59 protein-coding genes (2 of these 59 running past the window's edge) are annotated in these 57,338 nt (G+C 41.9%); 52 read left to right on the forward strand and 7 right to left on the reverse strand.

Annotation, left to right across the window (positions count from 1 at the left end; all coding sequences use genetic code 11):
* The 8 genes from J1C81_RS03505 to nth form a co-directional block, all read left to right on the forward strand.
* On the forward strand, positions 1–855 hold the 3' portion of the coding sequence (locus J1C81_RS03505; protein ID WP_002914612.1) for a DNA adenine methylase. 6 nt of this gene lie to the left of the window's left edge; only the last 855 of its 861 coding nucleotides appear in the window; its start codon lies beyond the left edge, outside the window; its stop codon occupies positions 853–855.
* Complete coding sequence (locus J1C81_RS03510; protein WP_002914613.1) at positions 848–1,645, forward strand: DNA-methyltransferase; 798 nt, start codon at positions 848–850, stop codon at positions 1,643–1,645. The genes J1C81_RS03505 and J1C81_RS03510 overlap by 8 nt, the downstream gene beginning before the upstream one ends.
* Complete coding sequence (locus J1C81_RS03515) at positions 1,642–2,244, forward strand: PD-(D/E)XK nuclease superfamily protein (RefSeq protein WP_002913086.1); 603 nt, start codon at positions 1,642–1,644, stop codon at positions 2,242–2,244. Before J1C81_RS03510 ends, J1C81_RS03515 begins: the two co-directional genes overlap by 4 nt.
* The gene (locus J1C81_RS03520) at positions 2,241–3,167 is read left to right on the forward strand and encodes a type II restriction endonuclease (RefSeq protein ID WP_002914616.1); all 927 of its coding nucleotides are present in this window, start codon (positions 2,241–2,243) and stop codon (positions 3,165–3,167) included. The genes J1C81_RS03515 and J1C81_RS03520 overlap by 4 nt, the downstream gene beginning before the upstream one ends.
* 200 nt (positions 3,168–3,367) lie before the next feature.
* Positions 3,368–4,459 carry a 3-phosphoserine/phosphohydroxythreonine transaminase gene (gene serC, locus J1C81_RS03525; protein ID WP_002914617.1) on the forward strand — a complete coding sequence of 364 codons (1,092 nt, stop codon included), beginning with the start codon at positions 3,368–3,370 and terminating at the stop codon, positions 4,457–4,459.
* Between the two features lie 12 nt (positions 4,460–4,471).
* Positions 4,472–5,647 (forward strand): 3-phosphoglycerate dehydrogenase family protein, encoded by a 1,176-nt coding sequence (locus J1C81_RS03530; protein WP_002914618.1) that lies wholly within the window; start codon positions 4,472–4,474, stop codon positions 5,645–5,647.
* A 134-nt stretch (positions 5,648–5,781) separates the two neighbouring features.
* Positions 5,782–6,135, forward strand: coding sequence for an arsenate reductase family protein (locus tag J1C81_RS03535; RefSeq protein WP_002914619.1), 354 nt, complete (start codon positions 5,782–5,784; stop codon positions 6,133–6,135).
* Positions 6,136–6,229: 94 nt separating this feature from the next.
* Positions 6,230–6,859: an endonuclease III gene (nth, locus tag J1C81_RS03540; RefSeq protein ID WP_002905943.1), complete on the forward strand. Its 630-nt coding sequence runs from the start codon at positions 6,230–6,232 to the stop codon at positions 6,857–6,859.
* Positions 6,860–6,886: 27 nt separating this feature from the next.
* Here nth and J1C81_RS03545 read toward each other — a convergent pair whose 3' ends face one another.
* A complete protein-coding gene (locus J1C81_RS03545) occupies positions 6,887–7,273 on the reverse strand; it encodes a bleomycin resistance protein (RefSeq protein ID WP_002914620.1) in 387 nt (128 codons plus the stop codon).
* 11 nt (positions 7,274–7,284) lie between these two features.
* On the reverse strand, positions 7,285–8,112 hold the full coding sequence (locus J1C81_RS03550; protein ID WP_002914621.1) for an exodeoxyribonuclease III: 828 nt from the start codon (positions 8,110–8,112) through the stop codon (positions 7,285–7,287).
* Between the two features lie 141 nt (positions 8,113–8,253).
* Between J1C81_RS03550 and J1C81_RS03555 the strand changes: the two genes are divergently transcribed.
* From J1C81_RS03555 to lacG, 14 genes are all read left to right on the forward strand, one after another.
* Positions 8,254–8,709, forward strand: coding sequence for a DUF3290 family protein (locus J1C81_RS03555; RefSeq protein WP_002897090.1), 456 nt, complete (start codon positions 8,254–8,256; stop codon positions 8,707–8,709).
* A complete protein-coding gene (locus tag J1C81_RS03560) occupies positions 8,706–9,338 on the forward strand; it encodes a DUF421 domain-containing protein (protein ID WP_002909170.1) in 633 nt (210 codons plus the stop codon). Before J1C81_RS03555 ends, J1C81_RS03560 begins: the two co-directional genes overlap by 4 nt.
* Before the next feature lie 128 nt (positions 9,339–9,466).
* On the forward strand, positions 9,467–11,464 hold the full coding sequence (gene metG, locus J1C81_RS03565; protein ID WP_002914623.1) for a methionine--tRNA ligase: 1,998 nt from the start codon (positions 9,467–9,469) through the stop codon (positions 11,462–11,464).
* A 137-nt stretch (positions 11,465–11,601) separates the two neighbouring features.
* Entirely contained in the window at positions 11,602–11,736 is a 135-nt protein-coding gene (locus J1C81_RS03570) for a hypothetical protein (protein WP_002903218.1), read from the forward strand.
* 4 nt (positions 11,737–11,740) lie between these two features.
* On the forward strand, positions 11,741–12,397 hold the full coding sequence (locus J1C81_RS03575; RefSeq protein WP_002914624.1) for a DUF4230 domain-containing protein: 657 nt from the start codon (positions 11,741–11,743) through the stop codon (positions 12,395–12,397).
* Positions 12,398–12,613: 216 nt separating this feature from the next.
* Positions 12,614–13,369 (forward strand): DeoR/GlpR family DNA-binding transcription regulator, encoded by a 756-nt coding sequence (locus J1C81_RS03580; RefSeq protein ID WP_002914627.1) that lies wholly within the window; start codon positions 12,614–12,616, stop codon positions 13,367–13,369.
* 208 nt (positions 13,370–13,577) lie between these two features.
* Positions 13,578–14,003 carry a galactose-6-phosphate isomerase subunit LacA gene (gene lacA, locus J1C81_RS03585; RefSeq protein ID WP_009659075.1) on the forward strand — a complete coding sequence of 142 codons (426 nt, stop codon included), beginning with the start codon at positions 13,578–13,580 and terminating at the stop codon, positions 14,001–14,003.
* Between the two features lie 16 nt (positions 14,004–14,019).
* Positions 14,020–14,535 carry a galactose-6-phosphate isomerase subunit LacB gene (gene lacB / locus J1C81_RS03590; protein WP_002894723.1) on the forward strand — a complete coding sequence of 172 codons (516 nt, stop codon included), beginning with the start codon at positions 14,020–14,022 and terminating at the stop codon, positions 14,533–14,535.
* A gap of 12 nt (positions 14,536–14,547) precedes the next feature.
* Positions 14,548–15,477: a tagatose-6-phosphate kinase gene (locus J1C81_RS03595; protein WP_002905076.1), complete on the forward strand. Its 930-nt coding sequence runs from the start codon at positions 14,548–14,550 to the stop codon at positions 15,475–15,477.
* Positions 15,478–15,480: 3 nt separating this feature from the next.
* On the forward strand, positions 15,481–16,461 hold the full coding sequence (gene lacD, locus J1C81_RS03600) for a tagatose-bisphosphate aldolase (protein WP_002914628.1): 981 nt from the start codon (positions 15,481–15,483) through the stop codon (positions 16,459–16,461).
* A 196-nt stretch (positions 16,462–16,657) separates the two neighbouring features.
* Positions 16,658–17,491 (forward strand): PRD domain-containing protein, encoded by an 834-nt coding sequence (locus J1C81_RS03605; RefSeq protein ID WP_002914629.1) that lies wholly within the window; start codon positions 16,658–16,660, stop codon positions 17,489–17,491.
* 49 nt (positions 17,492–17,540) lie between these two features.
* Positions 17,541–17,858 carry a PTS lactose/cellobiose transporter subunit IIA gene (locus tag J1C81_RS03610; RefSeq protein WP_002914630.1) on the forward strand — a complete coding sequence of 106 codons (318 nt, stop codon included), beginning with the start codon at positions 17,541–17,543 and terminating at the stop codon, positions 17,856–17,858.
* Positions 17,858–19,564 carry a lactose-specific PTS transporter subunit EIIC gene (locus J1C81_RS03615; RefSeq protein ID WP_002914631.1) on the forward strand — a complete coding sequence of 569 codons (1,707 nt, stop codon included), beginning with the start codon at positions 17,858–17,860 and terminating at the stop codon, positions 19,562–19,564. Before J1C81_RS03610 ends, J1C81_RS03615 begins: the two co-directional genes overlap by 1 nt.
* An 86-nt stretch (positions 19,565–19,650) precedes the next feature.
* Positions 19,651–21,057 carry a 6-phospho-beta-galactosidase gene (gene lacG / locus J1C81_RS03620; RefSeq protein WP_002899825.1) on the forward strand — a complete coding sequence of 469 codons (1,407 nt, stop codon included), beginning with the start codon at positions 19,651–19,653 and terminating at the stop codon, positions 21,055–21,057.
* A 59-nt stretch (positions 21,058–21,116) separates the two neighbouring features.
* On the opposite strand, the gene J1C81_RS03625 is transcribed toward lacG, so the two are convergent.
* A complete protein-coding gene (locus J1C81_RS03625) occupies positions 21,117–21,326 on the reverse strand; it encodes a helix-turn-helix domain-containing protein (RefSeq protein ID WP_002894739.1) in 210 nt (69 codons plus the stop codon).
* Between the two features lie 12 nt (positions 21,327–21,338).
* Entirely contained in the window at positions 21,339–21,866 is a 528-nt protein-coding gene (locus tag J1C81_RS03630) for a DUF2975 domain-containing protein (protein ID WP_002914632.1), read from the reverse strand.
* Between the two features lie 198 nt (positions 21,867–22,064).
* Between J1C81_RS03630 and J1C81_RS03635 the strand changes: the two genes are divergently transcribed.
* Complete coding sequence (locus tag J1C81_RS03635; RefSeq protein ID WP_002894743.1) at positions 22,065–22,784, forward strand: suppressor of fused domain protein; 720 nt, start codon at positions 22,065–22,067, stop codon at positions 22,782–22,784.
* A 76-nt stretch (positions 22,785–22,860) separates the two neighbouring features.
* Complete coding sequence (locus tag J1C81_RS03640; RefSeq protein WP_002914633.1) at positions 22,861–23,421, forward strand: hypothetical protein; 561 nt, start codon at positions 22,861–22,863, stop codon at positions 23,419–23,421.
* Positions 23,422–23,572: 151 nt separating this feature from the next.
* On the opposite strand, the gene J1C81_RS03645 is transcribed toward J1C81_RS03640, so the two are convergent.
* Together J1C81_RS03645 and J1C81_RS03650 are read right to left on the reverse strand one after the other, a co-directional pair.
* On the reverse strand, positions 23,573–24,769 hold the full coding sequence (locus tag J1C81_RS03645) for a ferredoxin reductase family protein (protein WP_002914634.1): 1,197 nt from the start codon (positions 24,767–24,769) through the stop codon (positions 23,573–23,575).
* Positions 24,770–24,927: 158 nt separating this feature from the next.
* The gene (locus tag J1C81_RS03650; RefSeq protein ID WP_002914635.1) at positions 24,928–26,250 is read right to left on the reverse strand and encodes a DUF2974 domain-containing protein; all 1,323 of its coding nucleotides are present in this window, start codon (positions 26,248–26,250) and stop codon (positions 24,928–24,930) included.
* Between the two features lie 41 nt (positions 26,251–26,291).
* Between J1C81_RS03650 and J1C81_RS03655 the strand changes: the two genes are divergently transcribed.
* From J1C81_RS03655 to J1C81_RS03700, 10 genes are all read left to right on the forward strand, one after another.
* Complete coding sequence (locus J1C81_RS03655; protein ID WP_032909679.1) at positions 26,292–26,978, forward strand: response regulator transcription factor; 687 nt, start codon at positions 26,292–26,294, stop codon at positions 26,976–26,978.
* Complete coding sequence (locus J1C81_RS03660; RefSeq protein WP_002914637.1) at positions 26,962–27,942, forward strand: sensor histidine kinase; 981 nt, start codon at positions 26,962–26,964, stop codon at positions 27,940–27,942. The genes J1C81_RS03655 and J1C81_RS03660 overlap by 17 nt, the downstream gene beginning before the upstream one ends.
* Positions 27,943–27,962: 20 nt before the next feature.
* A complete protein-coding gene (locus tag J1C81_RS03665) occupies positions 27,963–29,999 on the forward strand; it encodes a P-loop NTPase fold protein (protein WP_427197486.1) in 2,037 nt (678 codons plus the stop codon).
* A gap of 151 nt (positions 30,000–30,150) precedes the next feature.
* A complete protein-coding gene (locus J1C81_RS03670; protein ID WP_002914641.1) occupies positions 30,151–30,906 on the forward strand; it encodes a TraX family protein in 756 nt (251 codons plus the stop codon).
* Positions 30,907–31,075: 169 nt separating this feature from the next.
* On the forward strand, positions 31,076–31,855 hold the full coding sequence (locus tag J1C81_RS03675) for an ABC transporter ATP-binding protein (protein ID WP_002899832.1): 780 nt from the start codon (positions 31,076–31,078) through the stop codon (positions 31,853–31,855).
* On the forward strand, positions 31,836–33,836 hold the full coding sequence (locus J1C81_RS03680) for an ABC transporter permease (RefSeq protein WP_002914642.1): 2,001 nt from the start codon (positions 31,836–31,838) through the stop codon (positions 33,834–33,836). The genes J1C81_RS03675 and J1C81_RS03680 overlap by 20 nt, the downstream gene beginning before the upstream one ends.
* Positions 33,837–33,986: 150 nt before the next feature.
* Positions 33,987–34,853, forward strand: a complete 867-nt coding sequence (locus J1C81_RS03685; protein WP_002914643.1) for an ABC transporter ATP-binding protein — start codon at positions 33,987–33,989, stop codon at positions 34,851–34,853.
* Between the two features lies 1 nt (position 34,854).
* Entirely contained in the window at positions 34,855–35,700 is an 846-nt protein-coding gene (locus tag J1C81_RS03690) for an ABC transporter permease (protein ID WP_002914644.1), read from the forward strand.
* Positions 35,701–35,722: 22 nt separating this feature from the next.
* Positions 35,723–36,178 (forward strand): LytTR family DNA-binding domain-containing protein, encoded by a 456-nt coding sequence (locus tag J1C81_RS03695; RefSeq protein ID WP_002914645.1) that lies wholly within the window; start codon positions 35,723–35,725, stop codon positions 36,176–36,178.
* A gap of 10 nt (positions 36,179–36,188) precedes the next feature.
* A complete protein-coding gene (locus J1C81_RS03700; RefSeq protein WP_002914646.1) occupies positions 36,189–36,605 on the forward strand; it encodes a DUF3021 domain-containing protein in 417 nt (138 codons plus the stop codon).
* Positions 36,606–36,727: 122 nt separating this feature from the next.
* On the opposite strand, the gene J1C81_RS03705 is transcribed toward J1C81_RS03700, so the two are convergent.
* Entirely contained in the window at positions 36,728–37,681 is a 954-nt protein-coding gene (locus J1C81_RS03705; protein ID WP_002914647.1) for a hypothetical protein, read from the reverse strand.
* A gap of 152 nt (positions 37,682–37,833) precedes the next feature.
* Between J1C81_RS03705 and J1C81_RS03710 the strand changes: the two genes are divergently transcribed.
* From J1C81_RS03710 to J1C81_RS03795, 18 genes are all read left to right on the forward strand, one after another.
* The gene (locus J1C81_RS03710) at positions 37,834–38,400 is read left to right on the forward strand and encodes a TetR/AcrR family transcriptional regulator (RefSeq protein ID WP_002914648.1); all 567 of its coding nucleotides are present in this window, start codon (positions 37,834–37,836) and stop codon (positions 38,398–38,400) included.
* 195 nt (positions 38,401–38,595) lie between these two features.
* Positions 38,596–38,943 carry a hypothetical protein gene (locus J1C81_RS03715; RefSeq protein ID WP_032909680.1) on the forward strand — a complete coding sequence of 116 codons (348 nt, stop codon included), beginning with the start codon at positions 38,596–38,598 and terminating at the stop codon, positions 38,941–38,943.
* Positions 38,944–39,300 carry a class Ib ribonucleoside-diphosphate reductase assembly flavoprotein NrdI gene (locus J1C81_RS03720; protein ID WP_002914650.1) on the forward strand — a complete coding sequence of 119 codons (357 nt, stop codon included), beginning with the start codon at positions 38,944–38,946 and terminating at the stop codon, positions 39,298–39,300.
* Between the two features lie 33 nt (positions 39,301–39,333).
* Positions 39,334–39,519: a hypothetical protein gene (locus J1C81_RS03725; protein WP_002914651.1), complete on the forward strand. Its 186-nt coding sequence runs from the start codon at positions 39,334–39,336 to the stop codon at positions 39,517–39,519.
* Between the two features lie 298 nt (positions 39,520–39,817).
* A complete protein-coding gene (locus J1C81_RS03730) occupies positions 39,818–41,671 on the forward strand; it encodes a SpaA isopeptide-forming pilin-related protein (RefSeq protein WP_002914657.1) in 1,854 nt (617 codons plus the stop codon).
* A gap of 186 nt (positions 41,672–41,857) precedes the next feature.
* Complete coding sequence (locus tag J1C81_RS03735; RefSeq protein ID WP_002914658.1) at positions 41,858–42,598, forward strand: class I SAM-dependent methyltransferase; 741 nt, start codon at positions 41,858–41,860, stop codon at positions 42,596–42,598.
* Between the two features lie 296 nt (positions 42,599–42,894).
* The gene (locus tag J1C81_RS03740; RefSeq protein WP_002914661.1) at positions 42,895–48,090 is read left to right on the forward strand and encodes a SpaA isopeptide-forming pilin-related protein; all 5,196 of its coding nucleotides are present in this window, start codon (positions 42,895–42,897) and stop codon (positions 48,088–48,090) included.
* A gap of 164 nt (positions 48,091–48,254) precedes the next feature.
* A complete protein-coding gene (locus J1C81_RS03745; protein ID WP_002905986.1) occupies positions 48,255–49,442 on the forward strand; it encodes an NADH-dependent flavin oxidoreductase in 1,188 nt (395 codons plus the stop codon).
* A gap of 346 nt (positions 49,443–49,788) precedes the next feature.
* Positions 49,789–49,920: a hypothetical protein gene (locus J1C81_RS03750; protein ID WP_009659231.1), complete on the forward strand. Its 132-nt coding sequence runs from the start codon at positions 49,789–49,791 to the stop codon at positions 49,918–49,920.
* Positions 49,921–50,098: 178 nt separating this feature from the next.
* On the forward strand, positions 50,099–50,860 hold the full coding sequence (locus tag J1C81_RS03755) for an ABC transporter ATP-binding protein (protein ID WP_002914662.1): 762 nt from the start codon (positions 50,099–50,101) through the stop codon (positions 50,858–50,860).
* Positions 50,860–52,848 (forward strand): ABC transporter permease, encoded by a 1,989-nt coding sequence (locus J1C81_RS03760; protein WP_002913044.1) that lies wholly within the window; start codon positions 50,860–50,862, stop codon positions 52,846–52,848. The genes J1C81_RS03755 and J1C81_RS03760 overlap by 1 nt, the downstream gene beginning before the upstream one ends.
* A 156-nt stretch (positions 52,849–53,004) precedes the next feature.
* Positions 53,005–54,405: an amino acid permease gene (locus tag J1C81_RS03765; RefSeq protein ID WP_002914663.1), complete on the forward strand. Its 1,401-nt coding sequence runs from the start codon at positions 53,005–53,007 to the stop codon at positions 54,403–54,405.
* A gap of 43 nt (positions 54,406–54,448) precedes the next feature.
* Entirely contained in the window at positions 54,449–54,718 is a 270-nt protein-coding gene (locus J1C81_RS03770; protein ID WP_002914664.1) for a hypothetical protein, read from the forward strand.
* A 71-nt stretch (positions 54,719–54,789) separates the two neighbouring features.
* Complete coding sequence (locus J1C81_RS03775; protein ID WP_002914665.1) at positions 54,790–55,800, forward strand: S41 family peptidase; 1,011 nt, start codon at positions 54,790–54,792, stop codon at positions 55,798–55,800.
* Positions 55,801–55,863: 63 nt separating this feature from the next.
* Positions 55,864–56,289, forward strand: a complete 426-nt coding sequence (locus J1C81_RS03780; RefSeq protein ID WP_002914666.1) for a GNAT family N-acetyltransferase — start codon at positions 55,864–55,866, stop codon at positions 56,287–56,289.
* Positions 56,290–56,304: 15 nt separating this feature from the next.
* Positions 56,305–56,763, forward strand: coding sequence for a GNAT family N-acetyltransferase (locus tag J1C81_RS03785; protein WP_002914667.1), 459 nt, complete (start codon positions 56,305–56,307; stop codon positions 56,761–56,763).
* Positions 56,764–56,893: 130 nt separating this feature from the next.
* Positions 56,894–57,130: a DUF2829 domain-containing protein gene (locus J1C81_RS03790; protein WP_032909681.1), complete on the forward strand. Its 237-nt coding sequence runs from the start codon at positions 56,894–56,896 to the stop codon at positions 57,128–57,130.
* Positions 57,123–57,338: the start of a 3-oxoacyl-ACP reductase gene (locus J1C81_RS03795; protein ID WP_002914669.1), read on the forward strand. Its footprint extends 483 nt past the window's final position; only the first 216 of its 699 coding nucleotides appear in the window; the start codon lies at positions 57,123–57,125; the stop codon falls past the right edge of the window. Before J1C81_RS03790 ends, J1C81_RS03795 begins: the two co-directional genes overlap by 8 nt.

A 57,338-nucleotide genomic window follows, 5' to 3' on the forward strand; every position in this document is an offset into this window, starting at 1 on the left:
TTAGACACTAATGTAAAATTAAAATATTATAATCTCCAACCGTTTACCAAGTGGACTGGGGGAAAGCGCCAACTTTTAGGAGAGTTAAGGAGCTATATGCCGGAGACTTATGGTCGCTATTTTGAGCCATTTGTTGGCGGTGGAGCTTTATTTTTTGATTTGGCTCCAGAAAAAGCGGTCATTAATGACTTTAACGAGGAACTGATAAATGCCTATCGCCAGATAAAAAATAATCCAGCTGAATTGATTAATTTACTGATAAAGCATAAAGAGAATAATAGCAAAGATTATTATTTAGAATTGCGTTCGGCAGATCGCGATGGCCGAATTAGTAGGATGACTGGGGTAGAGAGAGCGGCGCGAATTCTCTACATTCTTCGGGTTGATTTCAATGGATTGTATCGAGTTAATTCTAAAAATCAGTTTAATGTTCCTTACGGTCGCTACAAAAATCCCAAAATAGTGGATGTAGATTTACTTTATCAAATCAGTGAATATCTAAATGAGAATGATGTAGAAATTTTGCAAACAGATTTTGCGGAGGCAGTTAAGGATGCTCAAACAGGCGATTTTGTATATTTTGATCCGCCCTATATTCCGTTAAACGAAACTAGCTCATTTACCTCTTATACCCACGAGGGCTTTTCTTATGAGGAACAGGTTCGGTTACGCAATACTTTTAAGGAATTGACGGAGCGAGGAGTATATGCTATGCTGTCAAATTCCTCGAGTCCTTTGGTAGAAGAATTATACAAGGATTTTAATATTTATTTTGTGGAAGCTCAGCGAACTAATGGTGCTAAGAGCTCAAGTCGTGGAAAAATTTCAGAAATAATAGTAACAAATTATGACTAATTACGAATATAAGTATGGGGGTGTTTTAATGACAAAACCATACTATAATAAGGAAAGGGCTATTCTGGTTCATGCAGATACCTTTGACTTCTTATCACAAATGAAGCCAGAAAGTATGGATATGATCTTTGCTGATCCACCATACTTTTTGAGTAACGGTGGTTTTTCAAATTCTGGCGGTAACATTGTCTCTGTTGATAAAGGTGATTGGGATAAGGTTTCTGGCCTTGAGGAGAAACATGACTTTAATCGACGGTGGTTACGATTAGTCAGACCTATTTTAAAGCCTAATGGTACTATCTGGATTTCAGGCAGCTTACATAATATTTACTCTGTGGGTATGGCCTTGGAACAAGAAGGTTTTAAAATTTTAAATAATATTACTTGGCAAAAGAGCAACCCAGCTCCGAATCTATCTTGCCGCTATTTTACTCATTCCACGGAAACGATTTTGTGGGCTCGTAAAGATGATAAAAAGGCTAAGCATTACTATAATTATGATTTAATGAAAGATATTAATGGCGGTAAACAGATGAAGGATGTGTGGATAGGACCATTAACTAAAAAGGCAGAGAAGTGGGCAGGAAAACATCCAACACAAAAGCCAGAATATTTATTAGAACGGATCATTTTGGCTAGCACAAAAGAAAATGATTATATACTTGATCCCTTTGTTGGAAGTGGAACAACAGGAGTTGTAGCTAAGCGGTTAGGTCGTAAATTCATTGGTATTGATGCGGAGAAAGATTATTTAGAAATAGCCAAAAGAAGATTGGAGGAAGAGAGATGAAAAAAGGTGGCGTAGGTGGTGCAAATACGAAAACAGGGCTAGCTTTTGAATTGAAAACAGACTTGCCAAATTTTATTTCAAAACAAAGTGGATATGAAGTTGTGGAAAATGATTTTGATATTAAACTTGTGAAACGAACAGGCGAGGTAAGAAAAATAAAAAGGAGCTCCACAGCGCGGTGGATAGTAAATTTTGAAGGGGAAAAAGTAGCAGAAATTTTTCAAAAACATGGTTTATATCGTTATTTTGATGAAGTAAGCCTGAACTATAAAGCGATTATTTCCAAAAAATTGTTACCAGATGATTCCATTTTTGTAATGGATAATAATACAGTTTTTATCATTGAAAAGAAAACGCAAAAAACTCAAGGAAGTGTTGATGAAAAATTACAAACATGTGATTTTAAGTTGAAACAATATAAAAAGTTATTTTCACCTTTAAATAAAGAAGTTAAATATTATTATTTACTTGATGAATGGTTTTTAAATTCAAATTATAAAGATGTCTTAGATTATATTATAAGTGTAGGATGTTACTATCGCTTTAATTATATTCCTTTAAAGGAGTTTGGTTTACCTATACCAAAGGAGGAAATATGAACTTAGAGAATTATATTCAACTATCATCAGACGAAAGATTACAATATTTCCTCTCGACTCTTTCAGTTACCAACCGTACACCAGGGTACTATGTAAATTGGAATAAGGTTAGACGGGAGACAAAGGAGTTTGAACTTGAATTAAATACTCTCAACTATTTAATTGGTAAAGATAATATTTATGAAGAGGCCTTTAATTTATTTTCAAAACAGCCTGATTTACTGAGGGCTGTTCCTAGCTTGATTGCCAGCCGTGATAAAGTTTTAGATATTCTTTCCTTGGATGAAGATGATAATATGAGCTTTCATCAATTAGATTTTAAGAAGATTGACAAAAGTGATATAAAAGTTTATGTAGATTTTATTGAGCAAGCCGGTTTGTTGTACTTTTTACAAAAGGAAGCTAGCCGATCACTTGTTGATTATGTGTATGGTGTAGAAGCGGGATTAGATAGTAATGCTCGTAAAAATCGAAGTGGAACGACTATGGAAGGCATCCTTGAACGAAGTGTTGCTAAAGTTTGTCAGCAGCATGATTTAGAGTTTAAATCCCAAGCCACGCCATCTTTCATAAAAGAAATGTGGAATATAGAAGTACCAGTTGATAAATCACAACGCCGTTTTGATGTAGCTGTTTATTCAAAGGAAAAACATAAAATTTGGTTGATTGAAACAAACTACTATGGTGGAGGCGGCAGCAAACTGAAAGCTGTTGCTGGAGAGTTTACTGAATTGAGCCAGTTCGTCGTCAATTCACCAGATGATGTAGAGTTTGTGTGGGTGACAGATGGGGTGGGCTGGAAAACGGCTCGTTTGCCATTAGCAGAGGCATTTGCTCATATTCCGTATGTGTTTAATTTGGATATGCTTAAACATGGTTATTTGTATGATTTATTGATGCCAAAAAAATTGATTAGAAACTAAACATTTATCAGCAATAGTTTTGTATTGATATAGTTGTTCTATTAAAATTAGGTCTAAAATAATTAGAAGCTTTCACAGCTTCTTTTGTTATTTCTTCATTTTGTTCGTGTTTTCCTAAAAAACTCCCTTCTTTTTAAGAAAAAATAGATATTTTCTAAACTTTGTGATATGATATACAAAATAAATTTTGGAGGTAGGATATGACGATTTACAATTTTTCTGCTGGACCGGCAGTATTGCCCAAGGAAGTCTTGAAAAAAGCTCAGGCTGAGTTTTTAGACTATGCCCAAAGTGGCATGAGTGTGATGGAGCTTTCCCACCGATCCAAGGAATTTGACGATATTATAAAAGAAGCTGAGAACTTGCTGCGTGAGCTCATGGATATTCCGGACAATTACCGCGTGCTCTTCTTGCAGGGTGGAGCTTCTACTCAGTTTAGTATGATTCCCCTTAATCTAGCCCAAGGCGGCAAGGCCTATTACCTAGTGGCTGGATCTTGGGGAAAGAAAGCTTACACCGAAGCAGTCAAGCTGTCTAAGTTCATTCCTTTTGAGCCCATTCTTTTGGCTTCATCAGAGGATTTAAATTACACGGAAATTCCTTCTTTTGATGAAAAGGAGATTGATCCGCAGGCGGCTTATGTACATCTGACAACTAATAATACTATCGAAGGAACGGCTATTTATGACCTTCCTGCGACTAATGGCGTGCCGATTGTGGCGGACATGTCTTCTAATATCCTTGCTGCTCAATACCGAGTAGAGGATTTTGGTTTGATTTATGCTGGGGCTCAGAAGAATATCGGACCTGCTGGCGTGACAGTTGTCATCATCCGAGAAGACTTGCTGGATGACGAACCAGTTCTATCTAGCATGTTGGATTACCGCATTCAGGCGGACAATGGCTCTCTTTACAATACACCACCGACTTTTGCCATCTATATGGCCAAGCTGGTCTTTGAGTGGGTCAAGGAGCTGGGTGGCGTAGCAGAAATGGAAAAGCGCAATCGTGAAAAATCTGGCCTTTTGTACGACTTCATTGAGCAGTCTGACTTTTATCGCAGTCCAGTCCGTTACAAGGAGCAGCGCTCAGTAGCCAATATTCCCTTTGTGTCTCCTAGCCCAGAGCTGGATGCCAAGTTTAACAAAGAGGCTGCAGCAGCGGGATTTAAAAATATCAAGGGGCACCGCAGCGTAGGCGGCATGAGAGCTAGTCTCTACAATGCCTTTCCGCTCCAAGGAGTCAAGGACTTGATTGCCTTTATGCAGAAATTTGAAGAAGAAAATTCTTAAGAGAGGGAAATTATGGTCTTTAGTGTCAAAACCTTTAACAATATCAATCAAATCGGTCTTAAGGAGCTGGGCAATGCTTTTCAGATTGACGGAGATAAGTCTGACAATCCAGATGCTTATATCCTGCGCAGTCAAAACCTGCATGGACAGGAATTTCCAAGCAAGCTCAAAGCTATTGCGCGGGCAGGCGCAGGAACCAATAATATTCCTGTTGACCAGGCAACGGCTCAGGGAATCGTGGTCTTCAACACTCCAGGAGCTAATGCCAATGCGGTAAAAGAAGCAGTCTTGGCTTCCATTCTCCTGTCTGCCCGTGACTATATCGCAGCTAACAGTTGGGCTAACGGCCTTTCTGGAGATGATGTTCCCAAGCAAGTGGAAGCTGGTAAGAAGCAGTTTGCTGGGACAGAGATTGCAGAGAAGACTTTGGGAGTCATTGGGTTAGGAGCTATCGGCGGCCGTATTGCCAACGATGCCTATCGTCTGGGAATGAATGTCCTTGGTTATGACCCTTATGTATCCATTGAAACAGCTTGGAATATCTCTAGCCATGTCAAACGGGTAGCAGACATTAAGGAAATTTTTGAAAAGAGTGATTATATCACTATCCACGTGCCTCTGACTGAGGATACGCGTGCTACTTTCGATCAGGAGGCTTTTGGTCTCATGCAAAAAGGAACAACCCTTATCAACTTTGCCCGTGGCGAGCTGGTGGATAATGCTGCCCTCTTTGAAGCTATAGAAGCTGGTGTTATCAAGCGCTATATCACAGACTTTGGTGTGGAAGAGCTACTCCGTCATCCGCAGATTACAGTCTTTCCGCATTTGGGTGGCTCGACAGAGGAAGCTGAGCTCAACTGTGCCATTATGGCTGGGAAAACCATTCGACGCTTCATGGAAACAGGCGAGATTATCAACTCAGTGAATTTCCCTAATGTCCGTCAGGCTCTCTCAGCGCCTTATCGGATTACCTTGATTAACAAAAATGTACCGAATATTGTAGCTCGGATTTCAACAGCGGTCAGTGATTTGAATATCAATATTGACAATATCATCAATCGTTCCAAGGGTGATTTTGCCTATACTTTGCTGGATCTGGATGAGTCGGATGAAAGCAAGATTCAGGACTTGGTTGATAAATTTGAGAATAGCGACAATATTGTGCGCGTGCGTTTGATTAAGAAATAACAAAAAATAGAGGTGTTTCTTTATGGAATGCGTCTGTATCAGCCGATGAGCCTTTCGCTTGTCGGCTTTTTCTAATGAGTCTCGGCTTGACAAGAAGGAGCTAGCTGGGCTATCATAGGGACGGAGGAAAAACAATGTTACAATTTATCGAATACCCCAAATGCTCTACCTGCCGCAAGGCCAAGGCTGAGCTCAATCAATTAGGAGTGGATTTTGAGGCAGTGGATATTGTTCAAAATACACCTAGCCGGGACCAGCTCCTAGACTGGATCCAGAACTCGGACTTTGAGCTCAAGGCTTTTTTCAATACCAGTGGTCTCAAATACCGTGAACTGGGTCTAAAAGAAAAAGTTCCGCATTTGTCTGATCAGGAAGCTGCAGATTTACTATCGACAGACGGCATGCTGATTAAACGACCGCTCTTGGTTCGAGATAGCCAGATCTTGCAGATTGGCTACCGGAAGGCGTATGAAGAGTTAGGTTTGTAAAGTATTAAGAACAGCTGCATTCTCAATCATGTTTTTTGGATGCTTCTTCCTTTCATGATATAATAAATCTATCTCAATCTTAGAAAGAAGAATCATGGTTTTATCAAAAAAACGGGCTCGTCATGTGATTGAAGAAATTATTGCTCTTTTTCCTGATGCCAAGCCCAGTCTGGATTTTCGCAATCACTTTGAGCTTTTGGTAGCGGTCATGCTGTCGGCTCAGACGACAGATGCTGCGGTCAATAAGGCAACGCCGGCTTTATTTGAAGCCTATCCAAGTCCTCAAGACATGGCTGCGGCTGGTGAAGCAGACATTGCTAAATACATCTCCCGCCTAGGGCTCTACCGCAACAAGGCCAAGTTTTTGAAGAAATGCGCCCAGCAGCTTTTAGACGACTTTGATGGTCAAGTACCACAAACGCGGGCAGAATTGGAAAGTCTAGCTGGTGTGGGTCGCAAGACAGCCAATGTTGTCATGAGTGTGGGCTTTGGTATTCCAGCCTTTGCTGTCGATACTCATGTGGAGCGCATCTGCAAGCACCATGATATCGTTAAAAAGTCAGCAACGCCACTAGAAGTAGAAAAGCGAGTTATGGATGTCCTTCCACCGGAACGTTGGCTGCCTGCCCATCAGGCCATGATTTACTTTGGCCGGGCTATCTGCCATCCTAAAAATCCCGAGTGCGATCACTATCCGCAACTCTATAACTTTAAAGACATTTAAAAAGCGAGGTCTGATGACTTCGCTTTCTTATTCACTAAATCTTAAAAAATAACCATCTGGATCCAAAATCGCAAATTCATGAGGATAGATAAAGCTATTCCCCACTCGAAACTCTCTTTTTGTCAGGGGACGATGGATAGGATAGTCAGCTTCCAGCAGTTTTTGGTGGAGCTGAGGAACATCCGCAATGCCAAAGGAAATATTGACACCGCGCCCGAAAGGATAGGTCAGCTGAGCTAATTCTTCTGCGCTGCCTTCTTCTAGCATAAGTTGGCAGTCTTCAAGCGAGAGGAAGAGAAATTTCTCCTCTGGACGCTCGTATTCGACAGAGAATCCTAGCAGGTCGCAGTAGAAGTGGCGTGATTTTTCGATGTCAGATACTACAAATTCAGGAATGACAGCTTGATAGTCCATTCGTTTTCTCCTTAGAGTTCAATCTCCATGACAATGGGTGTGTGGTCTTGGCGTGCACCGGAGTCAATCATATCAGACTTGGTCACCTTGTCAGCCACGCGGTTGCTTGTCAGCCAGTAGTCGATTCTCCAGCCTGTATTGTTGATTTTAGAAGTCTTGCTGCGTTGCGCCCACCAAGTGTATTGGTTGGGGATATCGCCGTGCAAGTGGCGGAAGGTATCGGTAAAGCCTTTAGCCAGCAGGTTGGTGAAGCCGGCACGCTCTTCATCGGTAAAGCCTGGTGAACGGCGGTTGCTTGCTGGATTGGCCAAGTCGATTTCCTTGTGGGCCACATTGTAGTCGCCAGTAGCGAGGACTGGTTTTTGTCCATCTAGTGTTGCCAAGTATTCAGCATATTTAGCATCCCAGACTTGACGGTCATCCAAGCGTTTGAGTCCATCGCCAGCATTGGGCGTATAAACTTGAGTGACAAAGAAACCGTCAAATTCCAGCGTAATGATGCGGCCTTCGACATCCATGGTTGACGGAGCGCCGATTTCAGGGAAGGTTACGGTTGGCGTCAGTTCTTTTTTGTAGAGGAACATGGTTCCTGCATAGCCCTTACGTGCTGGCTCTTGGGAGGAGCGCCAGGTGTTTTCATAGTCTGGGAAAAGATTTGTCAAAATCTCCAGGTGCTTTTTAGTCGGACCTGTTGCAGACAGTTTTGTTTCCTGAATGGCGATAATATCTGCATCTTCTGCTTGCAAGGTTTGAAGGACGGCCTGAGAAAGCTGAGCGCGGGCAGAATCACTGGTCAATGCAGCGTTGAGAGAGTCAATGTTCCAAGAGATGAGTTTCATAAAATTTCCTTTTCTAGTAAAATTTACTGAGTTTATTATAACAAAATTTAGAACTGATTTATAGCAAAGTGATTGTAAGAAAGCTTGAAAAATAATGAAAATTTTTCTATAATTATCCTAGAAAAATAGAGGGAAGAAACCATGAAATTCTATTCTTATGATTATGTTTTGAGTCAGATTAGCCAGCAAAACTGGGTGACAGTTGCACTTTCTGTCTTGCTGCTGCTTGTGACAGGATTTTTTGCTTTTAAGGCCTATCGCAATAAGCGTGATTCAAAATTTCGAGAACTAGCCATCATCTCTGTTTTGGCCTTGGTGGCCATGGTCTTGATTGGCATTAGCAATTTTCAGACTGACCAAGACTCTAACAACCAGTTTCAAACCTCTCTGCATTTTATTGAGGTTATTTCAGAAGACTTGGGCGTGGATAAGTCGGAGGTCTATGTCAATACTTCAGCCGCAACTGATGGAGCGATTTTGAAGGTCGGAAAGAACTTTTATCGGGCTATGAGCGGAAGTGAGCCGGATAAATATCTGCTTGAAAAAATTGACTTGCATAAGACGACAGATATCGAAATAGTGGAGGTTGAAAAATGACATTGAATTTTCTTGAAATCCTAATTAAACTAGCGCTGGGGCTTTTCTCACTAGTTTTTGTCATCAACGTGACGGGAAAAGGCAATCTGGCGCCTAATTCAGCGATCGACCAGATTCAAAACTATGTTCTTGGTGGTATTATCGGTGGGGTGATTTACAATAGCTCCATTAACATCCTCCAGTATGCGGTCATTCTCATCATGTGGACCATCTTGGTCTTGACCCTAAAGTGGCTCAATAACAATGTTCGTGCGGTTAAGCATTTGATTGATGGCAAGCCGACAACGTTGATTCAGCACGGGAAATTGAGTCCCGAAGCCTGCCGTTCTGTTGGTCTTTCAGCAGCAGATGTAGCTTTGAAGCTACGCAGCCAAGGTATTTTCCAGCTCAAGCAGGTCAAACGGGCGGTTATAGAGCAAAACGGCCAGCTGATTATTGTACAAGCTGGTGAAGAGAATCCTAAATATCCCCTTATCACAGATGGTGTTGTCCAGATTGATATTTTAGAGTCTATTGACAAAACAGAAGAGTGGCTGGTGGAGAGACTGGCTAAAGACGGATACACCGATATTTCGAATATCTTCATCGCAGAGTATGAAAGTGGCAACTTGAATGTTGTGACCTATTAAACCTAGAATATTTTCTAGGTTTTTTAATTGATTTTATTGTAAATGAATGTCTTTTCGCAAACTTAACAAAATATGATATAATGAAGTGCTATCAAAAAAGGTTTCATTAGCCTTGAAAGGATTAAAAAATGACTGAGAAACAATCGTTTTATATTACGACACCTATTTATTACCCATCTGGTAAGCTCCACATCGGGTCTGCCTATACCACCATTGCTTGTGATGTTCTGGCTCGCTACAAGCGTCTCATGGGCTACGATGTTTTCTATCTGACTGGTCTTGATGAGCATGGACAGAAGATTCAAGCCAAGGCAGAGGAGGCTGGTATCAGTCCTCAAGCTTATGTAGATGGTATGGCAGTTGGGGTCAAGGAACTCTGGAAACTTCTGGATATTTCTTATGATAAGTTTATCCGGACGACAGATGACTACCATGAAAAGGTTGTAGCTGATGTCTTTGAACGACTCTTAGCCCAAGATGATATCTACTTGGGTGAATATTCAGGCTGGTATTCTGTATCAGATGAGGAATTCTTTACCGAAAGCCAGCTGGCAGAAGTCTTCCGTGATGAAAATGGAAAGGTAACCGGCGGAATCGCACCGTCTGGACATGAAGTGGAGTGGGTATCAGAAGAGTCTTACTTCCTTCGTCTCAGCAAGTACCAAGACCGCTTGGTAGAATTTTTCAAATCTCATCCAGACTTTATCACACCAGACGGACGTCTCAATGAAATGCTGAAAAACTTCATTGAGCCAGGCCTGGAAGACTTGGCCGTATCTCGGACGACCTTTACTTGGGGCGTGCCGGTGCCATCCAATCCTAAACACGTTATTTATGTCTGGATTGATGCCCTACTCAACTATGCGACAGCACTTGGCTACGGTCAGGATGATCATGCTAACTACGATAAATTCTGGAATGGAACAGTCTTCCACATGGTGGGCAAGGACATTCTACGTTTCCACTCTATCTACTGGCCAATCTTGCTCATGATGCTGGATATTAAGCTGCCCGACCGCTTGATTGCTCACGGCTGGTTTGTCATGAAGGATGGCAAGATGTCCAAGTCCAAGGGCAATGTGGTTTATCCGGAAATGCTGGTAGAACGTTATGGTTTGGATGCCCTGCGTTATTACCTCATGCGCAGCCTTCCAGTTGGTTCAGACGGAACCTTCACTCCTGAGGACTATATAGGTCGGATCAACTATGAATTGGCCAATGACCTTGGGAACCTGCTTAACCGTACTGTTTCCATGGTTAACAAGTACTTTGACGGTCAAATACCAGCCTACGAAGAAAATGTAACAGACTTTGACGGAGCTCTGGCTCAGGTGGCAGCTGAATCCATTGCTGACTACTACAAACACATGGACGCAGTGGACTACCCACGCGCCCTAGAAGCAGTCTGGACGCTTATCTCTCGCACCAATAAATACATCGATGAAACCGCTCCTTGGGTTCTAGCTAAGGATGAAGCTAAGGTCAAAGAACTGGCAGCAGTTATGAGTCACTTGGCAGCTAGCCTCCGCGTTGTAGCCCACATGATTGAGCCTTTCATGATGGAAACCAGCAAGGCTGTCCTCAGTCAACTAGGCTTGCCTCAAGCAACGTCTCTGGAAAATCTAGCAATTGACCAACTCCCAGCAGGTCTGACAGTTGTAGAGAAAGGGACACCAATCTTCCCACGTCTGGATATGGAAGAAGAAATTACTTATATCAAGGGACAAATGGAAGGCAACAAACCTGCGGTTGAAAAAGAATGGAATCCAGAAGAAGTCGAGCTCAAACTTAACCGCAAGGAAATCAAGTTTGACGACTTTGATAAGGTAGAAATCCGTGTCGCAGAAGTCAAAGAGGTGTCTAAAGTTGAGGGATCTGATAAGCTTCTCCAGTTCCGCTTGGATGCAGGAGACAGTGAGGACCGCCAAATCCTCTCTGGTATTGCTAAACACTATCCAAATGAGCAAGAACTGGTCGGCAAGAAAGTCCAAATCGTAGCCAACCTCAAACCGCGCAAAATGATGGGCCGTATCAGCCAAGGTATGATTCTATCAGCCGAGCACGGCGACCAACTGACTCTCCTTACCGTGGATGAAAAAGTCCCAAATGGAAGTTTGATTGGATAACAAGTTTTTATCTAATGACAATCCCCCAGCAGGAGGCTGCTGGGGGATTTTTGATGTAAATATTCTCTTTGAAACCGCTTGACAAAAGGTATATATATTTATATAATTTTTATTGAAAAAGTTTTAGGAGTTATATTATGAAAATAGTAAAAATTGCATCACTTGTTTTGTTGTTGCTTTTAATTGTCATTCTCTTTCCGCTGAATCCTTATTTAGCAGCTTTTCTAGCTATTATTAGCCTTGGAACAGCATTTTTGATTCGGAGGAAGTAGTATAATGAAAATAGTTAAGGATTTCATAAAAAAAGTTTTGGGGGCTAAGATTTACGTTTGGATTGTGGTAGCCGTTCTTGCTATCTTTTTTGTTGTTGCGAAAACTTATAATATCATTGGGTTTTTCCAAGGTAAAAACGCTTCAGATGAGCGAAGCCAAATCTATACGCAAATCACTCGCTTAGAGAAAACTCGTCAGCCTGTTTTTTTAAATGTTGGAATTCAAAAGGTTGAAATGATTGAGAAAGATAAGAAGATACCTGGAACTAATATTAAAATTCCCCTATCTGTAAAAAAAGCAATTATTATTCTTAATTATACGGCTAAATTTGGAATAAAAGAAGAAATTAAGGTTAAAAAAGTTGCAGAACATACTTATGAGATAACTATCCCTAAGTATGAGGTTATAGGCGTAGAAGTCCCAGATGATCCAAAGGAACGATACAAAAAATACGATACAAGTGGACAACTGTTGAGTGGCGCAACAGAAGATATTGACACAGGAGAGTATGTTTCTAAAAATCTTAGTAACAAAGAACATGAAGCCTATATTAAACAGTATAAAAATCTCATCACAGAATCAGCAGAAGACTATTATACAAATATCGTAACTAGCATTGATCCAGAGGCAAAAGTAACCTTTAAAAATGTAAATCAATAGGTATCAAAATTTCTTTATAGTGATACAGTTTGGCATATAATGAAATATATCGTTCTATCAATTGGAGAAAGCATCTTGCACATCATTGCAAGGTGCTTTTTTATCTCCTATACCATATCGCAAACCCTCATTTTTGTTTAAAACAAACAAATAATATGGAAAAAAACAGAAAAATGAGTTATAATAAACAAAACCAATGTGTAGAGAGGCTAAAGTATGGTAAAAAATCAGAGACAGAACGAAATAGTTAAGCTGGTGGATCGAGCTGGGACAGTGACGGTTGCTGAGATTGTAGAGAGTATGAAGGTCTCAGATATGACGGTTCGGCGGGACTTGATTGAGCTGGAAAGTAAAGGGTTGCTGACTCGTGTTCACGGTGGGGCTAAAAGTAATCAGCACCTCAAGTACAGGGAAATACCTCATGAAGAGAAGCTTTATCAGAATATCGAGGCCAAGCGGACTGTTGCCAAGAAGGCTGTGGAGCTGATTGAAGATGGAGATACTATTTTTCTTGGACCGGGGACTTCTGTGGAAGTGCTGGCTGAGGAAATCAGCAATCATCATCTGCGCGTGATTACCAACTGCCTTCCGATCTTTCATGATCTTCTGAAGAAGAAGTCGGATACCTTCAAAGTCTTTCTCCTTGGTGGGGAGATGCGGGAAGCGACTCAAGCCTTTGTCGGCGAGATGACCAATGCCATCATGGATAAGATGTACTTTACTAAGATGTTTTTCAGTGGCAATGGTATCAAAAACGGGCAGATTATGACCTCTTCTTTTGAAGAAGCCTATACTCAGAAGCTAGCTTTGGAGCGCTCGACAGAGACTTACCTATTGATTGATTCTTCTAAGATTGGCAAGGAAGACTTCACTTCTATCTGTCCTTTGGCTGATATTACAGCTGTTATCACAGACCAGATGTCTGAAAATGCTCAAGAAGAACTGGAGGTTTATACCAAGATTATTTCTTAGTTTATTTTAAATGGATGAAAAAATTATCAGAAAGCTCTTTTTAGGGCTTTTTTTGTTTATTTTAATCATCTTTAAAAATATTTTGATTAAAATAAACAAAAATCTGTTGACAAATAACTTTTAAAGGAGTATAGTATGCTTATAGGAAACAGAAAGTGTTTTTTATAAACAATATTCTGTGCAAAAAATCAAACAAAGGAGAATGCTCATGGCAATTATTATTGGAGCAGATGCTGCTGGAAGCAAGCTGAAAGATGTGGTCAAGGATTTTCTCGTCGGAGAAAACTTTGAAGTGGTGGATGTGACGAAAGAAGGTCAAGATTTTGTTGATGTGACCCTTGCAGTTGCGGCTGAGGTGAATAAACAAGAGGAAAATCTTGGTATTGTCATTGACGCTTATGGTGCTGGTCCATTTATGGTAGCGACCAAAATCAAAGGTATGGTAGCGGCGGAAGTCTCAGATGAACGCTCTGCCTACATGACTCGCGGCCATAACAACTCTCGCATGATTACAATGGGAGCTGAAATCGTTGGTGAAGGTCTGGCTAAGAACATTGCCAAAGGCTTTGTCAATGGGAAATACGACGGTGGCCGCCACCAAATCCGGGTCGACATGCTCAACAAGATGTGCTAAGAAAAGGAGAAATCAAATGAAAATTGCAATTGGATGTGACCATATCGTTACCAATGAAAAAATGGCAGTCTCAGATTTTCTAAAATCAAAAGGCTATGAAGTTCTTGATTTTGGTACTTATGACCATACTCGTACTCACTACCCAATCTTTGGTAAAAAAGTAGGGGAAGCAGTCGTTAGTGGTCAAGCGGATCTTGGTGTTTGTATTTGCGGTACAGGAGTCGGTATCAACAACGCTGTAAATAAAGTTCCTGGTGTTCGTTCAGCTTTGGTACGTGACATGACTTCAGCTCTCTATGCTAAAGAAGAGCTCAACGCCAACGTTATCGGTTTTGGCGGAAAAATCACTGGTGAGCTCCTTATGTGTGACATCATTGAAGCTTTCATTCATGCGGAGTACAAGCCAACTGAAGAAAATAAAAAATTGATCGCAAAAATTGAGCACGTTGAGACTCACAATGCTCATCAAACAGATGCCAACTTCTTTACAGAATTTCTTGAAAAATGGGATCGTGGAGAGTACCACGACTAGTGAGGTAGCCAGATGATTCTTACAGTGACCATGAATCCTTCTATCGATATTTCCTATCCTTTAGAAGAATTGAAAATAGATACTGTTAATCGTGTTGCGGAAGTCAGTAAAACAGCGGGCGGCAAAGGCCTCAACGTAACCAGGGTCTTGGCAGAAATTGGAGACAATGTCGCTGCGACGGGACTGATTGGTGGGACTAATGGAGAGTTCTTATTACAAAACCTTCATCCTAATGTTAAACAATGCTTTTATAACATTTCAGGAGATACGAGAAACTGTATTGCTATCTTACACGAAGGTAAACAAACAGAAATCCTGGAAGCCGGTCCGACTATTACAGCAGATGAGGCGAGGGATTTCCAAGAACACTTCCGGTCTTTGATGGCTGAGGCAGATGTTGTCAGTATCTCGGGCAGTCTGCCAGCGGGCCTGCCGAAAGACTACTATATTCAGCTGATTGAAATGGCTAATCAAGCTGGCAATAAGGTGGTGCTGGATTGCTCTGGGGCAGCTCTGGAAGCTGTGCTTAAATCAGATGTCAAACCAACTGCCATCAAGCCTAATAATGAGGAACTTTCTCAGTTGTTGGGTCGCGAGGTTTCCAAAGATTTGGATGAATTAAAAGCTGTCCTTTCAGAACCGCTATTTGAAGGAATCGAGTGGATCATCGTATCACTCGGTGCAGATGGCGCTTTTGCCAAACACTGGGACACTTTCTATAAAGTGGATATTCCTAAAATCCAAGTGGTCAATCCAGTTGGCTCTGGGGACTCAACTGTTGCAGGGATTTCTTCGGGTTTGAGTCTTCGGTTAGATGATGCTTCCTTATTGAAGAAAGCAAATGTTTTGGGCATGCTCAATGCCCAAGAAAAAATGACTGGACATGTCAATGTTGAAAACTACGACGTCCTATACAATCAAATCACAGTAAAAGAGGTATAAAGAATGGTATTAACAGAACAAAAACGTAAGTACATGGAAAAACTTTCTGATGAGAATGGAATCATTTCTGCCTTGGCATTTGACCAACGTGGTGCTTTGAAACGCCTCATGGCTCAACACCAGGAAGCAGAACCAACAGTAGCTCAAATGGAAGAACTGAAAGTTTTGGTCGCAGAAGAGCTAACTCCTTATGCCTCATCTATGTTGCTGGATCCAGAGTATGGACTGCCTGCTACTAAAGCTCTGGACAAAAATGCTGGCTTGCTATTGGCCTATGAAAAGACAGGCTATGATACTTCAAGCACCAAGCGCCTGCCAGACTGTCTGGATGTTTGGTCTGCAAAACGCATCAAAGAACAAGGTGCGGATGCGGTGAAATTCCTCCTTTACTATGACGTAGACAGTTCCGAAGAACTCAACCAACAAAAGCAGGCTTATATCGAGCGTGTGGGTTCTGAGTGTGTGGCAGAAGATATTCCATTCTTCCTTGAAATCTTGGCTTACGATGAAAAGATTGCGGATGCTTCCAGCGCTGAGTATGCTAAAGTCAAGCCTCATAAGGTTATCGGTGCTATGAAGGTCTTCTCAGATCCACGTTTCAACATTGATGTCTTGAAAGTGGAAGTACCAGTCAATGTTAAATACGTTGAAGGCTTTGGCGATGGTGAAGTAGTGCATACTAAAGAACAAGCTGCTGCCTTCTTCAAGGAACAGGATGAAGCAACTAACCTGCCATACATCTACTTGAGTGCGGGTGTATCTGCTAAACTCTTCCAAGAAACACTTGTGTTTGCTCATGAGTCAGGTTCTAACTTCAACGGCGTTCTTTGTGGACGTGCGACTTGGGCTGGCAGCGTCAAGGACTATATTGAGCAAGGTGAAGAAGCAGCTCGCAAGTGGCTCCGTACAACAGGATTTGAAAATATTGATGAGCTCAACAAGGTTCTTCAAAAAACAGCTACCTCTTGGAAAGAAAGAGTTTAAAATTTATTGAAAAATAAATAAAGTAAGGGTTTACATTCTGATACTGATATGCTATAATGAAATCAGAAATTGAATAGGGTGAGCGTTACTAAGTTGGATTAGGCGTGACCGCAAATAAATTGAGGGGAGATATAGCCTCGGTTTGTTTGTGGTCTTTTTGTTTTGCCAGAACCCTAGAAAATGAAGAGGAGGAGATATGTATCGAATCATACATCCTATGAACAACAATGTTGCTCTAGCCAAACATGAAAATGGTGAAGAGGTTGTTCTTATTGGCAGTGGCATAGCTTTTAATAAAAAGAAGGGTGATATCGTTCTGGAAAGTAAGATTGAGAAAATCTTTCGCCTAAGAACGGAAGAGTCTAAAGAAAACTTTGTGGCCTTGCTCAAAGATGTTCCACTAGACTTTATCACAGTAACCTATGATGTGATTGACACCCTTTCTAAGAAGTATGATTACCCTGTCCAGGACTATATCTATGTCACACTGACGGATCACATCTACTGTTCTTATCAGGCTGTGCAGCAGGGGCGGTACAAGGAGAGTGACCTACCAGATGCTTCGGACAAATACCCGGTCCCTTATCAGATTGCTCAGGAAGCGGTAGCCATATACCGTGAGCGGTTGTTGGATCATTTCCCGAGCGACGAGGTCAATCGCATTGCCTATCACTTTATCAATGCTGAAGGGGAGACCAATCCCGAGGGGCAAAGTCACTTGGGCAAGCGAAAAGATATTCTGGCTGCAGTTGAAGCAGAGCTGAAGAAAAATGGCATTAAAAGAAGTGCAGAAAACAGCAACTTTTATGACCGTTTTATGATTCACCTGAACTACTTTTTAGACTATCTGAACAGAAGCCGTGATGACAATGTTTCCCTGCTGGAAATGGAAAGTCAAATCCAGATGACCTATCCTCAAGCCTATCAGGTCGGAAGCGATATTTACCGAATCATTGCCCAGAAGACGGGAATTGATCTCTACCGCAGCGAACGGGTCTACCTGGTGCTGCATATTCAACGTCTTTTATAAATAGAAAACAATAATAACATTTTACATAAGAATACAAGGAGGAACTCTCATGAATAGAGAAGAAGTAACATTGCTCGGTTTTGAAATTGTGGCCTACGCTGGTGACGCTCGCTCCAAGCTCCTGGAAGCATTGAAAGCCGCAGAGGCTGGGGATTTTACTAAGGCAGACGCCTTGGTAGAAGAAGCCAATGGCTGTATCGCCGAAGCACACCATGCTCAGACCAGTCTCTTGACAAAAGAAGCGGCTGGTGAGGACTTGGCTTACAGTGTGACCATGATGCACGGCCAAGACCATCTAATGACTACTATCTTGCTAAAAGATATGATGCACCATTTGATTGAACTATACAAAAGAGGAGTAAAATAATGAACAAACTCATCGGACTTATTGAGAAAGGGAAGCCTTTCTTTGAGAAGATTTCTCGGAATATCTATCTCCGTGCTATTCGGGATGGCTTTATCGCTGGTATGCCAGTCATTCTCTTCTCATCTATCTTTATCTTGATTGCCTATGTGCCAAATGCATGGGGCTTCCATTGGTCTAAGGACATTGAAACTTTCCTAATGACCCCTTATAGCTATTCGATGGGGATTCTGGCTTTCTTTGTGGGTGGAACCACTGCAAAGGCTTTGACAGACTCTGTCAACCGTGACCTGCCTGCGACAAACCAGATTAACTTCTTGTCTACTATGCTGGCTTCTATGGTCGGCTTCCTTCTCATGGCGGCTGAACCTGCCAAGGAAGGTGGCTTCCTAACTGCCTTCATGGGAACGAAAGGTCTTTTGACAGCTTTCATCGCAGCCTTTGTTACGGTTAATGTCTACAAGGTTTGTGTGAAAAATAATGTCACCATTCGCATGCCAGAAGAAGTTCCACCAAATATCTCGCAAGTATTTAAAGACTTGATTCCATTTACTGTCTCAGTCGTTCTGCTCTACGGCTTGGAACTGCTTGTTAAAGCAAGTCTGGGAGTAACAGTTGCTGAATCCATTGGAACGCTTCTTGCTCCGCTCTTCTCAGCAGCTGACGGCTATCTGGGAATTACTCTTATCTTTGGCGCTTATGCTTTCTTCTGGTTCGTGGGAATTCACGGTCCGTCTATCGTTGAGCCTGCCATTGCTGCCATTACTTATGCCAATATCGATGCCAACTTGGCTCTAGTTCAAGCTGGTCAGCATGCGGATAAGGTCATCACTTCTGGTACTCAAATGTTCATCGTTACCATGGGTGGTACTGGTGCGACCTTGATTGTTCCATTCCTCTTCATGTGGATCTGTAAGTCCGAGCGTAACCGTGCAATTGGACGGGCATCTGTTGTCCCAACTTTCTTTGGTGTTAATGAGCCAATTCTCTTTGGTGCTCCAATCGTACTGAATCCGATTTTCTTCATTCCATTTATCTTTGCACCTATCGCAAACGTATGGATTTTCAAATTCTTTGTTGATACTTTGAACATGAACTCCTTCTCAGCTAACCTTCCTTGGGTGACACCTGGACCTCTGGGAATTGTGCTGGGTACCAACTTCCAGCTTCTGTCCTTTGTTCTTGCAGCCCTCCTTGTCGTAGTAGATGTAATTATTTACTATCCATTTGTCAAGGTTTATGACGAACAAATCCTAGAAGAAGAACGTTCTGGCAAAGCTAACGATGCTCTTAAAGAAAAAGTAGCAGCTAACTTTAACACTGCTAAAGCAGACGCTATCCTTGAAAAAGCAGGAGTGGATGAAGAAGCTCCAGCGCAAAACAATATTAGCGAAGAAACCAATGTTCTGGTGCTCTGTGCAGGCGGTGGTACTAGCGGATTGCTGGCCAACGCTTTGAATAAAGCAGCAGCTGAATACAATGTTCCTGTCAAAGCAGCAGCGGGCGGCTACGGTGCTCACCGTGAAATGCTGCCTGAGTTTGACCTGGTTATCCTGGCTCCTCAAGTTGCCTCCAACTTTGAAGACATGAAGGCGGAAACAGATAAATTAGGCATCAAGCTAGCTAAGACTGAAGGTGGCCAATACATCAAGCTCACTCGTGATGGCAAAGGAGCACTGGCCTTCGTTCAGGAGCAATTTAACAACTAATTTGTTAGTTCATTTGAGGTGAAGCAAAGTTCAATTCCCCTGTTACTTACTTGTTTCACCTCAAAGACTATTGAAAGGAAAATAAGATGACAAAAAGCTTACCTAAAGATTTTATTTTCGGCGGTGCAACAGCGGCCTATCAAGCTGAGGGAGCAACCCACACAGATGGAAAAGGACCTGTTGCCTGGGATAAATACCTTGAAGATAACTACTGGTATACAGCAGAACCTGCCAGCGACTTTTACCATAAATACCCTGTGGATCTGAAATTGGCTGAAGAGTATGGTGTCAATGGTATTCGGATTTCCATTGCTTGGTCACGGATTTTCCCGACAGGATATGGCGAGGTCAATCCAAAAGGTGTGGAATTTTACCATAATCTTTTCGCAGAATGCCACAAACGCCATGTAGAACCTTTTGTGACCCTTCACCACTTTGATACACCAGAGGCTCTTCATTCAAATGGCGATTTCCTCAATCGGGAAAATATTGAGCACTTTGTAGACTATGCGGCTTTCTGTTTTGAAGAATTTCCAGAAGTTCGCTATTGGACGACTTTCAATGAAATTGGCCCTATTGGCGATGGCCAGTACTTAGTTGGAAAATTCCCTCCAGGTATCCAGTATGACTTGGCCAAGGTTTTCCAATCCCATCATAACATGATGGTCTCTCATGCCCGTGCTGTTAAGCTCTATAAGGACAAGGGATACAAGGGTGAAATCGGTGTCGTTCATGCACTTCCGACAAAATATCCTTACGATCCAGAAAATCCAGCAGATGTCAGAGCAGCAGAGTTGGAAGATATTATTCATAACAAATTTATCCTAGATGCGACTTATCTGGGACACTATTCAGATGTAACTCTGGCAGGAGTGAATCATATCCTTAAGGTCAATGGTGGCCAGCTGGATCTGCGAGATGAAGACTTTGCAGCTTTAGAAGCAGCTAAAGACCTCAATGACTTCCTTGGCATCAACTACTATATGAGTGACTGGATGCGCGACTTTGACGGTGAAACAGAAATTATCCATAACGGAAAAGGCGAAAAGGGAAGCTCCAAGTACCAGATTAAGGGTGTAGGGCGTAGAGAATCTCCAACCCATATACCAAAAACTGATTGGGATTGGATTATCTATCCGCAAGGTCTCTATGACCAGATCATGCGGATTAAGAAAGATTATCCAAACTACAAGAAGATTTATATCACAGAAAATGGTCTGGGTTATAAAGATGAATTTGTGGACAATACGGTTTACGACGATGCTCGGATTGATTACGTCAAGCAGCATCTGGAAGTTTTATCCGATGCGATTGCGGACGGGGCTAATGTCAAGGGCTACTTTATCTGGTCTCTGATGGATGTCTTTTCTTGGTCTAACGGTTATGAAAAACGCTACGGCTTATTCTACGTAGACTTTGAAACGCAGGAACGCTATCCGAAGAAATCCGCTCACTGGTATAAGAAACTAGCTGAAACACAAATGATTGAATAGAAAAGTAAAACAAAACTCCCATCCTTAGCTAAATAAAATCGACTAGGACGGGAGTTTTTTTATTCTTCATCATCTGTAAATTCTAAGATGTCTCCGGGCTGGCAATCAAGGGCCTGACAGATAGCATTGAGGGTGCTAAAGCGAATAGCCTTAGCCTTGCCCGTTTTGAGAATGGAAAGGTTGGCGTTGGTAATGCCGATGATATCGGCTAGTTCTCCCAGTTTCATCTTTTTCTTGGCTAGCTGGACATCAAGATTAACGATAATCATGATAGCAGCCTCCTAGATGGTAAATTCATTTTCTTCAGCTATATCAATCCCCTTTTCCAGAATTTTCATCATCAGCCAAATAATCAGAGCGCCCAAGAGAGGTGTAAAGCTCATACTGGCGTTAAAAGAGAAGGGGAGGGCGATGGGATTGCCTGATGCAGCAACCTTAACGGAAAGAAAGGTCAGAGCCAGAAAGACTTTCCATGTCTTATCAGCTAGTTGCGTGTTTGATGAATCAAAAATCTTTCCACCAATCAAATTTTTGATGAAATTACGAGCAAGATAGATGAGATAAATAGTCAAAGAAGCTGTGAAAAGATTTATAACAAAGGCTAGAATACTCCACAAATTTGAAAAATCAACTGAGGGCAGAAATTGAACATTGAGCTTTATTCCCAACCTGTCGGAAAGACCGGTGTAAGAAATCACACTTAGGATAGTAAGAAACACCAGAATAGCAGCATAACCCACTATGATAAGATTCAGAAGATTAACGATATCTTTGAGCAAAGAATTATTATTTAATTCAATCTTTTTCATGATGCTTACCTCTATCGAAAATCAGCCGGCAGTAGATTTTCTTTTCCTTTTATTCTTATTATAATCTATTTTTTATTGTATTTCAAGAAAAATATATCGAAAAACGATAAAAACAAAAAAATAAATTTCCTTCTATCATAAAAGTAATTCCTTATTTTTTATGCTATACTGTTTTCAAACTAATTCAAGGAGGAAAAAATGGGAATTTTTGATTTCTTTAAAAAACAGTCGGAAAATCAGGAAGCTGAGGAAGTTGTCTATGAAGAGTACGAAGAAGTAGTAGAGGATGTCGAGCCGGTAGAAGATTATGTTGAAGCTCCGGGATGGGAAGCCATCTCAACAGAATTTGCTCGGATATATAATAATCAAGAGCCGGTAGACCATATTGAGGCCATTGTAAAATGGCGTTTTGGCGGGCCGGATCCGCTGGATGGTGTAGATGTCTATGATGCTGGTGATTCTTGGCATTTGGTTAGTTATGGCTTGTCTGAGCTGTATGAAAAGCTCAGTGAAGATCCAAACTATAGTGGCTATGGTTTTGAATTTACCATGCGACTGAAAAAAGGAAACTACCAAGCTAATGACGAGTTTATCAATATCGTCACGATTTTTCAGGAGTTGGCGCGCCGGACCTTTGAGACCGGAGAGGTTTATCAGCCTTTTGAGTACATTTATACTGGACAGCTTCTTGGCTTTGACCGTGAACAGGAGTCTGCTTTGACAGGTTTTATCACGGTTCCGGATGTAGAAGCCCAGCCTTTGGAGACAGTCCACGGCCGGGTAGATTTTATTGAGTTGGTTGGTGTGACAGATGCAGAATTACAGCAAATCCTCAATGAAGAAGAGACTGCCCAAGGCCTCTACGCTCGCTTGGGCAGTGACCTAACAGACTATGGTCGGCAGTCGCTTGTTGGATGACGAGTTTTCAGCAACTTTTTGACAGCTCATTAGTTTTATTCTATAATGAAATTACTTATTATTTAAGGAGATAAAAATGAAAAAGATTTTTTCAGCCAGCGTGGTTCTTTTAGCAGCAGTTACCTTAGCAGCATGTTCAAATAATCATTCATCCGTTACTTCTAAATCTTCAGAAAGCAAGGTTGCTTCTAGCTCAGTTAAAAAGTCTTCAAAATCAAGCAGTAAAGAAAGTAACTCAAGCAGCTCAAGTACTTCGTCAAGTGCCAATCTAGAAACACCTGACTTTGTCTTGGTTACAGACGAAGAAATCGCTAACGCAACAACAATTGGTGATTTAAAAACCGTGTACAATAAGCTTGCGGATAATTACATCAAATATAGTGGAGAAATTAAAGAAAAACTCCCCGAGTCTGAAAGAGCTGATTTTGACAAAGAAGCGGAAACAGCTTTGAAAGCTTTTGAAGAATCAAAACAGACTCTTAGTGATCAATTATCTCAGTTTGGTCCAGATGATTTAGAAGTTCCGACAGAAGTACGGGACCCGTTCCTGCAAAGCGTAAAAGAAAAACGCGATAAACTGGTAAATGTTTTGAAAATGTCTTATCTGTTTGTTTCAAATATGCCTAAAAAACAGTAAGATCAGCTATTGAAATTGATCCTTATTTCTTGGAGAAGATTTTTACGAATCAGGCGGACTTCCGAAGCCATATCTTGATTCAGCTCCATCCATTACTAGATAATAAAATATCAGGATCAGCCTTATTGCTGCTCCTGATATTTTATACTCTTTATTTAAACTTAAAACCTTCATAGACCAGATCTGCTTTAGGATTGGTCTTTTTAAATTCGTTGGCTAGTTTATCCATCATTTTGACAGGTCCGCACATGAAGACGGTAGTTTGGTTGTCCAGAGGATAATTCTTGAAGTCCAAATAGCCAGAGACCTTACTATCAACCAAATGAAGGTTGAACTGCGGATTCTTGGCCGCGTAGTCTTTGAGGAGGTCTAGGTAAACAGCATTTTCTGCTCCAGTATAAGCATAATAGAAGCTGACTGGACGATTCAGCTTAGGATTTTCACGGATATAGGAGATGAAGGGCGTAATGCCAATCCCACCAGCAATCCAAATCTGCTTTTCCTGCCCCTGGTCAAGAATCATGTGACCATAAGCTCGGTCAATAGTGACCTTGGTTCCCTCTTGGATCTTGTCATAAAGTTTCTTAGTGTGGTCTCCAGAGTTCTTGATAGTAAAGTAGACGATATTGTCATGACCGCCAGAGATAGAGAATGGATGCGGCGCTTTTTCAAATCCTTCTTGGAAAATCTTGACAAAGGCAAACTGACCGTACTGGTAGTCTAACTTTTGACTGAGTTGAATCTTCAACTCCACGGTATCGTGGTTCAGTCGCTTGACTTGCAGAATTTTTCCCAGATGGCGAAAGGCCAAACTTTGATAGAGGAAGATGATGTAAAAGCCAGAAGCTAAACCGATGATAGCGTAGAATCCGACTACGAAACCTAGCAAGGTCGGTGTTAGGAGTCGACCGCCCATCAGCATATAGGCGTGGAAGAGACCAAAGATATAGGCCAAATAAACAAAGCGATGAATCCAGCGCCAAGCCTCATATTTGATGTGCTTGCCAAGATAGGCCACCAGAACAATGCTGACAAATAGATAGATGCCGACGTTCCCAAGCTGGGCTGCCAGATGAGAGCCCCAGAGACTACCACCCATAGCAACATTGTGGAGAGCAAGCAGGACGACGGAAAAGATAGCTGTAAACTTATGATAAGCATACATCTTTTCGATGCCATGGAACCATTTTTCCAAAAGTGCGTTCCGAGTCGCAAGTAAAAAGGTCAGCGAAAGGGTAGTCAAGGCCAGACCGGGTACGATAAAGTTGGTCATTCCAGCTGAAGCCCAAGCATAGATGGTCAGGAGTATGCTAACAGCAATAAGGGCGATTCCTTTGATAGATTTCATGATGGTTTCCTTTCTGGTTTTTATCACTACTTAGTTGTAAATGAATTTGTTACATTCTAACAAAGAAAAAACAAGCTGTCAAGATAAGCGCTTGTTTTGTTTTTGGTATGGATAGGTCAAGTCTTCCGTTAGCCAAGCTATAGAAGAGATTTGTGATTTTACTCTTGAACCTCTGCGGCAGTGTCTTCCTTTTTGTCAGTCTCAGACTGGCCGAAAGGCAACTGCCTACTCCAGCGTGATAGGTTTTCTCGGATATCCTTGCCAATAGCAGAAGGCTTAGGCAAGTTTATATCGTCTTTCCAACTTTGGACACGCATATCCAGCAGGAGCTTGGACAAGCGCAGCAGCATGTCACGTTCTTGGTCTGTTAACGATTGAGCATTTTTCAGGATATCAAGGACTTTGTTAAAGTTTTCAACATTGGACAGTTCGTCGACAGACTGAATACCAGCATCCAAAATCAGTCCGAAAAAGAGGTCGAAAAAGTTTTTAAGTTCTTCATCTGAAACGGTGCTCACCCAATTTTTAAACGTTTTGTCTATCTGCAGGCTCTCTGCATCTAGTGTATCCAGCAATAGGAAAGAGTCTCCCTTGGTTTTCCACGAAAAGGTATCGTGCTGGGCAAAGCCGCCGATGGCACTGCTTTTGACAATCCTAGCTTCCTTAGGTGTTTCCAACATCATGCCGACGATGGAGTTCTGAGGCAGGTAGCGTTTCATCCTTTCAACCATGGCCTGATAGCCATCGCTTTCGATGACAGAGTGATTGAGACCGGGAGAGTCATAGCTGTAGATGGCTTCAATACGGTCTTGAAGCGATGCTTCCAGCTGACTGGCTGCATAAGAAGCCAGGTTTCCTCCTTTGGAATGGCCGGTTAGGATAAAGTTACCGGGCAGATTTTCTAAGGCTTTTTGCAGATAGCGGGCGGCCATTTTCTGAGCAGGGATCTGGTCCATATAGGTCATGTGGAAGTCTTCCTTCCAGCCGACAATGGAGTCGTCCGTACCTCGAAAGACCAGGACATAGGTATCAGGCTTGATTTTGAAAATCAGGGCAGCGAATTGCTTCTGGATATCTTGGTCAACGTCATTGACATAGCCCATCAGTTTTAGATTTTTAAAGCGGGTAGAGGCTGCGGACAAATCTAAGAGTTTCAGCCGATTTTTGCTGACCATCATGGAGAGGTCGCGCGGTACTTGATCGGCCAAATCCAGCAGCCGGCAGTCGCAGTAAGGGGACATATCTTCATGTACCAGCTGGTCAAAAGGCAAGTAGGTTAGCTCTGTCAGGATTAGCAGATCCAGTTCATTAAAAGGTTTATCATAAATACTGTCATGCTGCACTTCTTCAAGGTAAGTAAAAATATTGCTCATATTATATCTCCAATTTCTACTAGTTAGTATAGCATATTTTTTTGCTAGAATTTCTCTTTTACAGAAAAATCCTACCTTAGACTGAGGATGATAAACAAGCAATCGCATTTTTTGGTATAATGTTACTAGCAAGAAATCGGGAGGGAAAGATGCACAAGATTTTACTAGTAGAAGATGATCCGGTCATCCGTCAGATGGTTAAGAAAATGCTGGAACAATGGGGCTTTCAGGTAGTGGCAGTTGAGGACTTTATGGATGTGCTGGCTGTCTTTGTCCGAGAGGAGCCGCATCTGGTGCTAATGGATATCGGTCTGCCCCTGTTTAACGGTTATCACTGGTGCCAGGAAATCCGCAAGATTTCAACGGTGCCTATCATGTTTCTGTCTTCCCGTGATCAGTCCATGGACATTGTCATGGCTATCAATATGGGGGCAGATGACTATGTGACCAAGCCTTTTGACAATAATGTCTTTCTGGCTAAGGTTCAGGGCTTGCTGCGTCGTTCCTATGAGTTTGGAAACGACCAGAGTCTCCTGGAGCACCAAGGTGTCATTCTCAATCTCAAGTCGACAGATCTGGTCTTTGATGGGAAAGTGGTGACCTTGACCAAGAACGAATTTCAGATTTTGCGGGTCCTCTTCGAACATTCGGATGGTATCGTGGCGCGTGATGACCTGATGAAGGAACTCTGGAATAGTGACTTTTTCATCGATGACAATACCCTATCGGTCAATGTCGCTCGCCTACGTAAGAAGCTTGAAGAGCACGGACTGAAGAATTTCATCGAAACCAAAAAAGGAATAGGATACGGTCTCATCAATGGACACTCAGGATAAATTTTTCTTTCTTAAATCTTACCTTTATTCGCGGCGATTTTTTCTAGCTCTGCTGATTCTGCTGCTAGGCTTTATTCTGCTCTTTGCCTTTGTCTTTGATGCTTACCGCAGTCTGCTGGAATATGTCGCGCTCTTGTTAGCTTTTCTGTCTTTCTTGTTTATCGGAGCAGATGCTTGGACGGCCTTTAAGAGCTATCGCAGCCAGAAGCTACAGGTCTCCGCTCAGGCTCAGACTCCTCTAGAAAAGCTCTTGCAGGAAAGAGTGGAAGAGCTGGAGTACGAACAGAAGAATCAGCTCTTGGTTGAGCAGGAAAAATACAATGATTTGCTGGACTACTACACTCTTTGGGTTCATCAAGTCAAGACACCTATTGCTGCCAGTTCACTTTTGATTGGAGATTTGAAGGATAAGGAAGCTAAGTCTCAGTTGGAGCAGGAGCTCTTTAAGATCGAGTCCTACGTTCATCTGGTGCTCCAGTACCTCCGTCTGGAAAGCTTCCATGATGATCTAGTTCTGAAGCAGGAAAATCTGGCTGATTTGGTCAGGGAAGTAGTCAAGAAATACGCCCTTTTCTTTATTCAGCAAGGACTCAGCCTCAATCTTCATGACCTAGACCACACGATTGTCACTGATAAAAAGTGGTTTCTAGTGATTTTGGAGCAGGTCCTGTCCAATAGTCTTAAATACACCAAAGAAGGCAGCATAGAGATTTATTTTCATGAGGGCAGCCTCTACATCAAGGACACGGGTCTGGGGATTCAAAATGCTGATTTGCTACGGGTTTTTGAGCGCGGTTTCTCAGGCTACAATGGTCGTCTGACCCAGCAGTCGTCAGGCTTAGGTCTCTATCTATCCAAGAAAATTGCTGACCAGCTGGGACACAAGATTGCTATAGACTCTCAAGTTGGTCAGGGAACGACGGTTTCCATCGCCTTTCCTGAGAAGAAATTGATCTTTGAGTGAAATTTAAAAGAGAATAGAATATGGAAGAACATATCGAATTTAAAAATATAGAAACTCCTGAAGCTGTGAAGGGGTTTAGGGAATTAATAGAAGAGAAGAAGGAAGGTAGATACCAAACAATTTTTCTCAACGGAAAATGGGGAAGTGGGAAAACAACTTTCTTAGAAAAGGCGTCTGATTCCTTAGAAAAAACGTCTGAGTTAAATAAAAAAAGTTATAAATTTATTTACCTTAAATTGTGGGAAACTAGGGACGAGAGAACTGTAATACAAATTGCTTTTAAAGAATTACACACATTTTATTATTGGTTAATGAAATTATTTGTCATAGTTTGTGTTGTAATTTCTTTATTGCTGACACCAGCATTCAACATGGGATTATCTGACTTTTTATCAAATATTGTTTTAAAATGGATAATAGTAATAATTGCACTCTCAGTTTCTGTGGCACAGCTATTTAAAATCAAATCGGATAATTTTTATTTGGAGTTTTTTCATTTGTTAAATAGTGAAAAATTCTTCTTGAAAATATTTACTTATTTTTCAAAACCTAAGGTACTTATCATTGATGATTTTGATAGAGTAGATCATAAGAAACAATTAGAAGCTTACAAACTGTTTAATATCTTACATGGTTTATTGCCTATTGTATTTGTTGGAGATTATGATAAATTAATTAAACAGGAAGATATTAGCTTTGAATATTTAAGTAAGATTGTAGATAGAAAAGTGGAGTTACCATTTTTGTTATCGTCTAATAAAATTGCAGCCAATATTTCTAATAAACTACTAGATTTTATGGAAGAAAATCAGGAAGAAATAAATCCGCAATATAAAGCTTTTATTAAAAATGTATTTTTATCATCAAGGTTTTCTATGAGAGAGTGGAAAAGATATGTTGAAACTTTAAATGATCAAATAGATAAAAAAGGTGGGCCAGAAAATGTAAGTGTACGTGATTTATCGATTATTGTGTACTTGTATCTATTTTATCCATTAGATTATCAAGAATTAATTAGCAATTATGATAATAATTATGAGTTTAATAGTCGGAAGGGGAGTACAGACTTTAACGAGGTTAGCAAAGACTCCTATAAATTTTATATTAAAGAAGTTTTATTGCAATGTCCTGACCAGAAAAAGTTTCCTAGAATATTTTACGAAAATGCTAAAATGTATTTTTTAGATGATTATGTTTCCAATTTATCTAAAGATGAAGCAAATAAAATTTTTGGGGACCCCGAAAAATTGGAGAAGAAGCTATTAGAGAAAACGCTAGATATGGACTTTTATTACTATGTTCAAAATTTACATTCAAACGAAATTGATAGTAGCGATCAAATTTTGAATTGTATTTTTTCGACAATAAAAAGTAATACTGATATTCAAATTCAATTGGCGCAATCAATTATAGATATTTTTGGAAATAAGCAGAAAACAGACGAAGAAAAGTTTAGATTGTTCGAAGAATATACTAATAAATATGATTTCACAGTTGAAGAAAAGTGCCATTTCTATATAAAATTTGGATATGCTAATGAATATATATCTAATCAACTTTATCAAGAGATTATGGTTGAAATTGAACAATTAAACGAAAATTCAAAATATAACCTTGAAATATTTAGAATGTTATTATTAGGGGATTCAAAAAAAATTAAAGAAAATTCGATGAGTATAATTAAATTAAGCAAATATTTGACAAAGGATGACGCAAAAAAATTGTTGAATTTTATAAACGAACCACTAAAGAAAATGAGTAATCCTTATGTTTATATTTCTAAAACTGATTATAGAAATAAATTAAAAAACTTAATACATTTTGAAATTGGCCTAGTAGTATCTAAAGATATCATTAATATTGGTGAAGATAGTATTAAAAGTGTAATAGGAAATTTAAATAAGGTAGCTTTAAAAGATCTATTAAAGCAACTAGATGACTCAGAGTTGATATTTACACAATCTTCTGAACATACTGATGGAGCAAATCGGAATGATACATATACAAAATTTATAGAAAGTGTTCGGCGATTAATTGTTATTGAATTCCCTAATTAAGATAAGGAAAATTTTGTAAATTAAGAAATATTTATAACATTACTAACTTACAAAATTGTAAGAATAAAACTAGCAAATGAAAGGTTAGGTTATGGTACCGGCCTTTCTTTTTTATTATCATAGAGGCAAGAAATAAGAAGGAGACAGAAAAATGAAATCAAAAGGTATAAATGCTTTTCAGTTGAAGCTCTTCATGGCCTTTCTTATGGTTTTTGACCATATCAGCCAGATACCGGGGCTGGTGCCGGACGGCTGGGATGGCGTCTTGCATGCCCTAACCCGCTGTGTCGGAGCAGCATTTGCCTTCATGGCAGTGGAAGGCTTTCTCCACACTCGCAACCGCCTGGCTTACAATATGCGGCTCTTCTTTTGGGCAGCCCTGATGCAGACAGGAAACTGTATCCTGACTCTTCTCTTTCAGGAGAAGGGCATCTACCTCATTCACAATATCTTCCTGACCTTGGCCTGCGGGGTTCTCATGCTGAGTCTTTTCTTTGGCTTTTCTGACAATGGCGGAGCTGCTAAGGATAGGAAGCGTGGCTTGCGGATAGCGGCAGGAGTATTAGTCTTGCTTGCTGGACTTCTCTTTAGCGAAGGCGGCATGGCTCTGCTTCCTTTCATGCTCTTGACCTACCTTTTTAGAAATCAAGTCTTTTTCAGAAACTTGTCCTATGTAGTTTGGGCGGGAGTTCTCTTTGCCATGAGTATTCAAATTTATCCAACCTTGCAGGACACGCTATCTATGTTGCTCTATAATTCTGACTGGCTCTTTATCACTGTTCTTCCCCTCTTGCACTTCTACAATGGTGAGCGAGGATCCAGCAGCAAGTGGAGCAAATATTTCTTCTATATTTTCTATCCAGCCCACCTTTGGCTAATTGCCTTGATTGCCTTTTGGGTAAAATAAAGTCCATCTCATCTTACAAAAGTGTAAGATTGCACTTTAAAATGTAAGCTTAGGTTATGGCAGGGTGGTTGGTATTGAGATAAAATAGACTTATCAATTAGGAGGCAGTTTATAAAAACTGCTAAAAGCAGGGATCTGATAATTACCTGCTAAACAGAAAGGAAGCAAGATGACATTATTAGACGTACAGCACGTGAAAAAGATTTATAAAACCCGCTTTCAGGGCAGCCAAGTGGAGGCACTGAAGGACATTCACTTTACGGTAGAAAAAGGCGAATATGTCGCCATCATGGGGGAGTCAGGCTCTGGGAAATCCACCCTGCTCAACATCCTAGCCATGCTGGACAAGCCAACTGAGGGCCGCGTCTTCCTTAACGGAACTGACACAGCAACCATCAAAAACAGCCAGGCTTCCAGCTTCCGCCGGGAGAAATTAGGCTTTGTCTTTCAGGATTTCAACCTGCTAGATACCCTGTCGGTCAAGGATAATATTCTCCTGCCTCTGGTCCTCTCTCGGCGTCCCATTACCGAGATGATGCAAAAGCTGGTTACGACCTGCAACGAGCTGGGGATTAACAAGCTGCAAGAGAAGTTTCCTTATGAGATTTCTGGAGGCCAGAAGCAGCGGGTCGCAGTGGCTCGGGCCATCATCACAGACCCTGAGATTCTGCTGGCGGACGAGCCGACGGGAGCCTTGGATTCGAAATCTTCAGCAGCCCTGCTGGATGTCTTTGACGACATCAATGCCCGCGGTCAAACCATTCTCATGGTAACCCACTCAACGGCAGCGGCTAGCCGGGCCAAGCGGGTGCTCTTTATCAAGGATGGGATTCTTTATAATCAAATCTTCCGCGGTGACAAGACCGAGCGGCAGATGTTCCAAGAGATTTCCGATACTCTGACTGTTATGGCAAGTGAGGTGGGCAATTATGTTCAAACTAACGAGTAAACTGGCCTTGTCCAATCTGGTTAAAAATCGCAGTTTGTATTATCCATTTGCTTTGGCGACGGTACTTGCAACAGCAATTTTGTATAGTTTTGTCTCACTAGCTTATAGCCCCAATATGGAGACCTCTTATGGTGGTACAGCAGCTCGCATGACCTTGCAGTTTGGCATCCATGTCATTCAGATTGCCGTCCTTATCCTTATCACCTATGCTAATAGCTTCGTCATGAAAAACCGCTCCCGAGAGTTGGGAGTCTATAGTCTACTGGGCATGGAGAAAAAGCATCTGCTAGTCATGACCTTCTTTGAACTCTGTGTCTTTTATCTATTTACAGTTGGTCTGGGTATCTTGTCTGGCCTAGCTTTAGATAAGATGCTCTACGCAGTCCTTTTGAAATTGATGGGAATGCCGGCAGTTCTTGCCTCGACCTTCCAATGGAAGAACGTCTGGATGACTCTAGCTAGTCTGGGTATTGCTTTTGCGGTGATTTTGCTGCTCAACTCTACGCGTCTTCTACGCTATAGCTCTCTTAACCTAATGAAAGAAAAGAAAGCAGGCGAGAAGAAGGGACGCTTCCTTTTTCTGCAAACCTTGCTGGGGCTCCTGCTCATGGGTGTGGCTTATTATATGGCTTTGACCGTTACTAAGCCTGTCGCTGCTATCGGCAATTTCTTTATAGCTGTGGTTATGGTTATCATCGCAACCTATCTGCTTTTTAATGCAGGTTCGATTACACTATTGAAATTTCTCAAAAAGCGCAAAGGCTACTATTACAAAACGCAAAATTTCATTTCTGTTTCCAATCTCATCTCGCGGATGCGTAAAAATGCAGCAGGATTGGCAACTATCTCCATTCTATCTACCATGCTCTTAGTGACTCTGGTTGGTACAATCAATATCTATGTTGGGGGTCAGGATTATATTACTACCTTGCATCCAAAGGATTACAATGTCAGTATCGTCTTGCCGAAATCGACCGATCAGAAGGAGGCTTTGTTGGACAAGGTCCAGCAAGTTGCTCAGGACACAGGTCTGAAGAAGCCAAGCTATATTACTTATCTCTACCAATCAGCCTTCATCATGAAATTAGCTGGTAATGATGTGACAGTTCCAATGCAAAGAGAGCTGGAGTCAGATACAAGTATCTTGACCAAGTCTGTAGGCACGATTACAGTTATCAATCGTCAGGATTATGAAAAAATGACAGGAGAAAAGATAGACTTAGCAGATGATGAAACCTTAGTTTACGGGAAAAATATTTCCTTAAATAAGGACAAGCCTCTCCGAGTGAATGGTAAGGACTGGAAGGTTAAGCAGCTTTTATCGTCGAATTTCACGCATGGGGAAATCCCTAATCCAAACGATGTGACCATGGAGCAGGGTCTCTATATGGTGGTCAATGATAGCAAAGAGGTTAATCTCGATGTGGATCATTACTACTACATTGGAGTTGCTTCAGAGACTAAGGGCAGTAAAAAGTTCGTCGAGCAAGTCCAACTGGGGTTGAGAGACACTTTGGATCAGGAACAAGCTCAAGATGGTAGCTTCGCAATGGCTAGTGACCGTTACAGCGCAGAAAAGAGCTATCAAGAACTTACTGGAACCTTGCTCTTCATCGGTGTCTTCCTCTCGGTTATCTTCCTTCTAGGAGCTGTTCTCGTGATTTACTATAAGCAAATCTCTGAAGGCTATGAAGACCGAGATGGCTTTATCATCTTGCAAAAAGTTGGTTTAGATGAAAAGCAGACTGGAAGTACCATTCGCAAGCAGATCTTGACTGTTTTCTTCCTACCTCTCATCTTTGCTTTTCTACATGTAGCAGCGGTCTTTCACATGTTGCGCTTGATAGTTGCCCTACTAGGTGTGACCAATCTTCCTCTTTTGATTCAGACAACACTTGCAACTTGCGGAGTCTTCCTACTGACCTATATCCTGGTCTTTCTTCTGACTTCACGTAGCTACCGCAAGATTGTCGCCCGCTAATAAACTTCCCTGACCGAATGGTCGGGGATTTTTTGACGTCTGGATTTTTACCTCTCATCTCCCTCATTTTACCGCTTGTCCAAAAAGCCGAGATTTTTAAAAAAAGACTTGCTATCATAGTCTCAGAAGTTAAGGACAGGAGAAAAGATTATGTTAGTAGAAACGAAAAATCTTAGCAAGGTTTATGGCGATCAAGTGGCTGTCAATGGTCTCGATATTCAGATTGAGAGAGGCAGTTTTACTGCTATTCTAGGCCCTAATGGTGCAGGAAAATCGACAACTATCCAGATGCTGATAGGTCTCTTGCAGCCGACGTCAGGGCAGATTTGCTATGCTGAAAAGCTTAAGTTGGGTGTGGTTTTCCAAAATAGTGTGTTGGACGCCCGGCTGACTGTTTTGGAAAATCTGACCATCAGAGCCAAGCAGTACAAGGAGATGCCGTCAGGTAGAATTGAACGCTTGGTATCTCAGCTGGGCTTGTCAGCCTTTGCCAAGCAGCCTTATGGAACTCTGTCTGGTGGTCAAAAGCGTCGGGTGGACATTGCGCGAGCCCTGCTCAATAGTCCTGACCTGCTTTTTCTAGATGAGCCTACGACAGGCCTGGACATTCAGACTCGGGAGAGTATTTGGAGCCTACTCAAGCAAATTCAGAAAGAAGAGCAGATGACCATTGTCTTGACAACCCACTATCTCAATGAAGCTGATGATGCGGATAAGATTTATATCGTAGACCATGGTCAGGTCATTGCTCAGGGATCTGCAGACCAGATTAAGGGAAACTATGCCCGCAATGTCTTACGGATTTTAAGTCAAGATGCAGCAGGTTTAGAGAGAAGTTTGCCAAGAGGCTACGCTTGGGAGCAAGTCAAGGAAGGTGAATTTATCCTCCACCCTAAAACTACTCAAGAAGCACTGGCCCTATTGGCTCAGGCTGGTCCCTATATCGAACAATTTGAATTCCAACCCGGAACGATGGACGATGCTTTTATGGCACTGACAGGAAGAGAGGTACGCTAATATGCTCGCTTTGATTAAACGCAATTTTTTACTTTATTTCCGCAACCGTAGTGGGGTAATTTTGTCCCTCTTCGGAGCCATTATTCCCTTTGTGCTTTATATCGTTTTTTTGAAAAATAATTACAAAGACCATTCCAGCCAGCTGATGGACTTGTGGCTGATTGGCGGCGTGTTGGCAGTTACAGCATTAACAACCACATTGGCAGCTTTCTCACGGCAGGTCGAAGATCGGGAGCGGAAGGTAACAGACGACCTCTTTATCACAGACTTGGGACCATGGGGGTTGCAGTTTAGTTATCTTGTCAGCTCTGTTATTATCGGCTTTTTGATGCAGGTCATTATGTTTGCCTTTATGCTCAGCTATTTTACGCTGGCGGATAACATTTCCTTTGAGTGGGGAATCCTTCCTTACCTGGTTCTTCTGATGCTCTTAAACAGCCTCTTGGCCACACTGATAAATGCTCTGATTGTTCAGTGCTTCAAATCAGTGGATAGTTTAGGGAAATTGGCGACAGTAATCGGAGCAACTTCTGGTTTTCTAGTGGGTACCTATATCCCCATTGGAACCTTGCCGAATATGGCGCAAAACCTGATGAAGCTTACGCCTTCTAACTACATGGCATCTCTTTTCAGACAGGTTCTCATGAAAGAAAGTCTAGCAGATACTTTTGCCAATAACAGCCAGCCGCAAGCAGCTTTTGAAAAAACAATGGGAATTCGCATTGAATGGCAGGAGCTCTTGACAAGGACAGAAACTTTCTATATAGTTGGAATAGTTTTAGTTGCGATAGCGCTTATTTGGATCGTGCAAAATATGATTGCCATCCGCCGGCTGAAACTACAATAGAATGTGAATAGGGAGCTTCCTCTTGCAAGCAAAATTTGAAACAGATCCGACCATTTCTTCCAAGGATCCGCTGGTTGTGGTCAAGGCAGACCAGCTAGCGGCAGAAGCCAAGGCCATCTTAGACTATTTAGAGCAGTACAAGGCAGGGCCTAGTGGAGTCATGCCTATCAAGTCGGACGATAAGCTGGTCATGTTGAAGACTGAAGATATTATCCTAGCAGACATCAACCAGACAACTCTGATGATTTACAGCAGAGAAGGAATTTACCAGACGACAGAGACCTTGACTCGCTTTCAGCAACGGATTAACAGCTCGAACTTTATCCAGGTTTCCCGGCATGCTGTCATCAATATTGACCATTTGGAGTCCTTGTCTGACAGCTTTTCTGGCAATATGACGGCCAAGCTGACCAATCAAATCAAGACCGAAGTCAGCCGTCGTTATGTCAAACTCTTAATGGAATATTTGGGAATCTAGGAGGTAAGTGATGAGTATTAAAAAATGTCTACATGCTATATTAATGGGCATCCAGACAGGGAGTGCAGTCTATCTGATTGTCCTTGCTCTCTCTATTCAAAAACATCCGCCCACAACTAGTAATATCGTCAGTGTCATGGTGATGAGCGGCTTGATCGGACTCATTAGTTCAATGTTAAAAACTGTTGAAGACCGATTCTCTTTTTTAGTCTCGATGTTACTGCACTTTGCTGCAGTCGCAGTCCTAGTATGCTGCTTCATGGTCTATAATAACTGGGGATTTTTAATTGCCAGCTGGCATTTCTGGCTGGATTTTATTCTGATTTATCTCTTTGTATGGCTCTTTCTTTACTTGGATACAAATCTTAAGACCAAGAAGATTAACAGTGCCTTGGCCAAGCGCAGAAAGGAAAAAGAAGGCAACTAATCTACTGAAAAATGTTCTGACAAGCATATCATAAAAAAATGGAGCTGGGACTGTATCCTGCTCCTGTCTTTTTGTATCTAAAAAACTCAAGCTAGATTTTCTAGCTTGAGTTTTATGTGCTATTACACTCCCAATCTGATATGAGGGAAGTGGTTGTAGAGATAGTCAAAGGTTGACTGGAGTTTGGTGTCCGTTGTTTTACCAATGTTCTTAATAGGCATTTGGTATTTCTTTTGATTGTTTCGAATAGCAACTAAGGTTGAGTTTCTGTTTGAAGCAACGAAGCCGCGCTGCATGGTGAGAATGTGGTGGTAGAGATGGACGACCTGTTTGAGATCAATCGCCTTGAAACCTCTATAGTAGGTAATGAGATGGTCTTTATAAACAGCAATTTTCAGCACATCGTCGTGGAAAGAAGCTTGCTCCAGCAGGATATTTAGATTGTCCTTGGCCTCTGGATAGGCTGCATAGATTTCTTCGTAGGCAGCGATATTTTTCTTGCGGCCGATAATTCCTATAACGACAAAGAAAACACAGAGTCCAATCAAAAACAGAATGTAGAACATGAATGCAAGATTGTCAGATTCAAATTCAGTGATAGAGATATAGGAGCTGCTTGACATTACTGTGATGACTTCGGGATTGTCTGCTAGGAGACCGCGAACGAGGCTGCCATAATTAGAGATATATCCCTGATTTTTTTTAGGGGAGTTAGCATTAACATAGGAGCCAACGATTCGGACAGGATTTTTTTCCAGCTCGCCCTTTTTCTCTTTTTCCAAGAGCTGGGCAATCTGCTTGTCCCCTTTTTTAGCCTGCAGACCAACATATCCGTCTTGGTAGGCAACCAGCCAAACTTGAGTATTATCTTCTACTTCAATCAGGGCCTCTGGGAAAATATATGACACTTCAGCATAGACTGCTGAATCTGCTCCCGACTCGCTATTTCGGTCATAGGCGGTCTTGGTGTTGACCTTTTGGTATTGGATAAAGCCCATTACTGCAGCAACAACTAGAAAAATAAGAGAAATTACCAGTAGGGCGATGATACCCTGGTTTCGTCTTTCCTTGAGCATAGCTCAACCTCCAAAATATAATCTAAAAAAATAATTTGATTAGCAAACTATCTTTTTTTGTATAGTATAACATAAATGCTTGACAAGTGGCAAGATTGTGTTAAAATATGAATGAACACAAAATATAATTCATTCACAAAAGAGGCGTGGAAATGGATAAAAAAAATGAGCTCCTGGCTGCGGCTAGAGAAGTCTTTGCAGAAAAAGGCTATAAGGCAGCTGGAATTTCTGATATTGCTAAGAGAAGCCAGATGGCTGTCGGATCTTTTTACAAGTATTATGAGTCCAAGGAAGCTATCTTCTTGGAGGTTTATGTAACTGAAAATAGCCGTATACGTGAGGGAATCATGCAACGCGTAGACTGGCAGGGCGAGCCCGAGGCAATCATTGAACAGCTTTTTGCAGTCACTTTTGAATTGATTTCGCCCAATAAAATTCTGGCTGAGTGGAACAAGCCGGGCATTTCTCAGATTCTGCACGATTACTATAATCAGGATGCTGGACGAGCGTCCAATGCCTTTCATCAGTTTCTGATTCAGACTTTCAGTCAGCGCTTGCAGGAAGAGGGCTTTTCGAAGGAGAAAATAGCTGAGATCATGAAGGTTTATGACTTGATTTACTACATAGACATGCATGTCACGGAGCAGGAATTTTCAGGCTACTTCGATAGTCTTGAGACTTTAGTGAAATATTTTGTTAAGGGAATTTTTTCCAAATAGAGGAAATTCCTTTTCTTAGAAGCGGGCATGAATGAATTTATAAAAATATTCATTCACAAACAAAGGAGGTGATGGGTTATGTCCTGTGATTCGGAAATGGAAAGGAACGTAATTAGATAAAGTATATTATTTTTTATCATGATATGAATGAATATTTTTGATAATTCATTCAAGAAACAGAAAGTGAGGAAAAGAATGAATAAGCAAGGAGGATTTGCCATGAGCGGATTGGCTATTTTAGGTATCTGTCTGGTGCTGATTGGTCTTTTGACCATTGGCTACGGCGGCGTGACAGTTGGTTTTAGTTTGAGTGTGGATTTTCAGTCATTTTTAGTCGGAGGTCTCATCGTTGTCCTAATCGGAGCAGCTTTGATTCCGGGCTTGCCGGCAGTTGTTAAGCTGACGGCACTGGCTTTGACAACTTTGTCATTGCTGATGTACATTCACATGATGCCAGATTTGGAGTTCATGCTTATGCTCATCTCAGATGTCGTGGTTTTAGGCTTTGCGGCATGGTTTGCTATCCTTTTTTTAAGAAAGTAGGTGATGAAGATGATTGTAGTTTATGATTCAAATACTGGTATTGGTAAACGATTTGCAGAATCACTGGGCTATCCGACCCAGACCATCAAGGAGAAGCTGGAAGAGCCCTGTATTCTCATTACTCGAAATGCTGGAGCTGGGAAAATTCCATGGTCTACCAAACGCTTTATCAAGAAGCATCCTGGGCTGATTAAAGGTTTTGTTAACAATGGCGACTCTGTTAAACACGGCCGGACCTTCTGCGGTGCGACTGCCCTGATTACCGAAAAATATGGGCTCCAGCATATCTGCGATATTGACCAAGGCGGTAGTCCAGAAGATGTCAAGACTGTGCAGTCATTTTTGGCGGAGTGCTAGTCTCATCAAGTTTCGCATAAATGGAGAACTCGTATGTCTAGGTTCAAGAAAATTAGGAGCTTGTTTCTGGCTCTGATTTCTGTCTTTATCCTAACGGCCTGTGGACATACACAGAAAGAGCCCGACACTTTAGATAAGACGGAAAGAAATTCTTCTAAACAAGAAGAAACAGATCAGAATCAGGTAGATGCAACTTCCAGTGCGTCACATAAAGATTGACCTTTTTGTCAAAATAGAAGAGCTGAATTTGTTCAATGATTTCAGCTTATCTGTTCATTATTTGGCCTGTTTTGCTTACCATAAAGGAGAGAGAAGACTAACATCTTCTTTCTCCTTTTTATGATAAAACCCTCTGAGCATTCCTATAGTTTTTTAATAGTCAATATGGTACAATGAATTAGTATTGTCTTTCCAGTGTTTGTCAAAAAGGCAGAAAAACATGAAAAGAACGTGTTCGACTGGCTGGCCAATACGCTGTACTTTTAAACAAATTTTACTTGTGAGAAAGGAAGATTGCATGAATAAAAAACTGAGAGTATGGTTTCAGCTCATCATTCTCTGTCTAGGCGTGTTCCTGCCTTTCCTAGCCGGAACCCTTAAGGCTCAGGCGGCGGAACTTAATGATGTCATCACTGAAATGCATCTCACCACTAACTCTGGTGAGCAGCTGACAAATGGTGTGGATATCTGGCAGACCTTCCGTGTCTATGCTAAGTTTGCCCTGCCAGACAACCAAGCCCATGCGGGTGATACAACGGTAATTCATTTACCGAATGAGTTTACCTTTGGGAATTCATCAGCTATTGAGCTCAAGGATGAAAACGGAGCCCTGGTGGCTAATGGAGTCCTGGATAGCGATGCCAAGACCATCACATTGACATACACAGACTATGTGGAGCAGAAGTCCAGTGTCAGAGGCGAGTTTTTCTTCTATTCGCGGATTGACCACGAAGTTGTCACAGAGGAAAGAGATATTCCAGCTACTTTCACAGTAGGCAATAATAGGATTCCTGCCGGCAGCATTCACTATAATGGCCCTCCGAAAAAGTATGAGTCCTTGCTAGAAAAGAGTGCTTTTCAATGGGATGCCGATGCTAAGAATGAAATCCGCTACAATGTGGCTATTAACCGTAACATGGGGAACTACAAAAATGTCTCTGTGACGGACAAGCTGGGTGATACAAACGCTAAGATTGTTCAAGACTCTGTACGAGTTTATAAGGTTTCTTGGCGCTGGAATAATGGTGATTGGGCGCGTGATTCGACTGAAGACGTAACAGCAGACTTCCAGTCTAAAATGACCTTTGGCGCTGAAGGTGATAGCTTGACAATCAACTTCGGAGATGTAGAAGGCTTCGGCTACCTAGTTGAGTACAAGACGCTGGCCGACTATGATTTGGCTGATGGAGAGGTTGTAGGAAATAAGGCTACCATGAACTACAACAATACCGAGACAGTGTCTGTCACTAACGAGTACTCTTATCAGATTGCTGGTGGAAAGTCCGAAGGCTATAACTTCAAGGTTAAGGTCCACAAGACAGATGAGTCTAATGCTTCTCTGAGCGGTGCAGTCTTTGAAGTGGTGCGGAAAGCGACCAATAAGGTGGTTGGCACAATCATGACAGATGCAGATGGGAACGCGGAAGTTGGTAATCTTCTGCGTGACACTTATATCCTGCGTGAAACGACTGCTCCAGCTGGTTACGATCGCCTGACAGAGGATATTACCATCAGTCCAACAGATTTTGGTAAGACTTTGAACGTAGGCAGTCCGGCATCTGGAGATTCTGGAGATAGCAGATTGGTTGAAGTCAATGTGGTCAATAAGCAAATTCAAACTCCAACGGATAAACAGGTAACGTTCAGTAAGGTCAATCTAGCTGGTGAGGAAATTGCCGGTGCTCAGATTCAAATTTTCAAGGGGCGGGAAAGCAAGGGCAGTCCTGTCGCATCTTGGACTTCAGAAGCTGACAAATCTAAAGAAATTAACCTAGAGCCAGGTGTTTACACCTTCCATGAGGAAGCGGCTCCGACAGGTTATCTGGCTGTGACTGATATTATCTTCCAAGTCAATGAAGATAGCACTGTAACAGTTCTAGATGCCAATAGCAATGCTGTAGAATATACAGATGGTAAGTTGTTCATTACTGACCAAGCGGCACCATCTGAACCTGGTACGCCTGATAAAGCAGTTCAAGGCGGTATTAAGCCAAATCAATCATCTGATTCTGATAAAGTAGCAGACGGTCAAGGAAAATCTAAAAAAGTTCTTCCTGCGACTGGCTCTGCTGAAAGTCTTGGACTAGTTCTTGCTGGTCTGGTAGTTCTGACTCTTTTAGGACTTTACCGTAAGACTCGACTGAGCAAATAAATAAAGAGAAGATAGAGTAGAATGCTTTATCTTCTTTTGTTTGCACATTTTTTGTCTAGTTTTTTTGCAGCTTACTTAGCAATTTCTTCCAGTTACTCATGCAGGGCAGCCACTTAGGGAAAAACTCTTGTTTTTGTCTCAGAATCCTCTATAATAAATGGCAAATAGAAAAAGGAGACAGAAGATATGACAGATACAAAAATTCAAGAGAAGCTGAAGCCAGGTTTGAAGTTAGAGGATTTTCAAAAAGATGGGGACATCTATCTGGCGCTGAATCCGGATTATGTCTCAGGGGACAATGCCAAGTATATGACCATGTACAATCGCTTTGCTCGCTGGTATGATTTGAGTGAGAAATGGCTGGGCGGTCTTCTCTATGGCAAGACAGTTGACAAGCTAAGAAGGGATCTGATGGCAGAAATAGAATGGAAGGACAATTTGTCAGTTCTTTATGTCTCTATCGGAACAGGTCACGACCTACGCTACATTCCTGAGAATATTGACCTGAAAAGCCTAGACTTTGTCGGGGCAGATATTTCCATAGGCATGCTGAAAAAATGCCAGAAATCCTGCGCCAAGAAAACAAATCTGCAGCTCTTTCATGCTTGTGCAGAAGACCTGCCCTTTGAGGATAATAGCTTTGACATCGTCTATCATATCGGCGGGATTAATTTCTTTAGCGATAAGGCCAAGGCCATGCAGGAAATGCTGCGGGTAGCTAAGCCAGGGACTAAAATTATGATTTCAGACGAGACGGCAGACTATGTGGACCAGCAATATAAGAAGAATCACTTCAGCAAGAACTATTTTAAGGACGCTACTGTTGATTTAGGAGAAATTGAGGCCGCTATACCGGCAGGGGTTAAGGAGAAGGAGTTGAAACTCCTCTGGGATGGGAAATTTTATGTCCTGACGTTTAGGAAATAAATCAGAAGAACCGGACTTTGTTTCCGGTTTTTTTGATTCTGAATAAAAGAAACATTCGTTACAGTTTAATTGTTAGAAAAATATTCCTTCATGCTAAGTGACAAAAAGCTAAACAAATGTTAAAAAAATCTCCTTTTGTGTATAGCCATTTTTCTTATAGTATGATAAAATGTAGATGTAATGTATCTATAAATGTTCGCTTTTTAGAAAGTGGGCACTGACAAGATGGGGAAGCTCAGTTAGTATACAATTACATTGTACATTTAAAACTGAATATTGTGAGAAAGGAAAATTGCATGAACAAAAGGATTAGAGCATTGCTCCACCTTATTATTCTTTTTTTAGGAGTCATTCTGCCATCTTTGGCGCCACTGACTCAGGTGCAAGCAGCTGAGATTGGTAATGCTATCACGGAGATGAGTCTGAAGAATTCTTCAGGTGGTGATTTGACGCAGGGGGTTGATATTTGGGAAACTTTTCGAGTTTACGCAAAGTTTGTCTTGCCGGATAACCAAGTACATCAAGGTGATACGACAACAATCACCTTGCCTTCTGAGTATGCTTTTGGGAACTCTTCAGCTATTGAACTTAAGGACAGCTCGGATAACGTTGTGGCAAATGGATTTTTGGATTCAACCAACAAGACCATTACTTTGACCTATACAAATTATGTTGAGCAAAAGTCTGGTGTCCAAGGAGAATTCTTCTTCTATGCACGAGTTGACCATGATGTTGTGAGACAAGAAGGTGACTTGAATGGTGGATTTACCGTAGGAGGTCGGATGTTGTATCCGGGAATCGTCCATTATAATGGACCGCCCAAAAGATATGACTCAAAAATTGAAAAGAGCTCTTATCAGGCAGCAGAAGACGGTAAGAATGAAGTTCATTATAATATTGCGATTAACCGCAATATGGAGCATTATACCGATGTAACGATAACTGACAAAATTACCTCGCCTAATTTTAAAATCATGAGAGACTCAATTCGGGTCTATAAAATTGCTTGGCGTTGGAATAATGGAGATTGGGTGCGGGATTCAACAGAAGACGTGACAGCTAATTTCCAATCAAAGATCACGGAGAATGCCGCTGGTGATGGATTCACGATTGATCTTGGCGACATGGATGGTTTCGGGTATTTGCTGGACTATAAGACAAAAGCAGATTACGATCTTGTTGATGGTGAGCGTGTTTCCAATAGTGCTACCATGACCTATAATGGTGGTCAAACAACGACATCAGCTGAAAATCGCTCTTATCAGATTGCCGGCGGTGTTGGAGAAGGCTATGTTTTCACTATTAAGCTTCATAAGGTTAATGAAAATGGTGAGAACCTGCAAGGTGCAGAATTTGAAGTTGTTCGTGATCGGAGCGGTGCAGTTGTCGGAAAATTAACCACAGATTCTAACGGGAATGCCAACTTGGGCGACTTGTTACGTGATGATTATACCATCCGTGAAGTGACTCCTCCTACAGGATATGATAAATTAACTGAGGAAATTAAGATTGGTTCCCAGGATTTTGGAACAGACAAATCTGTATCGCGTGAAATCGTCAATAAGAAGACGGTAACCGAGCAGGATATAACCTTCAAAAAGGTAAATCCAAACGGAAAAGAAATTCCTGGTGCGGAACTAAAAATCTATAAAGGTGATCATGTTGATCAGGAGGAGGCTCCTGTTGCAGACTGGACTTCAGAAGAAAATACTTCTAAAGTGATAAAACTGTCTCCAGGAACCTATACACTGACTGAAGCTAATGCTCCTGCTGGTTATCAATATGTTGAAGATATCACATTTACTGTAGGTGCTAATGGCACTGTTACTCTTGTGAAAAAAGGAGCAGAAGATACCGTTCAAGCAGCGGGTTCAATTCTGACGATTACCGACAAGGAGGACAATAGTCCTAAAGCCATTACCTTCAGCAAGGTTAACCTAGGCGGTACTGAAATTGCTGGTGCTCAAATTAAGATTTTCAAAGGCAACAAGGCTCAAGGTCAAGCTGTAGAAAGCTGGATATCCGAAGCCAATCAGTCTAAAGAAATCAATTTAGAGCCTGGTACTTACACCTTCCATGAGGAAGCGGCTCCAACGGGTTACCTCAAAGTAACTGATATCACTTTCCAAGTCAAACATGACGGTACAGTGGAAGTTACCAATGTCGGAGAAAAAGACTCCAAAGGTGAAAACAACAAGGTTGTGACTGACGGAGCAACTTTGAAGGTAACAGACAAGGATGACGACTCAGAACGTGATGTGACTATCAAAAAAGTAGATCCAAACGGGAAGGAGATTCCTGGTGCGGAACTGAAACTTTACAAAGGCAGTCGGATTCGTCCTGAAGCTAAACCTGTTGCAGAGTGGACATCCGAAGCCAACTCATCTAAGGTCGTAAAATTAGCTCCAGGGACATATTCTCTGAAAGAAAGCCTTGCTCCTGCTGGATTTGTAGCTGTAGAAGATATTAAGTTCACAGTTCATTCTGATGGTACCATTACAGTTGATGCTAAAGGAGCAACAGATTCTGTTGAAGCAAATGGCTTGGTTCTTACTGTAACTGATAAAGAGGACAATAGTCTGAAAGCCATTACTTTCAGTAAGGTCAACCTTGGCGGAACTGAAATCGCAGGTGCTGAGATCAAGATCTACAAGGGCGAGAAAGCTGAAGGCACAGCTGTAGAAAGCTGGACATCCGAAGCTAATCAGTCTAAGGACATCAACTTGCCTCCGGGCACTTATACCTTCCATGAGGAAGCAGCCCCAACCGGTTACCTTAGAGTTACTGATATCACTTTCCAAGTCAAGCATGACGGTACAGTGGAAGTGACCAATATTGGCGAAAAAGACTCTAAGGGTGAAGCTAACACCGTTGCGACCAATGGTTCAACAGTAACTATTACTGATAAGGATGATGATCTTCCACGTAAGATTACCTTCAGTAAGGTCAACCTTGGCGGAACTGAAATCGCAGGTGCTGAGATCAAGATCTACAAGGGCGAGAAAGCTGAAGGCACAGCTGTAGAAAGCTGGACATCCGAAGCTAATCAGTCTAAGGACATCAACTTGCCTCCGGGCACTTATACCTTCCATGAGGAAGCCGCTCCAACAGGCTACCTCAAAGTGACCGACATCACCTTCCAAGTCAAGCATGATGGTACAGTGGAAGTGACCAATGTTGGCGAGAAAGACTCTAAGGGCGAAACTAACACCGTTGCGACAAATGGTTCGACTGTTACAGTAACCGATAAGGATGATGATCTCCCGCGTAAGGTGACTTTCAGTAAAGTAAACCTAGGCGGTACTGAGATTGCCGGTGCTCAAATCAAGATTTACAAGGGCGAAAAAGCTGAAGGCCAAGCAGTAGAAAGCTGGACATCCGAAGCTGGTAAGTCTAAGGACATCAACTTAGCACCCGGTACTTATACCTTCCATGAGGAAGCCGCTCCAACGGGCTACCTCAAAGTAACGGATATCACCTTCCAAGTCAAACATGACGGCACAGTGGAAGTGACCAATGTTGGTGAGAAGGACGCTAAGGGCCAAGCTAACACCGTAGCGACAAACGGTTCAACTGTTGCAGTGACTGACAAGGACGATGATCTCCCACGTAAGGTGACCTTCAGTAAGGTCAACCTTGGCGGTACTGAAATTGCCGGTGCTGAGATCAAGATTTACAAGGGCGAGAAAGCTGAAGGCGATGCAGTTGAAAGCTGGACATCCGAAGCTGGTAAGTCTAAAGACATCAACTTAGCACCTGGTACTTATACCTTCCATGAGGAAGCCGCTCCAACAGGCTACCTCAAAGTGACCGACATCACTTTCAAAGTGAAAACTGACGGAACAGTAGAAGTGACCAATGTCGGAGAGAAAGACTCTAAGGGTGAAGACAACCGTGTTGTAGCGAATGGTGCAACTCTAACTGTAACCGATAAAGACGATGACAGTCCCAAAGCGATTACTTTCAGTAAAGTAAACCTTGGTGGTACAGAAATCGCAGGAGCTCAAATCAAGATCTACAAGGGCAACAAGGCTGAAGGCACAGCAGTCGAAAGCTGGACTTCTGAAGCTGGTAAGTCTAAGGATATAAATTTAGTACCTGGCACTTACACCTTCCATGAGGAGGCAGCCCCAACCGGTTACCTTAAGGTTACCGACATCACATTCCAAGTCAAGTATGACGGTACAGTGGAAGTGATTAGCGTAGGAGAAAAAGACGCTAAGGGCGAAGCTAACACCGTTGCAACCAATGGTTCAACAGTAACTATTACCGACAAGGACGATGATCTCCCACGTAAGGTGACATTCAGCAAAGTCAACCTCGGTGGTGCTGAAATCGCCGGTGCTGAGATCAAGGTTTACAAGGGCGAGAAAGCTGAAGGAAACGCAGTCGAAAGCTGGACATCCGAAGCAGGTAAGTCTAAGGACATCAACTTGGCACCTGGCACTTATACCTTCCATGAGGAAGCGGCTCCAACGGGTTACCTCAAAGTAACGGACATCACATTCCAAGTCAAACATGATGGAACGGTGGAAGTGACCAATGTCGGAGAGAAAGACTCCAAGGGTGAAGAGAACAAGGTCGTAACCAACGGCTCAACTGTTACAGTAACGGATAAAGACGATGATAGTCCCAAAGCGATTACTTTCAGTAAAGTAAACCTTGGTGGTACAGAAATCGCAGGAGCTCAAATCAAGATCTACAAGGGCAACAAGGCAGAAGGCCAAGCAGTAGAAAGCTGGACATCTGAAGCTGGTAAGTCTAAAGAATTGAACTTGACTCCAGGTACTTACACCTTCCATGAGGAAGCGGCACCAACCGGCTACCTCAAAGTGACAGACATTACTTTCCAAGTAAAAACTGACGGAACAGTAGAAGTAACCAATGTCGGCGAGAAAGACTCTAAGGGTGAAGAGAACAAGGTCGTAACCAACGGCTCAACTGTTACAGTAACGGATAAGGACGATAATCTTCCACGTAAGGTAACCTTCAGTAAGGTCAACCTCGGCGGTACAGAAATTGCTGGTGCAGAGATTCAAATTTTCCAAGGCAAAGAGGCAACTGGCAATCCTGTAGCAAAATGGACTTCAGAAGCAAATACATCGCATGAGCTTGGATTAGCTCCTGGAGTATATACCTTCCATGAAGCTGCAGCCCCAACCGGTTACCTAGCTGTTACCGACATTGTGTTCCAAGTGAATCTCGATGGCACAGTAACAGTTGTAAATGCTGACGGAAATACAGTAGAATACAAGGATGGGACGTTAGTCGTAACTGACCAAACGAAACCGACTGGCCCAGACAAGGATCCGTCTAAAAAAACAGATGAACCAGATCCGAAAAAATCAAATCAAGATAAACCTGGAGACAAGGGAAAGACGAAGAAAATTCTGCCTTTCACAGGTACAGAAATCAGCTTTACGCTACTTGCTTTTGGTCTGATTCTGATAGTTGGTTGTGGGGTTTATTTCGGAATCCGTTTCAAAAAATAAAACAGAAAGCAAGTGTCAATGAAAATTGACGCTTGTTTTTTTTATGCAACTGACCATCGTTTTCTTACCGGATACCGGATGGTTAATACCACTTACTGAAAAGCCCTTGTTTTTGCCTCTGAATCTTCTATAATAGTTGTCAAAGAAGAAAGGATATTTTTACTATGTCTAAACAAATTATAGACCCGATTCAATTGCGCCACGGTGCCAAATTAACCAACCGTTTGGTGCTGTCCCCTATGTATACTTTTAGTGGCTTAGAAGGAGGATTTGTGTCTGATGATACTTTGCGATACTACGGAGCACGCTCTCAGGCAGCCAGTCTTTTGATTACTGAATTTCATTATGTCAGTCCATCAGGAGGGCCTTGTTACCAGACTGGCTATCCAGTTCAATTAGGTATTTACTCTGATGACCACATCGAAGGGGAGAGAAAATTAGCTACTGCCCTTCAAAAAGATGGCAATAAAGCGATTTTGCAGCTTCATCATGGTGGGATAGCAGCTTCCGGCCGTGCTTTGAAGGGTGAGGAAGTATTGGCTCCCAGTGCCTTAGATTTTTCTTTCTTGCCATATCCGGTGAGAGAATTGACCGATGAAGAAATCCTTGAAATTATCAAGGATTTTGGTCGGGCAGTCAAACGTGCAGTTCAAGCTGGTTTTTCAGGAGTGGAAATCCATGGTGCCAATCACTATCTGCTGCAGCAATTCTTTTCTAGCACTTCCAATGTTCGTCAGGACAGATGGGGTGGAACTTTGGAAAAACGTATGGCTTTTCCTTTGGCAGTAGTCGAGGAAGTGAAGCGTGCTGCAGCCAAGTATGCGCCAGAAGATTTTATTATTGGCTATCGGATTAGCCCAGATGAAATCCATAAAGGTCAAGTGGGCTATACTTATGAAGAAGCCAAGCTTTTGGTCAAGGAGCTGGTCAAGCACGAATTAGACTACATCCATTTGTCGCTTTTGGCTGGCTATGCTTCAAAACCTACAGGATCAGACAAGACCTATGCAGATCATTTTAAGGAAGTGATGGATGAGCAAACTAAACTGATTACAATCGGTGGTATCTTTAGTCAGGAAGATGCAGAAGCTGCTATTGAGGATACAGCTGCGGATTTAGTTGCAATCGGCCGTGGTACCCTGATTGACCCGCTATTTGGCTATAAAGTACAGACGGGACGAGGAGCAGAAATTGTCCATGAGATTAGCCCTGAGCAGTTGAAAAATTCTCAATTGACACCGGGCTTGCTTGAAGTGTTCAGCCGTAAGGATTCTGGCGGGCTGCCTCCTCTACCTGGTCATGACACTATTACCCATCTTCATACTGGTAAATATGGGGATGAGGGGCAGTAAGAATAGCCTGCTCAAGATAGTATTGACAGAAGTCTGAACCTCCTCTGGAAGAAAACTTCTATATCTTTAAATTTAGGAAATATATCATGAAAACCGGAAACAAATTCCGGTTTTTTATGTCCTTGATGAAAGAAGCCGATAGGTATCGGTGAATTTATGCCTATTGACTCAGTTTAAGGACAATTAAAAACTATTTTTTCTAAGTGACAAAAATGTAAGTTTAAAGGCTAAAATGAAAGGTTATCTTATGGCAGCTAGCCTGGGAATTCGCTATCCTATAAGTGTAAAGAAAAAGAAGATAATTATCTTCCAAACTAAAAATCAGATTTCAAGAAGGAGGCCCGCTATGAAAATCAATCTTTTTAACCATCGCCAAAGTAAACCTAAAGCTCAAAAGATTTCCAAGGAAGAAATCGAGAAGACTCGCCTAGGCTGTGCTTCCAGTCAATATTATTTCTGGCTGCAGTACAGCCACTGATAGTTTCCAGTATTTAAGGATGAGAGAAAGGTCAGTTGACTTTTCTCTTTATCCGACTTGGAGCACAAGATGACAAAAATGTAAGATTGGCAGGCAAAATGAAAGATTAGGTTATGGAAACTTGTCTGTCTTTCCGGTATGATAGTAGTATCAAGTTAAATAAAGAAGAGGTTCGAGTATGACATTATTAGACGTACAACACGTGAAAAAGATTTATAAAACCCGCTTTCAGGGCAGCCAAGTAGAGGCACTGAAAGACATTCACTTTACGGTAGAAAAAGGCGAATATGTCGCCATTATGGGGGAGTCAGGCTCTGGGAAATCCACCCTGCTCAACATCCTAGCCATGCTGGACAAGCCGACTGAGGGCCACGTCTTTCTCAACGGAACTGACACAGCAACCATCAAAAACAGCCAGGCTTCCAGTTTCCGCCGAGAAAAATTAGGATTTGTCTTTCAGGATTTCAACCTGCTGGACACCCTATCAGTCAAGGATAATATTCTTCTGCCGCTAGTCCTCTCTCGTCGTCCCATTACCGAGATGATGCAAAAGCTGGTTACGACTTGCAATGAGCTGGGGATTAACAAGCTGCAAGAGAAGTTTCCTTATGAGATTTCTGGTGGTCAAAAGCAGCGGGTAGCAGTGGCTCGGGCCATCATCACAGACCCTGAGATTCTGCTGGCGGACGAGCCGACGGGAGCTTTGGATTCCAAATCTTCGGCAGCCCTGCTAGATGTCTTTGACGACATCAATGCCCGCGGTCAAACCATTCTCATGGTGACCCACTCAACGGCAGCAGCTAGCCGCGCCAAGCGGGTGCTCTTTATCAAGGATGGGATTCTTTATAATCAAATCTTCCGCGGTGACAAGACTGAGCGGCAGATGTTCCAAGAGATTTCTGACACTCTGACAGTTATGGCAAGTGAGGTGAAGGACTAGTGTTTCGATTAGCAGCAAAATTGGCGGTATCCAATCTGATTAAGAACCGCCGTCTCTATTATCCGTTTGCACTGGCTACCTGTGTGGCTGTAGCCATTTCTTATATTTTCAACTCCTTGGCTTTTAATCCCAATCTATCCAAAATGACAGGTGCCAGCTCTGTTATCCTCGTTTTGGTCCTAGGGGTTGTTATTGTAAACATCACAGCTGGAATTATTGTCTTTTATGCCAATCAATTTGTTATGAAGAATCGCTCCAAGGAGCTAGGGCTTTATGGTATGCTAGGTCTTAATAAGAGTCATCTCTTTGTTATGACCTTTATTGAGCTGCTAATCTTCGGGCTAGTGGCTGTAAGCTTGGGGCTGACTATAGGTCTTCTCTTTGACCAGTTGATTTATGCCTTTCTGCTCAAGCTCATGGGTACCAAGGTGGTTCTAGTTTCGACATTTCAACCTTTTGTATTGGTATTGATTATCATTTTCTATGCTTTTGTATTTTTCTGCTTGCTGATTAAAAACGGCTTTTACTTAAGAAAGTTTGATGCTCTGCAATTAGTCAAAGAAAAAAATAGCGGGGAGAAAAAGAGTCGCTTTTTACTCTTGCAAACTATTATTGGTATGTCTTCTCTCGCTTTTGGCTATTATCTTGCTTTAGGTGTATCTAATCCGATGGCAGCCATTATCATTTTCTTCGTAGCTGTACTTTTTGTTATTCTAGGGACTTATCTACTTTTCAATGCAGGAACGACTGTTTTCTTACAATTTTTGAAAAAGAAGAAGACATTTTATTATCAGCCTGATAACATGATTTCGGTATCTAATCTAATTTTTCGAATGAAGAAAAATGCAATCGGTTTAGCGACGATTTCTATTTTGTCGACAATGGTTTTGGTTACCTTATCTGGTGGAGCTAACATTTATGCTGGCGGTGATTATATGCAGAATGCCATGTTCCCGCATGATTTCAGTATCCAAGGAAAAGAAATAACAGGTGAGGTGCTGGACCAAGCTTTGACAGAGTTTGTTCAAGAGCAGCAGCTACAGATTAGTAAAAAAGTTATTTACCAGTATTATACGATAGGAGTTAGCGGTCGAACTGGTAATCAGCTAGATATTTATTCTAAGGGACAGAAATCATTCACTCCAAATCTTTATATTTTGGCCATTTCTGAGAGTGATTATCAAGGAATGACGGGTCAAAATCTTCAGCTTAAAGATGATGAAGTAGCCATATTTGAGCAAGGACTGGAACTAGACAGCAAAAAAGATTTACAGCTAGCTGATAAAAATTTAAAAATCAAGAGAAAATTAAAAGAAGATTTCGTTTTCGGTAATATACCCGATCCGATGAATATGATAGTGCCTGAAAAAATCTATATGGTAGCTAAAAATCCGAGTCAAATCTTTTCTTCATTTATGAACGATTACGCTGTCAATGTTAACTATTATGGAGGATTAAATCTCAAGCTTCCAAAAGAAGAACAGAGAAAACTAAAAGAAGCATACCAAGAAAAGTTAAGCAGTTTTAATACCACCTTACCTGAAAATCAAGGTATTTATGGTTCGGTGACAGCCTTCGATAAGCAAGAAATAAAAGGAATGCTAGGTGGTATGTTCTTTATTGGAATTTTCCTATCAATCGTTTTTATGCTTGGAACTGTTCTTATCATCTACTACAAGCAGATTTCTGAAGGCTATGAAGATCGAGAAGGCTTTGTTATTTTACAAAAGGTTGGATTGGACGAAAAACAAATTAAGAAAACGATTCGTAGGCAAATTCTGATAGTCTTTTTCCTACCACTAATCTTTGCTTTTCTTCATTTGGCATTTGCCTATCACATGCTGAGCTTGATTTTATCTGCTTTAGGGGTGCTGAATGCCACACTCATGTTAGTGATGACTCTGGGTGTTTGTGCTCTGTTTATTGCAGTATATGTCGGTGTCTTTCTCATTACTTCTCGCAGCTATCGCAAAATTGTGGCTATGTGATAGTAGAGACAGGCTTCATATAGCTTTCATCTATTTTAAAGACTTAGGCTGAGATTTCTCTCAGCCTTTCTTTTCGGTAAATTTCTGAGAAAGATTCCTAAAAGCGTGGAAATATGATAAAATAGGACGTTAATGCAATTAGGAGAATAAAAATAGATGAATATATTTAGAAAAAAAGATGCTAGCAAGGATAGAACGGGCATGCGCCGTCACTTGAAAATTCCTGATTTAATTTTGCTTGGTATTGGAGCAATGGTAGGAACTGGGATTTTTACCATCACAGGGACCGGGGCAGCCAAATATGCTGGGCCTGCTCTGACCGTTTCGATTGTCATTTCAGCGCTTTGTGTGAGTATTTCGGCCCTTTTTTACGCTGAGTTTGCCTCACGTATTCCGGCCAATGGCGGAGCCTACAGTTATATTTATGCGGTTCTGGGAGAATTTCCTGCTTGGCTGGCTGGTTGGCTGACCATCATGGAGTTCATGACCGCTATCTCAGGTGTTGCCTCTGGCTGGGGCTCTTATCTGAAAGGATTGCTGAGCGGCTTTGGTATCCAGCTTCCGGCAGCTCTGAATGGTACCTTCAATCCAAAAGCAGGTACTTATGTGGACTTGCTGCCTATTCTGGTCTTGGTCTTTGTTACAGGGGTTGTCCTTCTGAACTCAAAGGCAGCCCTGCGCTTCAACTCAGCCTTGGTAGTCTTGAAATTCTCAGCCTTGGCACTCTTTATCATTGCAGGATTTTTCTTCATCAAGCCAGAAAATTGGTCTAACTTTGCACCATTTGGCTTTGGGGAAATTTATGGTGGGAAGGTCGGCATCATGGCTGGGGCTTCACTCATGTTCTTTGCCTTTCTAGGCTTCGAGTCCATTTCCATGGCAGTCGATGAAATCAAAGAGCCCCAAAAGAACGTTCCGCGTGGGATTGTCTTATCCTTGAGCATTGTGACCATTCTCTATATTTTGGTGACCTTGGTCTTGACTGGGATTGTCAACTTTAGCAAGCTGGATGTCTCAGATGCGGTGGCCTTTGCCCTGCGCAGCGTCGGACTTGGCTGGGCAGCTAACTATATTTCTGTCGTCGCTATTTTGACACTGATTACGGTCTGTATCTCCATGACCTATGCCCTGTCGCGGATGATTTACAGTATTGCGCGTGATGGTCTTTTGCCTCGCTCTTTCAAGAAATTGACAGAGACCAGTCGGGTGCCAAAGAATGCAACGATTTTAGTAGGGATTGCCTCAGCTGTCTGTGCCGGTATCTTCCCCTTGGCTAGCATCGCCTCTTTCCTCAATATCTGTACCTTGGCCTATCTTATTTTATTGGCTGTGGCAGTCTTGAAATTGCGGAAAGACAAAGGAATGCCCAAAGCTGGAGAATTCAAGACACCTCTGGTGCCTCTGACGCCAATCTTATCCATTGTCATCTGTCTATCCTTTATGACTCAGTACACCAAGGAAACCTGGCAGGCCTTTGGCATTGCCCTAGCGCTGGGAAGTCTCATCTATGCTTTCTATGGCTATCGAAACTCTGAAATCGCTGAAAAAGAGAAGTAGGGATAAAGTATTAATATTAAAGAGAAAGAAGAAATAGAAAAGAATGAAGAAACTTAATCTAAGCCAAAAGAAGAAAATCTGGCTCTTTGCCTTTGTTTTGCTTGCCCTGATCTTACTAGCGATTGTGATCAATATTCAGCTGAACCAGCCCGAAGATATGCATGCTGAGTATGTTCGACTTTGGAAGACAACTTGGCATGAGGAAAATAAAGACTGGCTCTATCCACTGAAAAATATCTGTCTTGTTATTCTGGCAGTTCTAGCTGGGTCTGGTTTGATGATTGCATTCTCTAAGAGTGAGAGATGGAAATAAGCTTCTGTAGATTTAAATGAAATAATCTTACAAAAATGTAAGATTGACGATGATAAATGTAAGGTAGAGACATGGAAAACGTGTCTCTATTTTGCTATAATCAGCTCAGAAATCCTCACAAGAAAGGTTGTGTGATTATGAAAAAAGTCCTTTTAGGTTGCTTGGGAACAGTACTGGTTTTGCTTGCTCTTTTAATAGGTTTTCTTGCCTACTTTGGTCCAGACTATGGCATTTTTCTTTTCCCACCTAGTCCGCAGGACTACGCTCGCTCGGTTGTGAAAAAGCTTGATTTTGGTCTTTATACGGACAAAGATTGGGAAAATGAGAAGAAGAAAGCCTTGGAGAAGCTTGAATCTGCCAAGACTTATCAAGACACCTATCCTGTCTTAGAAAAATTAACCAAAGAGGCTGGCGGAAAGCATTCTTATTTTTTAAATCCACAGGATAATCCCGAAAATAGTCCAGAAAGCAAAAACCAGCCTGAAGTGCAGAATCGAGAGGGAGTTCTCTATTTAAAAGTTCCTGCTTTCACAGGTGATGCACAGGCAGCGAAAGCTTATGCCAAGAAACTTTCAGCAGCTCTTAAAAAGGATGACTATCAGGCGGTTCTTGTGGATTTGAGAGACAATACCGGCGGGAATATGTATCCGATGATTGCGGGCCTGTCCACTCTTTTGCCTGATGAAGACCTCTTCCAATTTGTTTATAAAAATGGAAGCAAGAGCGCGATTTCTCGGTCAGATATTCTTAAGCAGCTTGGTCTGGAGCAGACTGATGAGAAAGCAAAGAAAGTGCCAATAGCTGTCCTTACCAATGGGAAGACAGGTAGCTCAGGAGAGATGACTGTTTTAGCTTTTAAGGGACTGGAAAATGTTAAAATATTTGGTCAGCCAACGGCAAGCTATACTACGGGAAATAATTATTATCAACTATATGATGGAGCGATTTTGCTCTTGACTACCTCGAGTATCCTAGATCGCACGGGCAAGCTTTATGAGAATGAGGCCATTCAGCCCGATGTCCTGACAGACCAGCCTTTAGAAGAGGCGGAGTCTTGGTTGAAGGGACAGATGGGAGAATAGTTCATTGAAAGCAGTCAAAAAGACTGCTTTTCTGCTATAATAAAGAGAAGAACGAGGTGACAGATGATTCGTAAAGTAAAACTAAGAGATGCCGCAGCCATTCAGCGGCTTAATGCTGAGTGCTTGGGCTATGACTTCGATAGGGAAGCGACGGAGGCTCAACTGAAGAGGCTGCTAGAGAATGACCAGCATTTGATTTTGGTAGCTGAAGAAGGCGGTCAGGTCATAGGTTACGCTCATGCAGCTAGCTACGACTGTCTCTATTTCCCGTCCTTGCTCAATCTATTGGCTTTGGCCGTCGCTCAGGAATTTCAAGGGCGGGGACATGGCAGAGCGCTGATGCAAGCTTTGCGCGAAGAGGGAAAAGCAGCAGGCTACACAGGAATTCGGATTAATTCAGGCATTTCCCGCACAGCTGCCCACGAATTCTATCGCAGCCTCGGCTGCAGCGAAAAAGCAGACCAGAAACGCTTTTATTGGGAGTTTTAGAGAAAGGAGGAGTAGATGATGATTGAACCGCTAACTCAGAAGCATGCTTTAGAAATTGCTAAGGACTGGCATTACGAGGCACCTTATGATTTTTATGACATGAAAAATGACCTGGAGGATTATGAAGAAATGGTCTCCCCAGAAGCGCGTGGGGATCGTTATTTTCAAGTACTGAGTGAAGGGGAACTCTATGGGTTTTTCTGCTTGGAGCAGAAAGGAAAGCAAGTTTTGGAGCTTGGTTTGGGAATGAAGCCGGAGCACTGCGGAAAAGGTCGGGGTGCTGCATTCTTGAAAGAAATTCTGGACTTTATCATAGAAAATTTTGCACCCCAAGTCATCAGGTTATACGTGGCTGACTTCAATCACCGAGCCCAGCAGCTTTATCTCAACATGGGCTTTCAAGTGTTGAGGCGCATTCCGCAGGAAAGCAATGGCGATATTCATCTCTTTGTGGAGATGGAGAAGAATGTCTAATTTTAGACTTTATTGCAAAGCAGCAGATAAAATTATTGACTGTCAAGAAAAAGTCGTCCAATATACTTATGACTGCGGACGATTATCAGCTAATTTGTAAATGAATATCAATAAACAAAAGGAGAAAACCATGACATTTGAAGAAATTTTACCAGGCCTTAAGAATAAGAAAAAATATGTGCGTGCAGGCTGGGGCGGAGCGGAAAACTACGTCCAGCTCTTTGACACGATTGAGCAGAATGGGGTGGCTCTTGAAGTGACACCTTATTTCCTCATCAATGTTTCAGGTGAGGGGGAGGGCTTCTCCATGTGGAGTCCGACTCCTTGTGATGTGCTCGCGACAGATTGGGTGGAAGTAGATGACTAAGACGGTACTAGTTACGGGAGCTAGCTCTGGCATTGGCCGGGCTCAGGCTCTGACCTTTTTGGAAAATGGCTACCGGGCTTATGGGGTGGACAAGGATGAAAATCCTGGTTTTCTCAATGAGCTTCGTTTTGTCAAGATGGATTTGACAGAGGAGTTGACACCGCTCTTCACCAGCTTGCCTGAGGTGGATATTCTCTGCAATACAGCA

Origin of the sequence: Streptococcus sanguinis (assembly GCF_050225395.1) — a bacterium.
Lineage (GTDB): Bacteria > Bacillota > Bacilli > Lactobacillales > Streptococcaceae > Streptococcus.

What these genes read in the sequence shown, in the direction of transcription:
- J1C81_RS03535 (WP_002914619.1), top strand. Translation starts at nt 5,782, where the DNA reads ATGTTACAATTTATCGAATACCCCAAATGCTCTACCTGCCGCAAGGCC.
- J1C81_RS03765 (WP_002914663.1), top strand. Translation starts at nt 53,005, where the DNA reads ATGAATATATTTAGAAAAAAAGATGCTAGCAAGGATAGAACGGGCATG.
- nth (WP_002905943.1), top strand. Translation starts at nt 6,230, where the DNA reads ATGGTTTTATCAAAAAAACGGGCTCGTCATGTGATTGAAGAAATTATT.
- J1C81_RS03605 (WP_002914629.1), top strand. Translation starts at nt 16,658, where the DNA reads ATGTATCGAATCATACATCCTATGAACAACAATGTTGCTCTAGCCAAA.
- J1C81_RS03560 (WP_002909170.1), top strand. Translation starts at nt 8,706, where the DNA reads ATGACATTGAATTTTCTTGAAATCCTAATTAAACTAGCGCTGGGGCTT.
- J1C81_RS03690 (WP_002914644.1), top strand. Translation starts at nt 34,855, where the DNA reads ATGCTCGCTTTGATTAAACGCAATTTTTTACTTTATTTCCGCAACCGT.
- J1C81_RS03510 (WP_002914613.1), top strand. Translation starts at nt 848, where the DNA reads ATGACTAATTACGAATATAAGTATGGGGGTGTTTTAATGACAAAACCA.
- J1C81_RS03580 (WP_002914627.1), top strand. Translation starts at nt 12,614, where the DNA reads ATGGTAAAAAATCAGAGACAGAACGAAATAGTTAAGCTGGTGGATCGA.
- J1C81_RS03750 (WP_009659231.1), top strand. Translation starts at nt 49,789, where the DNA reads ATGAAAATCAATCTTTTTAACCATCGCCAAAGTAAACCTAAAGCTCAA.
- J1C81_RS03660 (WP_002914637.1), top strand. Translation starts at nt 26,962, where the DNA reads ATGGACACTCAGGATAAATTTTTCTTTCTTAAATCTTACCTTTATTCG.
- J1C81_RS03745 (WP_002905986.1), top strand. Translation starts at nt 48,255, where the DNA reads ATGTCTAAACAAATTATAGACCCGATTCAATTGCGCCACGGTGCCAAA.
- J1C81_RS03705 (WP_002914647.1), bottom strand. Translation starts at nt 37,681, where the DNA reads ATGCTCAAGGAAAGACGAAACCAGGGTATCATCGCCCTACTGGTAATT.
- J1C81_RS03545 (WP_002914620.1), bottom strand. Translation starts at nt 7,273, where the DNA reads ATGGACTATCAAGCTGTCATTCCTGAATTTGTAGTATCTGACATCGAA.
- J1C81_RS03555 (WP_002897090.1), top strand. Translation starts at nt 8,254, where the DNA reads ATGAAATTCTATTCTTATGATTATGTTTTGAGTCAGATTAGCCAGCAA.
- J1C81_RS03670 (WP_002914641.1), top strand. Translation starts at nt 30,151, where the DNA reads ATGAAATCAAAAGGTATAAATGCTTTTCAGTTGAAGCTCTTCATGGCC.
- J1C81_RS03730 (WP_002914657.1), top strand. Translation starts at nt 39,818, where the DNA reads ATGAATAAAAAACTGAGAGTATGGTTTCAGCTCATCATTCTCTGTCTA.
- J1C81_RS03680 (WP_002914642.1), top strand. Translation starts at nt 31,836, where the DNA reads ATGTTCAAACTAACGAGTAAACTGGCCTTGTCCAATCTGGTTAAAAAT.
- J1C81_RS03575 (WP_002914624.1), top strand. Translation starts at nt 11,741, where the DNA reads ATGAAAATAGTTAAGGATTTCATAAAAAAAGTTTTGGGGGCTAAGATT.
- J1C81_RS03700 (WP_002914646.1), top strand. Translation starts at nt 36,189, where the DNA reads ATGAGTATTAAAAAATGTCTACATGCTATATTAATGGGCATCCAGACA.
- J1C81_RS03550 (WP_002914621.1), bottom strand. Translation starts at nt 8,112, where the DNA reads ATGAAACTCATCTCTTGGAACATTGACTCTCTCAACGCTGCATTGACC.
- J1C81_RS03625 (WP_002894739.1), bottom strand. Translation starts at nt 21,326, where the DNA reads ATGATTATCGTTAATCTTGATGTCCAGCTAGCCAAGAAAAAGATGAAA.
- J1C81_RS03780 (WP_002914666.1), top strand. Translation starts at nt 55,864, where the DNA reads ATGATTCGTAAAGTAAAACTAAGAGATGCCGCAGCCATTCAGCGGCTT.
- J1C81_RS03650 (WP_002914635.1), bottom strand. Translation starts at nt 26,250, where the DNA reads ATGCGATTGCTTGTTTATCATCCTCAGTCTAAGGTAGGATTTTTCTGT.
- J1C81_RS03645 (WP_002914634.1), bottom strand. Translation starts at nt 24,769, where the DNA reads ATGAAATCTATCAAAGGAATCGCCCTTATTGCTGTTAGCATACTCCTG.
- metG (WP_002914623.1), top strand. Translation starts at nt 9,467, where the DNA reads ATGACTGAGAAACAATCGTTTTATATTACGACACCTATTTATTACCCA.
- lacB (WP_002894723.1), top strand. Translation starts at nt 14,020, where the DNA reads ATGAAAATTGCAATTGGATGTGACCATATCGTTACCAATGAAAAAATG.
- J1C81_RS03770 (WP_002914664.1), top strand. Translation starts at nt 54,449, where the DNA reads ATGAAGAAACTTAATCTAAGCCAAAAGAAGAAAATCTGGCTCTTTGCC.
- J1C81_RS03630 (WP_002914632.1), bottom strand. Translation starts at nt 21,866, where the DNA reads ATGAAAAAGATTGAATTAAATAATAATTCTTTGCTCAAAGATATCGTT.
- J1C81_RS03635 (WP_002894743.1), top strand. Translation starts at nt 22,065, where the DNA reads ATGGGAATTTTTGATTTCTTTAAAAAACAGTCGGAAAATCAGGAAGCT.
- J1C81_RS03655 (WP_032909679.1), top strand. Translation starts at nt 26,292, where the DNA reads ATGCACAAGATTTTACTAGTAGAAGATGATCCGGTCATCCGTCAGATG.
- J1C81_RS03725 (WP_002914651.1), top strand. Translation starts at nt 39,334, where the DNA reads ATGTCTAGGTTCAAGAAAATTAGGAGCTTGTTTCTGGCTCTGATTTCT.
- serC (WP_002914617.1), top strand. Translation starts at nt 3,368, where the DNA reads ATGACGATTTACAATTTTTCTGCTGGACCGGCAGTATTGCCCAAGGAA.
- J1C81_RS03665 (WP_427197486.1), top strand. Translation starts at nt 27,963, where the DNA reads ATGGAAGAACATATCGAATTTAAAAATATAGAAACTCCTGAAGCTGTG.
- J1C81_RS03740 (WP_002914661.1), top strand. Translation starts at nt 42,895, where the DNA reads ATGAACAAAAGGATTAGAGCATTGCTCCACCTTATTATTCTTTTTTTA.
- J1C81_RS03615 (WP_002914631.1), top strand. Translation starts at nt 17,858, where the DNA reads ATGAACAAACTCATCGGACTTATTGAGAAAGGGAAGCCTTTCTTTGAG.
- J1C81_RS03530 (WP_002914618.1), top strand. Translation starts at nt 4,472, where the DNA reads ATGGTCTTTAGTGTCAAAACCTTTAACAATATCAATCAAATCGGTCTT.
- J1C81_RS03755 (WP_002914662.1), top strand. Translation starts at nt 50,099, where the DNA reads ATGACATTATTAGACGTACAACACGTGAAAAAGATTTATAAAACCCGC.
- lacA (WP_009659075.1), top strand. Translation starts at nt 13,578, where the DNA reads ATGGCAATTATTATTGGAGCAGATGCTGCTGGAAGCAAGCTGAAAGAT.
- J1C81_RS03775 (WP_002914665.1), top strand. Translation starts at nt 54,790, where the DNA reads ATGGAAAACGTGTCTCTATTTTGCTATAATCAGCTCAGAAATCCTCAC.
- J1C81_RS03735 (WP_002914658.1), top strand. Translation starts at nt 41,858, where the DNA reads ATGACAGATACAAAAATTCAAGAGAAGCTGAAGCCAGGTTTGAAGTTA.
- lacD (WP_002914628.1), top strand. Translation starts at nt 15,481, where the DNA reads ATGGTATTAACAGAACAAAAACGTAAGTACATGGAAAAACTTTCTGAT.
- J1C81_RS03675 (WP_002899832.1), top strand. Translation starts at nt 31,076, where the DNA reads ATGACATTATTAGACGTACAGCACGTGAAAAAGATTTATAAAACCCGC.
- J1C81_RS03640 (WP_002914633.1), top strand. Translation starts at nt 22,861, where the DNA reads ATGAAAAAGATTTTTTCAGCCAGCGTGGTTCTTTTAGCAGCAGTTACC.
- J1C81_RS03595 (WP_002905076.1), top strand. Translation starts at nt 14,548, where the DNA reads ATGATTCTTACAGTGACCATGAATCCTTCTATCGATATTTCCTATCCT.
- J1C81_RS03570 (WP_002903218.1), top strand. Translation starts at nt 11,602, where the DNA reads ATGAAAATAGTAAAAATTGCATCACTTGTTTTGTTGTTGCTTTTAATT.
- J1C81_RS03710 (WP_002914648.1), top strand. Translation starts at nt 37,834, where the DNA reads ATGGATAAAAAAAATGAGCTCCTGGCTGCGGCTAGAGAAGTCTTTGCA.
- J1C81_RS03520 (WP_002914616.1), top strand. Translation starts at nt 2,241, where the DNA reads ATGAACTTAGAGAATTATATTCAACTATCATCAGACGAAAGATTACAA.
- J1C81_RS03790 (WP_032909681.1), top strand. Translation starts at nt 56,894, where the DNA reads ATGACATTTGAAGAAATTTTACCAGGCCTTAAGAATAAGAAAAAATAT.
- J1C81_RS03785 (WP_002914667.1), top strand. Translation starts at nt 56,305, where the DNA reads ATGATGATTGAACCGCTAACTCAGAAGCATGCTTTAGAAATTGCTAAG.
- J1C81_RS03515 (WP_002913086.1), top strand. Translation starts at nt 1,642, where the DNA reads ATGAAAAAAGGTGGCGTAGGTGGTGCAAATACGAAAACAGGGCTAGCT.
- J1C81_RS03685 (WP_002914643.1), top strand. Translation starts at nt 33,987, where the DNA reads ATGTTAGTAGAAACGAAAAATCTTAGCAAGGTTTATGGCGATCAAGTG.
- J1C81_RS03715 (WP_032909680.1), top strand. Translation starts at nt 38,596, where the DNA reads ATGAATAAGCAAGGAGGATTTGCCATGAGCGGATTGGCTATTTTAGGT.
- lacG (WP_002899825.1), top strand. Translation starts at nt 19,651, where the DNA reads ATGACAAAAAGCTTACCTAAAGATTTTATTTTCGGCGGTGCAACAGCG.
- J1C81_RS03610 (WP_002914630.1), top strand. Translation starts at nt 17,541, where the DNA reads ATGAATAGAGAAGAAGTAACATTGCTCGGTTTTGAAATTGTGGCCTAC.